This window comes from Shewanella gaetbuli (genome assembly GCF_023284065.1).
GTDB lineage: Bacteria > Pseudomonadota > Gammaproteobacteria > Enterobacterales > Shewanellaceae > Shewanella > Shewanella gaetbuli.
This window is the reverse complement of record NZ_JAKIKP010000003.1, coordinates 288,358-346,028: the sequence shown is the minus strand read 5'-3', so window position 1 is coordinate 346,028 and position 57,671 is coordinate 288,358. Positions and strand designations below refer to the sequence as shown.

Sequence of the window (57,671 nt, the reverse complement as noted above, 5' to 3'; positions counted from 1 at the left end):
AGAACATCAGTTTCTTTGTGGGTAAACAGGGTTTAAGTCTTACGCCATTTTACGATTTAGTAAATATTGAGGCCATCATTCGAGAGATCCAAGCAAAACAAGCTAATGAAAACTCAAATGCGCCAATGGCAAACCATTTCGCGATGTCGATAGGTGAATATGGTGCTGGCAGTGCTGGTAATTTTAATCACCCGTTTACTGCTTACATGTTGGCAGACTTCGCCCATGAATTTGGTATATCACTCCCTCGTCTGCAATTGTTGATGAAGCAAATGATCAAGCAAGTGCAAGCATCTGTTGATTTAGCCAAAGCTGATGCACTTAAACAGCAGTTAACTGATTCTGAAATACAGCATGTTGATACCTGTATTCAAATTATTGATGAATCAGTGGAAGAGCTAAGTGCAGAAGTGGATCAAATAACAGAAATGAGCGACTTAATTTAGTGAAGAAGAAAAGTCATTTATAAAATACCAGTTTGCAGACTTAATATCCAAATGGCATTTTCGGCTGCGAATGATAACAGAAGATGACTTTAAAAAAATACTGAAAAGCAATTAAAAGAAATGATATTTGTGGGAGGTTATTTCTCTCGAGATTGTAAAACGAGAATATCAATAAGCATAGATATTCAATGTGATATAAAAAGAGGAAGATTGAAATGAACTCAACTGCTGGTAGCAATCCTTTAACAGACCTTCAGCTGAGCTTGTAATAAAAGTGTTTTATGTCCCGAGTAAATTAAAACGCATAATTTACGAACAAACTATGTCCGTCATATGAAGGGTTAACGTAATAGCGTCCACCGTTAGAAATATGCAAATAGGCATAACCTAAATCCCAATTCTTAGCGATACTGTAACTTGCACCAGCTTTAGCAAAAAATTGCCATGGCCCACCATAATCTTTATAAGCCACACCTCTTACACCAAAGTCATGGTCTTCCAACCAATACACTCCTCCCTCAGCTAAAAGATTAACTTTAGGCAGTATTTCCCAGTCAGCTCCACCACCCAACCCTAGCATCAAGCTACTATCTTCTGGTGTTGCTAACATCCCCACATTCGTAATGGGATAAAATTTTACCGACTCAACTAAGTTTTGAAAGTTAAATGAGTAAAAATAACTACATTCATAAACCTTTACATCTACATTCAACTCTTCATTAGGTTCTGAACCTAAACACCGAATCCCTGAGCTAGCTTTTACATCATGGGTATAAAAAGCAAAAACTAAAATAAAACACGTTAAAGCGCTATATCTAGAATTCATAAATTCACTAATAGTCAGCATAACGCTGCTACTCCAATGTTATAATTATGTTTCTAAATATAGTATGTGATACAAAGAGTTACAAACTAATTCCCATTTATTTTCTTTAGCGAGCCCTGTATTAGTACTTGAGAATATTTATAGAAGTCGCCAGCCAGTTGAGTTTGAGTACATATAATGTTTTTAAAATTAGCGAATAAATTTTCATTAACTTGTTCATTATTATTCCAAAAGTTGGCTAAATTACCCTGATAGGTTAGTCCATCAATGTTATATAACGCTTTTCCTAGTACCTTAGTTGGCAAATGATGTAACAATGCAGAAATGCCTACCGTACTATTTACCGTTACTACACCCTTAGCGTGACGATAAGCGTCCGGTAAATTAAAGTCATGGCCATATAGCACTCTAGTTTCAATTCCCAACTCAACGGCACGCTTGTGAATAAACTTGCGGTAGTTTTTAAACCCTCTATTTTGAGGATGATGCTTGATTAATAACCCTTGTTCGACTGAAGAATGTGCAGCAAAAGAGCTCATTACCACATCTAACACCTGTTGCATTGATTTAAAGTTTGAGTGCTCTATTAATTGAAAATCAACTTCAACTTGAAGCGGTAATATAAAAATATTTTGCTCGAACTGTTTTACAAATGTTCGATACTTTGGTGGGTCAATGAATTTTGCCTGCCATTTCTCATAAAAACTTTTAAGCCAATAAACACCTTCTTGATAAAACGTCCAAGGCCTATGATGCTGGTAAAATGGAAATGCTGGCCGAAAAACGGCTCGAGCAAAGTAATAGCACATGGCATATTTGGCCCTTTTTGCAAAGGTGGGAGTAGGTTTATAAGAGCTTTCTACTTCGTCGACGTTTATTCCGTCAAGTTGCACGTTACCATATAAGTCTGAATTGGCATTAACGCCCGTTTGTTCTAAAGTCACAAACCCAGCTCTAATGTAACCTTCTTCAAATGCCCAAAATTTTATAGACATTTTTTTGGCTACTCTAGCAGCAACCTTGTGATAAAAACGGCAGTCACCATATACAATTACATCGTGAATATTATGCTGTTGTAGATATTGCGTTAAAAAACCAGCCCATTGTTTAGTGTCTCCCTTATAATCAACCACATGATCCGCCCCAGAATAAAAACGATCTCCACCGTTAAAATTGATTTTATGGGTCACATTTCCTTCAGATGAACAATATCTTGCAAGTTGTTTAAAAAATGGCCCTAACGGGCCTTGTAAAAATAAAATATTCTTCAATTAGGGCGCACTCAAACAGGATAAAAATAAAGGATTAATAAGGATTGATTAGCGATATGCGTCATAGAAATACTGACATTTTCGCATTGTTCTTGCTAACCAACTGCTTTTAAGCTGACGTCCGCATAAACCTTGAGAATCATAAGCATTTCTTTCATCGGTAAGTTGCTGCATAACTCGTTCAGGCGAAGTCAGGTAACCATTACTCCAGTTAACATACCGGGGGTAACTAACTAGTGTGGTATAAACTAAAGCGTGTAATGACAGCGACTTATTTCTATCTGGAAATTCAATATCATCTTGCGTTAATCCCCAACCAGCATAAAAAGGCGAGCCATAAGTAGACACCTTTTTACCTCTAATTAATGCTTCAAATCCGGTTAATGAAGTAATAGTACATACGCGATCACATAAAGGAATTAACCCAGCAATATCAACATCTGTTAAATATAAATCTGCATATTGTTGCGCTTGTTCTGCACCCAATGCGCCAGGGCGTACGCCAGAGTATAAATCTGGGTGCTCCTTGTAAATAATATAAGCATCAGGAAATTGTGACCTTACTGAAGTTAGAAGTTGTAAGTTACTTTTGACTCTGCCACGACTAGATTTAATTGACTGATCTTGCTCAAATTGACCAGGAACCAAAATGACCTGCTGTAAACCAGCTTCAGAAACTTGACGAATTTGGTTAAATATCGCCTGCTTACTCAGAGTTTGCCCTACATTATATTTACTCAGAGCATGATGCACTAATGTGTACATTAGGCGATCTGCTCGATGGTGTTGTTCAGCAGATAAATGCGCCTTATTTAATAACGTAACGATGTCTGATGGTGAATCTGGCGCATAATACATTCCTTGTTTATCAATCACTAAACAAGATGGCCTACGCAAGTCTGCCCCCAAACCCACTGAACGAATAAAACCATCTTCCATATGCCAAACGCTAAAGCGTTGTGACAGTTTATGATGCAAACTTGAATTCTTTTTCCCCCAAACTAATACCGCACAGTTTTGTGGTTTTACTTGAGTAAGTAATTTTTCAGGACGAGAAACAAATTTAACTTGTTTAGCCATACGGCCAATAAAAGGCTTAATAAATGCGCGTTTCCAAAGCGAAAACCCTAAAACATAACAAGTCTCAACCGTATTAAATTGATCTTGTAGTTGTAAGTTTAACCACTCAATTAATGTTTCTACTTCACACTTATCACCCGTTTCAGGGTTAATGTATTGAGGATATTTAATTAAGCTAGCCGCAATAAGTTGCGATAAAGAAAGGTTAGCCGTTCTGCGTTCACATTTTAACTTGTCACTAGTGAGCCCCCAACCCGCATAAAAAGGCATGCCATAACAGTGTACAGGTAAACCATATAACAATGCTTCAAAGCCCAACTGAGATGTCGCAGTAAAAACTCGTTCCACCTTTTGCATCAAACTCGGCAACGATACATCTTCAGCTAATAAATGCACATTATTATGCTGGCACAATTGCGCATTAATATACCCTTGCTTGACCCCTTTAATAACATCAGGATGTGTTTTTACAACAATAGTATGGTTAGGATAAGCAGCCAATGCATCTGCAATCATTTGGGAAAAACTATCTTGGCTTGCCAATCCTTTAATTACAGAAACATCACCAAAGGTTTGATCAACAATCAATATTACGCTGTGATCATCACAACAGGCTAACCAAGCCGGCAAAGCATCACGCACATGATTGTACTTTGAAATACCGTGAGTAATTATTTTTTGTTGTAGTTTGAATGCTCGGGTTTCCATTTCAGCATCAAACCATTGCTTATAGCTTTGGCATAATGCCTCTAAATCACTGCCTTTAGTTGCATCATAATAAACACCGGTCTTATCACATATTAATGAGTACCTCGCGCCCTTTTCCTGTGGGTGACTCAAATAACTAATAAAACCATCTTCTAAACGGTAATAAGGCAGGTGATGTTGGAAAGCAAATGCTTGCGCTTTTTGAGTGTTAGCTTTCTCCCCCCACCCCACAACAGCATCATCAGCATGCACCTTTGCATAACGAGATACTTTGTTAACCTTGGCAGAAAAAAACTTGCTGACATGTAGGTCTTTAACAATGCCATTAGAGCAGGCCCAGATGGTTTTTGCGGGAGTAAGCAACATGAAGTGTTTCTTTTAATTTCTTAATTATAAAAATCTAGCAAAGTTTATTTTGCAAACAGTTTTTTAAGCCCATCTACAAAAAACAATTTTGGATTGAGATACAACTTACGGGCTTTTTTCCACAAAGGGCGATGAACCTTTACACCTTTACGCCATTGAAATAACCCAGGATATTCCGCAACATCATATCCAAACTGTTGCTGCAAGCCTGCCATCCAAACCTTGTAATTATGTTCTGGCATCAAACATAAATCACTTGAAAGCCTACAGTGCTGCTGTAGTAAATTCTGATGAAATGAATTTACTACAGATAAGTTTGTTGATGATTGTTTGAGCTTTTTTGCAAGTAATTCATCATTGACTACACGAGCTTGATGATATTTATGACTGAGCGGTCTTGAATGCCAATAATGAACAAAAAAGCGACCTTCAAATAAATGAGCTAATGAGTAAAAACTAAAATACCGTCGACACCCAACATAATCACCTGGATGCTGAGCTTTTTGATTTAGATGATAATCTGCTGTCAAAGGCATAACTGGGTAATGCAAACAGAGTTGATGTATCAAACTTAAATCTTCACCACCGTGTCCACTGAATTCAACATCAAAGCCACCTAACTGCTTAAACCACTCTTTATTAACTAGTAAACAACTACTGGCAACCGCAATACCATCAGTAATTGTATTTTCACCCAGCAAGAAAGAATCCAATACTACATTAAACTGTTCATTAAATTGCTTTGTACCTGCGCGACTTAAATATATACACGGGAACATTTCGAAAGCCATTTTACCAATAGCTTTTAGACGTTTAGTATTTGATACAAGATAAGGTAGTAAAGAAGCTGGAAAGTTTAAATCTACATCAATAAAAAAAACATACTCTGCTGTTGCATGCTCAACGGCAACATTACGAACATAACCAGCAGAAAAAGGCTCATGTGCTTGTGGCTCATGAACCCATTTAATGAAATTATATGAAGATAAAGCATCATATGTTTTAGTCGATAAATTTCCGCTTGAATGTACAACTACCTCAGTCTCTTCAACTTCACTAAGTTGAAAAAGTAATCGATTCAAACGTTCATCATCAGGACAATATTCGCGTTCGCTAAAAGGCAAAATAAAACTGATTAAAGGTAAACTCACTAATTTTCACCTAATATTATTTTACTCACGAACACGGCAACGTAACGATAAATTAATTTAACGCAACTAACCCACCAAGCGAACTACATCAGCAATAAATTCAGCTTGCTGCTTAGTTTGCTCTAACCTTTTTGCTTCAACCATCACTCGAATTAACGGTTCAGTACCTGATTTACGTAATAAAACACGCCCATCATTGCCTAAATTTTCTTCGGCCATACGAACCGCTTGGATAACTGAAGGGTGCGACAAAACACTGTCTGCTGGAGATTTTTCTAAGCGCACGTTAATTAACACTTGAGGAAACTTTTGCATGCCTTGTTTTAAAGTTTCTAATGACAATTTATTCATCACCATAACCTTTAACACTTTTAACGAGGCTACAATTGCATCGCCTGTTGTAGCATGGTTCAGAGCCAAAATATGACCTGAGTTTTCACCACCAATTAACCAATTATTTTTAAGTAACTGCTCAACTACATATTTATCACCTACATTGGCACGTACAAAAGGAATATTTCTATTCGCTAATGACTGCTCAAGCCCTAAGTTAGACATTAGGGTTCCCACAACGCCACCTTTAAGCTTACCTGATTTAGATAATGCTTCAGCAAGAATAAATAGAATTTCGTCACCATCAACAACTTTACCTTGATGATCAACTAACATGACACGATCTGCATCACCATCAAGAGCAATACCTACATCAGCTTGATGCTCAATAACAGCTTGCTGCAAGCTAGTCATATGGGTAGCACCACACTCTGCATTAATATTAATACCATTAGGAGAAGAATTAATGGCAATAACCTTAGCGCCTAACTCACGGTAAACAGCAGGTGCAACTTGGTAAGCCGCACCATTCGCACAATCAACAACGATTTTTAAACCGACAAGTGACAACTCTTTAGGAAAAGTACCTTTACAAAACTCAACATATCGACCTTGGGCATCACCAATACGGCGCACTTTACCTAATTGGCCTGGATCAATACAAGGCATTGTATTTGAATCAATTAATTCTGCTAATAATGCTTCAATAGCCTCCTCATCCTTGGCAAATAATTTTGTCCCTGTATTCGAAAAAAACTTAATACCATTATCATAAAATGGATTATGAGAGGCACTGATCACTACACCTGCATCTGCACGGAAAGTAGATGTTAAATAAGCTACAGCTGGAGTAGGCAAAACACCAGCTAAAGCAACATTAACACCAGCGGCAGAAAGCCCAGCTTCAATAGCTGATTCCAACATATATCCACTACTTCTAGTGTCTTTACCTATTAGGACTTCTTTAGTACCTTTTGCAGCTAATATTTTACCGGCCGCATACCCTAATTTAAGCGCAAAATCAGCAGTCATAGGAAACTGCCCTACACGTCCACGGATACCATCCGTACCAAAAAACTTTTGTTTCATGAGTTAACCTGAGTACAAATATCTAGCCAGCTAATTGATTTAAAATAGGAACGTTATAAGTTAAACTTAGGAAGTACTTTCTTAAGTTTTTCTGACTCAATTAAACTTTCAAGATCATTTAACCATTCGAATTTTAGATTATCATTCTTTAATGCACTTTGTCTTTCCCAACGTTCAATATAAGACTCATCATCATAAGTTGTAGGACTAACTAAAGAATGAATCATTGAAACATGATGAAATTTATATTTATCTGGGACGAACTCAAGAGATGGTTTATACCACTTTTCCATCCAAGAAACATCTTCACTCTCATCTTTAATGTAAGAATTTAATCTCGATAAAACTGGAAGATCTATTTTATTTAATATATATCTATAGACATTTTCATGTCTTATATATTCTCCTGAAAGCGTCTTAATAACTTCCGCTGACTGTAAATTGGATTTAATCAAGCTATCATCAACTTTAACATTGTTCAACGCACTTGCCAGCAGTGATTTCCTTAAACATTTTATACACTTACCGCACTCAGTATATTCATCACCTCTCATGCAAGAACGTACTGTATGAGAATGAGAAAAGGTTTGTGCAATTTTTGATGTTCCAACTTCAGATAAACCTACTACAGGGAGGTACAATGGGCACCCTACTAATTTAAATAGTGTACCCCAACGCTTATAATGAGTTCGATGAAGGTAATTCTCATACTTATTATGTCCTACACGATAACCTGATTCCATTATCAAGCCAAATGCAATGGAATCTATACTATACTTATCAGCTAATAATAATGAGGGTACAGCAGAAGCCAAATCAGTAGGAAATCCTACACGACTTCTTATGTACTCAAAATCAGTTGGAACTGTGGTAATATCATAACCAGCTTCAAAAAGATCATTGACCGTATTCAAAGCAGCGTATTTATTATAGAGACTCTTGGTATTAGATGGAATCATTCGGTCACAAAAGAACATTTTAGTTTCTTTAGGCATCAACATCAAAGCTGCTGTGGAATCTATCCCTCCACTAAAACATAATGAAGGTACACTTTTTTCTGGAGATATTCTTGGCTTTAAAAAAGGATCCACAGGCGAAACTTTACGTTTTGTAACTGAGTAGAATGTATCAGAAAACTCTTTACTTACTGCAAATGGAACTTTTATCTCTTGAGTAAAAAAAGGATATGCTAAAAGAATAGAAGATAAAGCAATGAGGTCTGGGTGTGTTTCTTCGACATCAAATTCAACTTTAAAATTAGCGACATTTGTAGCCATATGAATGACATTATTATTTAACACTAAGTCATTATCTTCTTGAGTAAACTGAAGGCTTAAAAAACCATTCCAATCAAGTAATTTTACTATCATACTAACCTCTATAAATAAAAATTATTTTAACATTGGATTCGGACATGGAAAATTACGTTCTTGATGCCATTTTTCTATATATGGACTAAAACCAATTTTAATCTTGCTATGCCACTTTTTAAAATTAAATAAATATTCTTTCCTATATCCCACAACACCTAATATGGGATCTAAACTAAAAGGGCCATATGAGGTTAATGATCTATCGTGATAGCTCGCGATATAGAGCGGGCTATTAATAACGCCAATAGAGGTACCAGTATAAGCCTCAATTCTATGAATAAGTTCACTGTCAGCAGAAGTCCTTACAGAATCAAAGAAACCAAGTTGTTTAATAACACTTCGCTTAACCATTAAGGTAATAAACGCCTTTCTGAAAATTTGACTATTTTGAAAGTGAATTTCCCCCATCGGATTTACACGTAAGTATTGCGTTAACACTGCAGATTGTTTCTTATTCTTAATTAAAACTAGATATTGTTCCATCAACCGTTTAGGGTGAGACCAGTCATCTGAATCCTGAAAAGTTATAAAGTCACCTTTTACAATACTAAGCCCTTCATTTTTAGCTCTATATGTCCCAGAATTCTTTTTTAAACGAATTAAAGTAACCCTATTATCTTTTAGCTTTCGAATATATCTTGACAACTTTCTAAATGCCGTTTTATCACTTCTATCATCAACGATAACTAACTCTAAGTTATGATATGTTTGCTTTAGTATTGAATCTATAGCTATAGGCGTGTATTTACTCCATCCAAAATTAGTCATTATAACGGAAATTAAGGGTAAAGATTCATCCACATTAATCAAAGCAGATGAATTCAAAAACTCAACAGATGGAGAATACTCTTTATTATCATTAGTAGTAAAGCATCGAAAACTAGAATTAAAGATACTAGAAAATAACTCAAATGACTCTTCATAATCACCACACAACCTAGCAAGATTCGAAGAAAATAACTTCAATTCTAAACTACCATTAGGTGACTTAAAAAATATCTCTTCCTTTTCTTTAAGGTAGTTTTTCGCTTCAAAAGTTAAGCCAATGTTCAATAATGAGAAAACATAGTATTTAGCAAAAGTAACATCCTGATCTAATCGATATTGATCTATGAAATTTATACATGAAGCAAAATCCCTCTCTACATTAATCAAGATTAAGACATATAATAAACAATTACGTAAAGACTGATTACAATCAACAGATAGCCTACTATATTTCTTAGCCTTGGCATATTCTTTACGTTCGCAATATAAATATGCTAAGTAATAATAATTTGCTTCATTGCCTTTATCAACACTAACACTTTGGAGTAAATCAAACTCTATTTCGCTTAGAGTTCCTTTTTTAAAATGTACGAATGATAAAAGAGGAAAAGAGGAGTCACTAAACGTTGATACAAACTTAAAAGCCTCATCGAAATCACCTTCAGCACAATAAACTTCAACAATCTTAAAAGCCCATTTCAATTTACTTCTACAATCAACTAAATTAAAAACCTGCCTAGCAAAACTAAGTGCTTTAGTGTAATCTTTTTCATATTTTGCTAAGTAATATCTTTGACTTAACTTTATATAAACTGGAATTACTTCCGATGAGGAATTAAGCTCACTATAAGCAACATCTATTCTGTCTTCGTACCTTAGAGAACCAATGTAGTAATTAAAGATAGTTGGCGTCGATTTTAAATTATCAGGCAAGAATGAATTTAGCAAAATTAAATCACTGTATAACTTCAAGTGAAAAAACAATGAAAAAACCTTTGAAATAAATGCCGTACTTTTCCAGTGCTTAATATCATCAACAAAAAAATCAACAAATTCATGCCTGTCCTTAAAATTTACTTTCTCACTTAGGATTTTGATAAAAATATATCTAGAATATGCTAACCTAAGCTGCATATATGACATTTTCAAATGAGTAAAGTTGATAGAAAAATCCATTTTCTGTATGGAGACTAACAAGTTCCTCTGTTCTGAATCAGGCAATTGATCTTTGACATTATAAATACAATCAATACATAACCCAAATTTATTATACCTGAGGTCGGATGCAACAAATATATACAAATCAACAAGTCTAATATCAAATTTAACAGGAATATCCTTAACTTTGGTAAAATAGTTTCCGATAAACTCTGAAATCAAAGGGTCATTCATCCCTTTCTTTATGAAGGTATAAATACTTGTATGATATTCCTTATCGAGAAAAACTTTATTTTTAATATAGTACAAATAAAATGACTTTAACCTACCATTTTTTTTAAATACTTCAATACTTTCTCTTACACCGCTAGATTCACTTACCTTTTCACTAACTATATTAAGAGCTAACGACTTGAGTGCTAAATATCGTGTATGTTTATATGCATCATAAGCTATTGATGAAAAGTGTATTAGCATATCCAATCTCCACTTTTTAATGCAAGTTTCAATTGCGACATTTAAATTCTGTTTTTGCCTACTTCTTATCCTTAATGAAAATGTAAAACATAAGAAATATTTATCATACATCTCTTCTTGAAGGAAGAAAATTGAAGCATGATTAACAAACTTAATAAAATTATTATGAGATAAAAAAACTAAATACTTACTATCAGATAAAAAAACCTTTTCATCTATTTCTGAAAGAAGATTATAGATAGATTCATAATCTTTATTCTTACCACACAAAACAACAGATTTTTTTAATATTGATATCTTTCTTTTTATTATAGTTTCAGTAAATAGTTTTTTTATCATCATATAAACACTCTTACCAACAAAGGAAGATGGAACCAATTTTATTTACAGACGACCATCTATTTTATCGACAGGCAATACACCTTTAACATCGAAAATAACTCTTGCTGATTTAGCAAATAATTCTACTTTTTCGAATTTTTCGATAAACATATCATGCCCTACGGCAAAAATAACAGCATCATAAGCTTTCTTTTCTGGTTCAGTAATTAACTCTCTACCATACTCTTCTAAACATTCTTCATGGTTAGCCCATGGATCGAATACATCAACAGTCGCATTATGTTGCTCAAATTCTTTTACAAGCTTTTCTACTTGGGTATTTCGAACGTCGGGACAGTTTTCTTTAAAGGTATAGCCTAAAACAAGTATCCGTGAATCAACAACATGAATTCGTTTACTGTTCATTAAGCGAATAACTTTATTTGCAACATAAGCGGACATCCCCTCATTTATTCTACGTCCAGACAGAATAACTTGTGGGTAGTAGCCTTTTTGCTCAGCTTTATGTGCAAGGTAATAGGGATCGACTCCAATACAATGTCCCCCGACTAAACCTGGGAACATTTTAATAAAATTCCATTTAGTACCTGCTGCTTCGATAACATCTCTTGTATCTATATTTAAACGATCAAAAATTAACGCTAGTTCATTCACTAAAGCAATATTTACATCTCGTTGAGTATTTTCAATAACTTTTGCCGCTTCAGCAACTTTAATAGATGAAGCCTTGTGTGTTCCAGCAGTAATAATTAATTTGTATAATTCATCAACAAAGTTTGCAACTTTTTCTGTCGAACCGGCAGTTACTTTCATGATTTTAGTAACAGTATTAACTTTGTCACCTGGATTAATTCTTTCAGGGCTGTAACCCGCAAAAAAATCTTTATTGAACTCTAAACCAGAAACACTTTCAACCTCAGGAATAGCCTCCTCTTCAGTTGCTCCTGGGTATACGGTGCTTTCATAAATGATTACATCTCCCTTTTTAACTATCTGCCCAAGCATTCTACTTGCTGCTTTAACAGGGGTCATATCAGGAGTTTTATACTCGGTTACTGGAGTTGGAACTGTAACAATATATACATTACAGTCTTTAATATCTTCTACTTTATCGGTTACACTGAAATGTGTAGATGCACGCATTTCATCCTCTGTAACTTCTAATGTATGATCAATGAAATCTTTTAATTCATCAACACGAGTATTATTTATATCAAAACCTATAGTTTTAACATGCTTACCAAACTCAACAGCGAGTGGTAAACCAACATATCCAAGTCCAATTACAGCAATTTTTGCATTTTTTATATCTAACATAAGTCACTTCTTATCAACGTTTAAATTTTCTCGCTATACGAGAGTCATACACAAATTTTCTAGGTTCATTTATTAGTTTACGAATTTTTTTGTTCTTTTTTAAATATCTAACTATGTGCGCTATACCTGAGCCACCCCAAGGATTATTTTTAAACAACAAAGTGTCTACAGCTCTTTTTTTGTCTTTAAAGTTCTGTTTCTCTTCATTCAATCCATATAACATAAATTCAGAAGACTTGAGCCAACCACTATCATGAGGAATACACACCATGGGTATTTTATTTTTTTTACATACCACTGATAATGCTGGATCTACGGCAAATGGATAATCTTCTAATATTCTTATATCAATATTTTTTAATAAACTTGCATGAAAACCAGATACACCAGTTCCGAGTAAATGACACTGTTGAGCTGTAATTAGTTCATCAGTAAATTTATAGAATTTCTTTCTATCAGATTTAAAACTTGCAACTGAATCTTTAAATATTATCCCATGATACCCAACGATACATTTTCGACTATACTTTTCAATTTCAGCTATTGTTATTTCAATATAATTATCTGGATAAACAATATCATCATCACATGTTAAGTAATATCCAGTTACTTTTCTAACCCAATGAAATTTCCCTTCTGCTCTCCTAGAACCTTCTGGATCAACTATACAGATGATTTTTTTACTATCTTTATGGTTCTTTATCTCATATGGGATTTCCAAATACTCATTCAAATAGATAAATATATAGTCTACTTGCTCAATTAGTGAATTAACACTTTCTATCATTAACTTTTTTCTAGCAGGATATGTTGCTAATGCTGCAAAAATAGTTCTATCATTCTGAATGATTTCAATTTCTTTTTTTGTTGAGCCTACTTTAACTATTTCAATAGAATCTATATAGTTTTCTAACTCTTCTATTTTTCCATCAACTTTCAATACCGTTTTCATAGTTCCATTATAATTACTTGTAAAAAAAACAGTCGACAAAGGTCCTAAAGATGATAATTCCCTTGTAAATAAAACATTATCATATATATCTAATCCCCTTAGAATAACTCGCTCCCCTCCCTGAAAACCTTTATCAACAACGTTTACATTACATTGATATACACTCTCACTTTCAAGCGGATATTTAGATTCTTTATTTTTTTCAGAATCAATTTTTTTATAGTCAGAACCTAGTTCCAAAATAAATCCTTTAAGATTAATCTGAGTACTTTAAATTTTAAATAACTCAATGTTAAACATATAATATAATTTAAATTCAAACTATATACTCAATACCACAGCTGTAGACATGGCTAATTGATAAATTAACTGGGTAATATCTTTAACGACTTGGAAGCCTTTAAAGTCAGGCTTGGCGAGTACAAATATTTCATCGCCTGGCTCAATGATGGTTTTATCTTTCAACTCATCATTTACGTCAACAAAGCTGCCATTTGGCTTCATGATTAAAATATTCATATTGCTTAATTTACGCGTTGCACCGCCAGACTTATTAATAAAGTCTTTTACTGTCATATTATCTTGATAAGTAATCGCTGTCGGGAACATTACTTCGCCATGCACGATAACTAGATTACGCTTTGCAGGTACAACAACTTTATCGCCTTGTTGTAAAATGATTTTGCTTGCATCGTAGCCATCAGATAGTAAAACTTGGCCACGAGGCTTTTGTTTTCTCGCCTTTGCAACCCACTGCAAAATAACTTCTGCTTCGGCTTTGCGAAGTTGAGCTGATTCTGTGGTTTCTGAGCGGGCATTCAACACACTTTGTTCTAATGTGGTTAATGAAGCCTGCAGCATCTCAGCTTGACGTTTAGCAACCGAATCACGAAATAACTGAATTGCGTCTGTATTTGATAAGCGGCTAAACTCCATGTTTTCCAATAAATCAGCCATGCTTGAGCCCCAAGGAACCACAATCTCTTTTGCTGAGTTGTGCTCACCTAATACCTCAACACTTATGCTGGTTGCACGTAATTGTGAGGTCACTTTTACAATACTGCCGGCTGATAATGGTATGGTAGCCGCTTGACTAATGGGGTATTGAGTTGCAGCGACTTTTCTTACGCTTTTATGATCAGTGTCAGCCGTTAAATTTGGAGCGATAACGGTGATATGGGTTGCATCTTTGTCAGCAACAACGGCATTTAATACTGAATCTAAGCTTTCAAATTTACCAGATGAATTAGCTAACTTTGTCAGCTCATATTTACCCGAAAAGCCCAATTCGCCTTCTAATTTGACTTCTGCTTGTTTAGCACCAACAAAGATAACGTCGCCATCTTGTAGTTGAATAGCGGGCATATTGCCGCTTTGTAAGAACTGATATAAATCGAGCTGATATTTAAGTTCATTATCACGTTTGACTTGAATATTTCGATAACTACCTAAATCTTCACGTATGCCACCTGCTTGATCGATGAACCGTAAAACACTGTCAGCACTTTGTCCTTCGTACAACCCAGGTTTTACAACCATGCCAGACAAAAATATTTTTACTTTTTGGCTAGAAGCTAGTGAAACATATACTTCAACATTTGATTTATAGACACGTTTAATACTTTTTAAAATAACCTCATTTAAATCAGCATTTTTAACCCCTAATACCCTAACTGGGCCAACTTTGGGTAAAAAGATATTACCTTGTGCGTCAACAGGTACTTCCGCTTGGTAATCAATACCACCCCATAATTGCACTAATAAATTGTCACCCTGACTGATTCGATATTTTGGATTAATGGCTGAAAATGACTGTCCAGTAAAGCCTCCTTTGAACAACCAGTCACCGTATCTTTGACTTTGTGAGGTATCAATAATGGATTGTTGCTGTTGATCATCAACATCAGCTTGCATAGACATTGAAGCCTGAGCAAAATTCACATTCAGTACAGTTAACATAACTAGGCACGTGGCTTTTGAAAATAAGGCCATTAATGAGCGTGAAGCAATTTTTATATATTTTTTAGACATTTTTATTATTTGTATCATTCTTTGTGTTCCTTTATCACAGAAGCAATTAAGCGTCCTAAAAGGTAAATAAGTATTAGCGCAATAAACCAAGTGAAGATGTTATACAAACGTTTAGGATATTTTTCTTGCTCTGCTAATCGAGGATGCTCAACAACTAATAGATATTTTAATTTATTAAAAGCCTCTGCTCGTACACTCTCTAAACTGGCTAAGCTTGATTTATATAAGTCAGCCGCTAACAAAGTATTTAATTCTAAATCTTTATAATCAATATTAACTTTATTAAGTGCTTCTGAATCTTGGTTTGTAAGTTTTAGCTTTTCTTCCACCAATTGAGCTTCAAGGGCCTTGATTTCATATTCTTTACTACGGATTTCTGCAGCATCTTCACGCATATATGCATGTAAAGATTTAAGCTGAGTTTTATGATCAATAATTGCACTTTCTAATTGATTAACGGCTTCAACCAGCGCAGCGCTTTGCACCTCTGGATTATAGAGTGTGTTTTCATTTTGAAATTTCAACATGTTCACTTGCTGAGACTTTAACTTAGCGTAAGCTCGCTCAACTTCGCTTTGAGCATATTCCATTTGTTGATTAACCATATTTTTACTTAAGTGGTTAATAAACGTTTCGCTGATTGAAAAAACGGCTTCAGCCAATTTCAGTGAAAACTCAATCTCAAAACCTTGAACTTCAATATTTAATACTTCAGACATGTCGTCATACACAACACGAATATGGTCTTGGTAATATTCAATAAATTCTTCTTGTGTACTATCAGCTTTTAATCGGCTTATCCAATCCCATTGATTGCTTTGATAATGCTCTTTAAGCCCCAATTCTTTGTCGAGGGCTAGCGCCATTTCTGCAGAAGTAATAAATGTTTGTAGTATTAATGCGTCTCGAGTATTGGTTGACGTAGCACCAATAGCCCCTAGGCCCATAACTGGCAGTTCATTGTTGGTCACTTCTTTGACCACAAACTGCACTTGGCTAGTGTAACGAGGAGACGCGATAACCCCGTAATACACTATGACAAATAGTGAGGCTAAAATAACAAAAATAAATGAGCCTAATTTAGCACGCGTGAGATATAACGTTTTTTTCGCACCGACATACGCCTTGGAGTCCGCAATAAATAACTTTGGATCTCGTTTTAGCTTTCTAATCTTACGCTGCATAGGGGTAATGGCATCCGAAGATATTTTCGCCTTTACCGTTTCTTTTACATGAATATTCAACAACTTGTCCTTTTAATAAAGCGCTTACTTCATTATGTCATTCTTATATTAATCAATTACTTACTATATTCTTGTTGATATTGTGAAATTGCATCATCAATATCATCATAAAAAATAAGAGTTTTATCTTTTATCAATAAACCCGATTGGCAAAGTCGTTTAAGGGCTGATACAGAGTGATTTACCATCACCAACTTAGTTCGTTCAAATTTTGATTTCAGTAAAGCCTCACTTTTTTTACGAAAGTTGGCATCACCTACTGCCCCTATTTCATCAATCAATAGCACATCAAAATCAAAATCGAATGCCATGGTGAGTCCGAAAGTAATTCTTGAGCGCATTCCGCTTGAATAAGTTTTTACAGGCTCATCAAAAAAACGTCCAATTTCAGCAAACTCGGCAACTTTATTCTCAATAGGTTTGGTATTTTTATAGCCGTGAATTCTTGCCACGAAGCGAACATTTTCTCGGGCGGTCATAGACCCTTGTAACCCACCTTGTAATCCCAATGGCCATGAGATGTTTTTAGCAGAGGAGATCCGGCCTGCATTAGGCATATCTGCACCACCCATCATTCTAATTAATGTAGATTTACCGGCACCATTTGGGCCTAATACGGCAATGTTACGATCTGTTGGCAGGCTGATATTGATGTCTTTAAAAACGTAATACCGCCCTTGTTTGGTCGGATAATATTTACTTACAGCATTAAAATGAATCATGAACGAATAAACCTAAAGCGACATAAATAAAAGGTGCTCAGTCCAATACTAAAACTCACTAATGCACATGCAGATAAATAACCCCAACTCCCCACTGGAGTAACATAAACTTTAAAAAAGCTATCTCGACTTAATTCAGTAACATGAAAAACAGGATTCCAGTCGAAAAGGTACCAATATTGTGGCGGGATCATGGGGGCACAAAAGAAGATACCTGATATAAAAAACATCGGCCGATTTACAAAGCCTAAAAGTTTCTTTGTATCTTTCCAATATGTCATAGCACTACACAATATTAAGCCAATTCCTATTGTAAAAACAGTTAACAACAAACTTGCTGCCAGAAGCCCTAATGGATTAACGGGTAACGCATTAAACCCAAGCCAAGCCATGACACTAAATATAAGAATGTACACAACAAAATATGTTGCAACCTCAATAATTATACGAGTCATCACAGGATCAATCGCTGTCACCTGACGGTAACTCAATAAACCTTTATTCGAATCTATCGCTGCAGCTAGTTGATTGAATAAATTTTTATACAAAGTGAATGGTAATATTCCAGTAAATAAAAATAGTGTAATAGGAATATTATAAACCGCTGTTCGACCAATTAGGGTAAACATAATCCCCATAATGGCCACACCAATAGCAGGTTCAGCTACGGCCCAAAAGTATCCCAATCGGTTAGATCCAAACCGAGTTTTGATTTCACGCATCATTAGTGCATGAATGGTGTCACGCATAATTTGTAATGATGTTCTTTTATTTAGCAACTTGAGCTCTATGATAATGATGAGAAGAATATTAGGGTATATATTAACGATTAAAATTATCATTAATATCAAAGATAGTTTATCACTTTAAGGTGGGTTAAATGCCCACAACTAAACTACAACATCAACTAGCATGGAACCGAGCAAACATAGCAATAAACCACAAAACTATAACCTTATTAACCAAGATTATGTATTAGCTTATTTTAAATATAGCTACCGCACGACTTAAGGTATATTCCCTAGCCAAATTATAGAAAAAGCAAAGGCCCGCCTGAACAAGTTCAATGACAGTTCAAGTTAACATTACGCTTAAGATGATTTTAAGAAGTGATTTTTTTATTCGTAGGTATTTTATTTTAACTACAAAAAACATAGTAGGTTTATTCCGGTAAAAAATGTTAGAAAAAGGTAACAACCATTATTTACCGCTCATTAAAACTTAATAAATAATTTATAATTTTTAGGTGTTACCTAATACTGTCTAGCATTAGCAACGACCAATTAAATTAACATTTTCGCAACGCAATGCTACTGGAAAAAATTTAAATTTGTGAACAAGTACAAATAACAATCCATACAAAAAATTAAATTATTTGGTTTTAAAACTCTTTCTTACAAATTAAGCTCAATACGCTAACAATAACTACAAATGCAACACCTTCAAACTTAGTTCACGGAAAATCCAATATTGATACTTAGAACCACTTCCCCCTTTACAACTCTTCGATTAATATCCCATGACAGGATAATAAAACCGTCAGATACTCACACTAACTTCCTTAATAAGAAGAGTTATTTTTGAGTAAAAGGGCTAATCAATGGATAGACTCACTGCCGCTAAAGTTTTTATTTCTGTGGCCAAAACCGCCAGTTTTACGACATCGGCTAACCAATTAAATATTTCACGTAGCATGGTCACGCGCTATGTTGAAACTATCGAAAACTGGCTTAACGCACGGTTATTACACCGCACCACCCGCAGTGTGACGTTAACCACCCAGGGTGAACAATGTTTACCTTATATTGAAGAGTGGATTGAACAGGCTGAACGGTTTAGCGAATTAATAACCCCTCCTAATCAGCTAAAAGGGACGATTAGAGTTGCCTGTAGTGTCTCATTTGGGTTTTCTCAATTAGCGCCAGCAATAAACGCTTTTATAAACCAATACCCTTTGGTGAAGATTGATGTGGTACTGGCCGACTCTGCCGCAGCTTTAGCCGAGCAGCAAATTGATCTAGCAATCAGGATTACCTCCTCACCCGATGAATCTTTAATCGGTAAACCTATCGCTCAATGTGAATCAGTACTTGTTGCCTCACCTGATTATCTTGCCTTGAATAAACCAATTAATCACCCAAATGATCTCAGCCAACATCGAGTTATAAACTATAAGAACTTTGATCAAAACTGCTGGCAATTAACGCTTAAAAATGAACACGTTGAAGTGGATATTTCGTGTCAGTTAACCGCTAATGAGGCCACTTACTTACTGCATGCCTGCTTAGATAACGCGGGTATTGCTCAACTCCCCTGCTATCTTGCATACCACTATATTAGTCGTGGGCAGCTCATCCACGTTTTACCTGAATGGCGACTAAATAACATGCAAGTTTACGCATTTTATGCTTCAAGAAAGCACTTACCCAATATTACCCGAGCCTTGATCGATCATTTAGAGCGCTATTTTAAATCACAATAATTCCGCATCTGCTGAAAAAACAAGCTTCGCTTGAAACCTCAACTAACTTGCTCACTTTACGCAACAATCATGTGCAAACCGCTGTATTTATCCACGATATTGATTCTTGTAGTCTGAACGCCAACGCTCATTGATACGTTAGCATTATTAAGGATTTTACTATGAACAAACACACACTATTATCGGTAGTTACGATGGTTTTTTTATTAACTCTGACCCCATTAATTTCAAAGCAAGTATATGCCGCGGCGGCCACCAGCAATGAATATCAACAGGTGATTGCCACGATTTACGATTATTACAATGGGCTTTATAAAGCGGATCAACAGCAACTAGCCAAGGCATTTGATATGCAAACAGGTAATATGAAAACCATCAAAAAAAACAAGGTTGAATCCACTAAGCTGAGTACATTTGCAACCTACTTTACTAAGCCAAGTAATGAAAACTGGCTAGGTAATATTTTAATGGTCGATATTGTTGAAGATAGAATGGCTATGGTTAAATTCAACTTTGAAACCCCTGAAGTACACTATATTGATTATTTGATTTTGCTAAAAACCGATCAAGGGTGGAAAATTACCAGTAAAGCGTATGTGGCTAACCCTCCTATGTAGTCCCCCAATCAATGTTGCCATAACTCCTCCATCACAACATATTTAGAGTTTAAATGATGGCTGATCATAACAGCCATTATTTCATCTGCTTTTTTCACGGTTTCTCAACTAAACTTACAATAATGCTCAGTATCTAGATTGTCGTTGCTATCCAAATGAGCATGAATGTTCTACACTCAAAAGCGTTAACCTAATTATTACTACACTTTATTTTACCAATGTTTTCAGACATTAACTTACAAGGATGCTGCCTTTTATGAATGTTGAATTTATTAATCCATTTTTGATTTCTTTGATTAATGTGATTTCGACAATGGCATCGATGGAGTTGAAGCCTGGTAAACCACAACTAAAAAGTCATGAGATAGCCAAAGGTGATGTTTCTGGATTGATTGGTATGGTAGGTCCAAAAACGAAAGGCTCGTTATCCATTACCTTTGAGGAGCCATTAATTTTAGAAATAATGCACAAAATGCTGGGTGAGAAACCAAACTTTATCAATGAAGAAATCACAGATTTAGTGGGAGAAATCACTAACATGGTAACAGGGGGCGCTAAAAATTTATTAGGTGATAAAGGCTATGAATTTAATATGGCCACGCCTGTTGTGGTTACCGGAAAAAACCATACGATTTCACATAAAGCTGAAGGCAAAAAAATTATGATGCCCTTTAGCCATCAGTATGGCTCAGCTTATATTGAAATATGTTTTGAAGATTAATCACAGACAAAACACAACTGAAAGCCATTAAGGCGCTAATTTTTCACTAATGTTTTGAATAAAAAGCTCTATCACTAGAAAGGCTGGTTCACCATGACCCAAAATTGACTTTCTTCTGAGCCAACACCTAACTCTGCTCTTACCACAATATCTTCCACTTCTAGCCTAACACCGCCACCTGCGGTGAAGTTCATATCAGTATGAAGTGCTTGGGCACTAAACGTATCGCTGACTTTACCCGCCTCAATAAACACCACCCATTGCCACCATGGAATGTCGTATAAATTAAATACTGGCCAATGCTGTAAAGGCTGCCATTGGGGCTTAACGCGATACTCTAAGCTGTAATTCACTGCACTTCTGCCAGTAAATTGTTTTGAAGAATAGCCTCTAGAGCGTTCAAATCCCCCTAGGTACACACCCGCAAAAGAGGGCGGGCGGTGATATTGCTGAGTCGATGAGTCATAATCATTCCACGTAGGTGTGTCAGCTATAAATACATTTGCCGCAAGCACTTGCTCATTAAACCAATGGGTTTCGCCTAAATTAAAGAAAGCGCTTTGTTCAAATTCCCATAATGTCCAGTCTTTAAAATCATCAACGGCAAAGCCATGTTTAATTGTAAGGCTGGTTTTACCACCATCAGTCGGATCATACTGTGCATTGCGGTTATCCCATTCAAATTGAACTTCATATCCTCTTGCGGTTTCGGGTAAATCAGGGTTTATTGTCAATTCGCGATACTGGCTATAAGGGGTAAATTTAATGCTAGTCGTCCCTGATGTCAGTGGATTCCACTCGATGTTATTGCGTGGTTTGTACAGGCTTGCTGCTGCACCTTTAGCCCCATCTGCAATTGGTAACACGTATTTAATGTGTAAGCGTGTATACCCCTCATTTCCTTCAGATATCACTCTTGCGGGTTCTTCAATCGGGCTTTCATGATCATCTAAATAGTAAATACCTTCGGTATAGTACCCTTGGTAGGTCTCAGCTGAAAATAGCCACTGATCTAGTGTAGGTATTTGATAGTTATACAAACCTAAAAAGCCCACCCAACTTTCGTTACTGGTATATAGGCCGATACCCACGGCCGAAGCTTGCTCCTGCCCGGCATGTTTAAGTACACCTGCCGCGCCAAATGCGGTGCTTAAAGTCTCGGTAGAGAAAATAAATGGCACCGCTGCAAATTCAGCTTGTTTCGTGGTTTCTGCGTCGCTAGATGATGAAGATGAAGCCGTTGCACTGTCTTCCACTACGGGGGCTTTGGCAAAGTGAGATTCAACATGCGCAGGAATGTACTGATTGGCTTGAACAGCCACAATAAACGCTAAGTAGGTGACAATACCTAAAGACAATGCTTTCAAAATAGAGCTCACTTGTATGGCGGTAAGAATATAATCTTTATAAAACGAAAAGATTGGGCATTTATCAAACTGTTGAGGTTAATCTAACAATGCGACAGCCACTCTTGGGGTTAATTTGGTCACTAACTCATAAGCAATAGTGCCAATGTGTTCAGCAACTTCTTCAACGGCTAAAGACTTGCCCCATAACTGCACACTATCACCTACTTGATCAATAGCATCAGCACCTAAATCTACCGTTAACATGTCCATCGATACGCGCCCAACAATGGGAACTCTTCTACCATTGATTAATACTGGCGTGCCTTCTGGTGCATTTCTGGGGTAACCATCACCATAACCAATGGCCACAACACCCAGTATAGTGTCTTGTTTAGCGGTCCAATATGCGCCATAACCTACGCTATCACCGGCTTTATGTTTTCTTACGGCAATAAGATTAGAAACCAACTCCATTGCGGGAATAAGCTGATGATTAGTGCCTTTGTCGCCAACAACAGGCGATACGCCATATAAGGCAATACCAGGGCGCACCCAGTCAGCCTGGCTTTGAGGCCAAAATAACGTAGCGGCAGAGTTAGCCAAGGTTCGTTCCCCATCTAAGCCTTTGATCAATGACTCGAACTGATTAATTTGCTGCTGCGTTAATGGGTTCTGCGGTTCATCTGCACAAGCAAAATGGGTCATTAAATTAATCGGTTTCGCCACAGACGAGCAATCCATTAACTTTTGATAAGCTTGAACAAACTCTGCTATACCTATGCCTAACCGATGCATACCTGAATCGATTTTTAACCACACTTTTACAGGCTTAGCTAACTGGCTTGCTGCTAGCATCTCTAATTGAAATTCATGATGCACCACGGTTTCAATATCATGCTCAACTAATACCGGTAAATCAGATGCCCTAAAAAAGCCTTCTAATAGTAATAACCGCCCTTTTACCCCACCATCACGCAGTTCAAGTGCTTCTTCAAGTCTGGCTAGGCCAAATCCATCGGCACCATGAGTACAATTACCCACGCACTCTGCCACATTAAGTAATCCATGACCGTAACCGTTGGCTTTCACCACGGCCATAATTTGGCTGTTAGGCGCAATGTCACGCAACCTTGTCAGGTTGTGCTGTAATGCATGACGGCTGATTTCTGCACGCGGAAAAGGTTTCAAACAATACCCTTATAAAAACAAATGATGGCCGCAAAGCTAAGCCATCTTAATGAGAACCGAAAAAATAATTGGCAGATTATATTCAATTAATCTTCTTCAAATTGTGGCCCTGCATAGTTATCAAATCGAGAGAAGTGCCCTTGGAAAGCTAACCTAACTCGACCAATTGGGCCATTACGTTGCTTACCAATAATAATTTCTGCCGTTCCCTTATCTTCTGTGTCGTCATGATATACCTCATCACGATAAATAAACATGATGAGGTCGGCATCTTGCTCAATAGAACCTGATTCACGAAGGTCAGAGTTAACCGGACGTTTATCCGCTCGTTGCTCCAAAGAACGGTTAAGCTGTGATAGCGCAATAACCGGAATTTCCAGTTCTTTTGCTAATGCTTTTAACGAGCGAGAAATTTCAGCAATCTCAAGGGTACGGTTATCTTTTAAAGCGGGAACCTGCATTAATTGAAGGTAATCGATCATAATCATCGACAAACCGCCATATTCACGAGCAATACGCCGTGCTCTACTGCGCACTTCGGTCGGGGTTAACCCAGAGCTATCATCAATGTACATTTTACCTTGCTCAAGCATAATGCCCATGGTCGATGAAACTCTGGCCCAATCTTCATCATCTAACTGACCCGTACGAATTTTGGTTTGATCCACTCGGCCCAAAGAAGCCAACATACGCATCATAATTTGTTCTGAAGGCATCTCTAAACTGAAAATAAGCACTGGCTTTTCTTCGTTCATTGCGGCCTGTTCACACAAGTTCATCGCAAAAGTGGTTTTACCCATAGAAGGACGCGCTGCAACAATGATTAAGTCACCCGATTGGAAACCAGCGGTCATTCGGTCTAAGTCAGCAAAGCCGCTAGACACGCCAGTTACACCATTTTGTGGGTTATTGTATAGTTGCTCAATTTTGTCGACGGTTTTTTCAAGAATAGATTTAATGCCCTCAGGGCCTTCATTTGAATTGGCCCGAGACTCGGCAATTTTAAAAACTTTCGTTTCCGCTAAATCAAGTAATTCACTTGAATCACGTCCTTCAGGGTTATAACCCGCATCAGCAATCTCATGGGCGACGCCAATCATGTCACGCACCACTGCCCGCTCACGAACAATTTCAGCATAAGATAAAATGTTGCCAGCACTTGGGGTGTTTTTAGCAATTTCACCTAAATAAGCAAAGCCACCGGCATCATCTAGTTGATCTTCAATTTCCAACTGTTCAGATACAGTAATTAAATCAATTGGCTGCCCACGCTCCATTAAGCGTTGCATGGCAATAAAAATCATTCTATGTGAACGAGAATAAAAGTCTTCTGCCACCACAGCTTCAGACACCCTATCCCATGCTTCTGCATCAAGCATTAGGCCACCTAGAACAGATTGTTCAGCTTCAATAGAGTGCGGGGGTAGTTTTAATGCATTGACTTCAGCGTCTTGCTGCCTACGTCTTGCTTTAAATCCGGCTGATTGCTGCGACATTGAGTCTCCAAAATTCCAACGACTAAAAAAAATGTGTTATAACACCGTGGTCGATTAAGCTGAGTATATTACCTCAGTGACGATTCCAAAAATACGGAAAACTAAAATACATAAGGAAAAAATATGCGTATAACACTGATAGCAGCATTAATGCTGTCATCGGGTTTCGCCCATGCCGATGAAGGCCAATGGCAACCCTATCAAATGCCTTCAATAGCCGATAAACTCACCGAACGTGGCATTGATATTCCGGCAACACAATTGGCTAACTTAGGCCAATACCCTATGAATGCGGTAGTTAGCCTAGGATATTGTACCGCCAGTTTTGTTTCTCCCCAAGGTTTGGTTGTTACAAATCATCACTGTGCTTACCGCGGTATTCAATATAATAGCAAAAAAGAACATAACTATTTAGCCGACGGTTTTTTAGCTAAGTCAATGAGCGAAGAGCCTTCGGCGGGCCCAAGTGAGCGATTATATATCACCGAAAGCGTGACTGATGTGACGGCTAAAATCACCGCTAACCTGCCCGATGAACCCTTACAGCGTTATGAACAAATTCAAGCAAATAGCAAAGCGTTAATCAAGCAATGTGAAACCGACGACTATTACCGTTGCTCAGTTACCAGTTACCATCATGGCTTAGAATACTTTTTAATTAAGCAATTAATTATTCGTGATGTTCGCCTAGTATACGCGCCACCAGAAAGTGTCGGTGGTTACGGTGGCGATATTGATAACTATGAGTACCCTCGTCATTCTGGCGACTTCACTTTTTTACGTGCATATGTGGGCAAAGACGGTAAGCCTGCGGTGTACTCGCCAGATAACGTGCCATTTGAACCTAAAAGCTATTTAAAAATTAACGCCAACGGTGTTAAAGCGGGCGACGGGGTATTTGTGGCCGGTTACCCTGGAGCAACAAGCCGTTATAACTTAACTAGCGAGTTAAAATTTGCCAGTGATTGGCTATACCCTACTTATGCAAAACGTTATCAATTGCAAATAGACACCATTAATAAAATGGGCGAGTTCAATCACGATATAGCCATAAAGTATGCAGGCACATTAGCCTCAATGGCTAACCGCATGAAAAAACTTAACGGCTTATTAGATGGCTTTAAAGCCACCGATATTGTGGGTATAAAACAAAGTCGCGAGCAAAACTTTTTAACATGGTTAACACAACAAGAGCCTGCAAAGGCTAAAATTATCACTGAGCTTGAACGCTTGCTTGCCGAGCAACAAAAACAAACTCAAACTAATTATTACTTTGAAAACGCCCAATCTAGCACTTTGCTAGCCACTGCTAAAAAGTTGTATCGCCTTGCGCAAGAAAAGCAAAAGCCCGATGCTGAAAGAGAGTCTGGCTACCAACAACGTGATATGAAAATGTTTCGTGCTGGGTTAAAACGAATCGATTCAAGCTTTGATGTTGAAGTAGACAAAACCCTTTGGCTACAAGACTTAAACGCCTATATTGGTCAACCTTTAAAGGTAGAAGTGTTTGATAATGCCTTAAATAATGCCACTGATCATCAAGACTTTGTTGCCAAGGTTGATGGCATTTATGCCTTAACTGAATTAACCAACCCAGAAGTACGTTTAGCATGGATGGATAAAAGCGTTGCCGAGTTTGAAAGCAGCAGCGATCCGTTTATTCGTTTGGCGGTTGATGTTCACGACACCAACATGGCTTTAGAAAAAGCGGACAAAGAACTAGCGGGTAAGCTATCGAAAGTAAAACCGTTGTACATGGAAGCCATTATCGACTATTACAAAGCCAATAACTGGCCAGTGTATGCCGATGCAAACCGTACATTGCGTATTACCTACGGTATGGTTGATGGTTATCAGTCTAAAGATGCCCTGTATAAACAACCGTTTACTCGGTTAGAAGGCATAACAGCTAAACATACAGGTGAAGAGCCATTTAACGCACCCGAAAAACTGCTTAAAGCCATTAAGGCCAAAGACTATGGTAAGCATGAGATTAGCTCTGTATACAACGATCCACGTTCATGGTTTTGTAAACTAACCTCTTGTGTTGAGCCTAAAAATGACTTCAACTCAGTGCCAGTGAACTTCTTATCCAGTGTCGATACTACAGGCGGTAACTCAGGTTCACCGGTGTTTAATGGGCAAGGTGAATTGGTTGGGCTGAATTTTGACTCAACCTACGAAGCCATTACCAAAGACTGGTTCTTTAACCCAACCATCACCCGTGCTGTGCATGTGGATATTCGATATATCTTGTGGATGATGGATAAAGTTGACCACGCAGACAATTTAATTAAAGAGCTAGACTTAGTGACTAACGAAAGCCGTTAATTCAATTAATAGTTACAACAAAAATGGCGCTCAATGAGCGCCATTTTTAATGTCATGTAAAAGGTTAATTGTTAATTTAACTTAAACTGCGATGTGGCAGTTTTAAGCTGCATGGCAAAGTCATCTAACCCTTGAGAAATATCATGGACTTCGGCCAAAATACTCAAGCTGTGTTCAAACGACTCATTCATTTCAATCACATTACCACCCACTTGTTCAGCCACAACAGATTGCTGGTCGGTAGCCAAAGCAATATGAGTATTCATGCTATTAATGCTGACAATTTTTGCTTGAATCGACTGCAATACATCGCCGGTATCTTTGGCATAACGCTCATTATCAGAAGACTTAGTAATGGCCGCGTCCATTGTAGTAACCGATGATTCCGCCGCACCTTTAAGTCGGTCTAGTACCTCACGAATTTCTTTGGTTGCATCTGCGGTTTTTGATGCCAATGCTCTTACTTCATCAGCCACCACCGCAAAGCCTCGGCCTTGTTCACCCGCTCTAGCCGCTTCAATGGCAGCGTTTAACGCCAGTAAGTTGGTTTGCTCTGCGATAGAAGTAATCACATTTAAAATTGAGCCGACGCTTTCAGTGTCTTTTGCCAACTCATTAATCGACTTCGACGCTAACTCAATACCTTTATTTAAATCTTGTGAGATATTAATAGTGCGTTCAACAACCGCTAAACCTGATGTAGCTTCTTGTTCAGCTTCTTGCGCTGCAGCAGCAGCTTGCTGAGCACTTTGGGAGATATCATTCACCGAGTGACGCATTTCTTCCATTGAGATTTGCACTGTTTTAGCATCTTGGCTTTGTTGCTGTGTTGCGTTGGTTGCCATAGACATTCTGTCTTTTAATGACTTAGCGCTATCAAGCAATGGATTAGTTACACTCACTACTCCTTGAATGGAGTCTGCTAATAATCGTAAAAAACGGTTGAAATTACTGGAAACCTGACCCAGTTCATCGGTACCATTTACCGTTAACTGGTGGCGTAAATTACCTTTACCATCGGCTAGTTCACCTAATGAATTCGCCACATCGCCAGCCGAACCACTAATAGATCGCGCAATAGAAATAGTCGCAACAGCCATCACAACTAATAAGGCGATACCAATCCCTAAAGTGAGGTATAAACTTTGTTCAGAACGATTACTTGCCTCAGCTAGAGTTAATGAAAACTCATCAACCTTGTCATGTTTGTATTGATTAATACCTTTGGTCAAAGTATCAAATACTTGTGATTTACGCTGACTAATTTGACCTACCTGACTCATGTCTATCGAGCCATCTAACATGCCTTGTGCCAGCTCAGAAGTCATGCCGTTATACTCAACTAAACTGCGTGACAAAGACGACAATTCAGCCGACTTTTTATTATCGCTTAAGCGCAGTTTATTAAGATTACTGTCTAAAGACTGAAACACTTTAGCGGCATTGGCGAGTAAGTCTTCATCTGCAAACGATACCGCCTGAGTGTAAAGCTCGTCTAAGCGTTGGATAAAAATCACGTTTTGGTTAGCTAACTCAACACGCTCACTCACTTTAGTTTGCATAAAATCCATAGTGGTACGGTTTTTATTAATCGCCACAATGCTGATGGCTAAATTTACCGTAAAAATGACCACAGATAGGACGAAAATTAATCCGACTTTCTTAAATATGGACATATTGTTAAACCAATTCATACTTCGCCCCCAAGCGATACTTAACAAACGGCGGCATTGCTATTACCCAACCTAGTAAATATGCAACGACCTCTTCATTAACGAAAATTTCTGCGAATATTGGATCAAGTAAGATAAAAAAATAACTCTTTAATCATAGTCAACAGTTAGCGCTAATGATGCAAAAAATAACAAAAACAGCTTTATCCACTCCCTTGGGTGCTATATTTGAACTTATCGGCAAAAAGCCCAAAAACTAAATGAAATAATTGAAATAATTCCTTATATGCTTGGCATTGTATATAGATAGGCGATACCAAGACCTGTTAGCTTTCGTTGAAGGCAAAATGGTTTCGCGTGCTTTGCTTCACTTTATATAAGTTTTCGTCGGCAACGTGGCACAGTTCATCTTCAGTCATTCCTGACTTAAACTGTGCGATTCCTTGAGACACGGTGACAAACTGGCTCACATTGGAATCTGGATGAGGAATCGCCAGTTCTGATAATCGTTTTTTAATTTTTTCGGCTACAATAATTGCACCTGCCAAATCGGTTTCAGGCAATAAAAGAATAAACTCTTCACCGCCATACCTCGCGCATAAATCTCGAGGCCTATTAGCCACTCCAGCTAACATTTTTGCAATTTCTATCAAGCACTTATCGCCTTTTTGATGCCCTAAACTATCATTTAACTTTTTGAAAAAATCCACATCTAATAAGATGATGCAGAGTGGCTTTTGTGTGCGCTGACTATTGGCTATCTCGGTGGTGAGTGTATTATCAAAACAGCCTCTATTGGCTAACTCAGTTAACGCGTCAGTTTGGGCTTGATGTGCTAATTTTTGCAAAAGTCTTTTATTTTCTGCATCTTTTTTTACCGCACGAATAAACCAGCCATTCGCCACTATTTGACCTGTAACAATGACAATAAAAAAGCAGATTAATTTGGTGGTAGAAATCAGTGCGAAATCAGCCGGAAGTAAATATATACGCCAAAAAGAAATAAACACCACAAAGCCCAATACAACAATTAAGCACCAGCTACGTAGTGGGAACAATGCAATAACAAAAGCTAAGCCTAAAATATTCACCAATGATTCATATGAACTCAATAACTCTGGTGAATTAACAATCCCCAAGCTGACCCATCCAGACCAACAAATGGCTAAACAAACCATATAAGTAACAGTATAAAATCGACGCTTAAACTGCGGATAATTTAACGCTAAATAAGTACTAATGCCCATTAAAGCTAGCAATGGCGTTACCACCATAGTCACTTGAAGCACCGATAACCCCTGTTGATTTAACACTCTAAAAGCTAAAAAAACCACAATCAATAAACACGACAACATCGTCAGCCATCTACAGCTTTGCACTAAGTAACTATCCACTTCTATTCTCATTTGTTGAGAAAACGAAGGTAACGAATGAGTTTTAATGGATTTCAACTGAGTAAAAGCAGGTTCAGAAGACTCTGGCATAAGTGAGCATACTCTTTTTATTAATACTTAAATTAATAATAGCTCAACATTCTGATATGACTTGCAGGCTTAATTGTTAACGGTGGCTAAACCAGCTAAAAAACAAAAAAATAGCCAGCAAAGTGCTGACTATTTTTTAGCAATATAAGCAAAATATTAACTTAAGCGGCTTGCTCTTCTGCGGGCTCAGAATGTCTGATTAAATAGTCAAACGCCCCTAGTGAAGCGGTTGCGCCACTGCCCATGGCTATAATTATTTGCTTATAAGGTGTATGAGTGACATCACCTGCGGCAAATACGCCGGGAATAGAAGTTTGCCCACGCTCATCAACAATAATTTCGCCTCTTGGGGTTAAATCTACCACTCCTTTTAGCCATTCAGTATTAGGCACTAAACCAATTTGAACAAAAATACCTGCTAAGGTGACATCATGGCTTTCACCGGTCGCTCGGTCGGTGTAGGTTAGCCCGGTCACTCGGCTGCCATCACCATTGACCTGAGTCGTTTGAGCCTGAGTAATAATATCAATATTACCCATAGACTTAGCTTTACGCTGTAAAACCTCATCTGCACGCAATTTGCTATCAAACTCAAGTACGGTTACATGTTCAACAATATTGGCTAAATCGATAGCGGCTTCAATACCTGAATTACCACCGCCAATAACGGCAACACGTTTACCTTTAAATAACGGCCCATCACAATGTGGACAGTAAGCCACGCCTTTACCACGATATTCTTGCTCACCAGGAACATTCATTTCACGCCATCTAGCACCTGTAGCAAGTAGCACGGTTTTGCTTTGCAAGGTTGCGCCATTTTCTAACTCAACATCAAATAAACCATTTTGAGCCAACTTAATTGCTTTTTGGTTTTCCATGATGTCCACGTCGTAATCTTTAACGTGGTTTTCTAGGTTAGCAACCAGCTTTGGTCCTTCAGTTTTTGACACCGAGATAAAGTTTTCAATACCAACAGTTTCAGATACTTGACCGCCAAACTTCTGCGCCACAATACCCGTGTTCAACCCTTTACGTGCTGAATAAATAGCTGCCGATGCGCCTGCGGGGCCACCACCAACCACTAACACATCAAATGCCGATTTTTCATTTAACTGCTCGGCTTGGCGACCAGCGGCGCTGTCGTCAACTTTATTCAAAATTTCAGCAACGGTAATTGCACCCACTGAAAATGGCTCGCCGTTAAGATATACAGAAGGCACAGACATAATATTTCTGTCTTCGACTTCTTGTTGAAATAACGCGCCATCAATCATGACATTAGTAATATTAGGGTTGATCGCCGCCATCATATTCAATGCCTGAACCACTTCAGGACATGTTTGGCAGCTTAAAGAAACATAAGTTTCAAAGTAGTACTCACCCGATAAGTTTTTAATTTGCTCAATCACGTCAGCATCAAGCTTAATGGGGTGACCACCACTGTGTAATAAGGCTAAAACCAGCGAAGTAAACTCATGCCCCATAGGTAAACCAGCAAAACTAATATTGGTTCCTAATTGTGGGTTCATGATAGTCATGCTAGGTGCACGAGCACCTTTAGCGTCGATACTGCTCACCAATGGTGAACACTCAACAATGTCTTTCGCTAGACTGGTTAATTCTGCAGACTTTTTTGAGTCATCTGCAGATACCACAAGTTCAACTGGGTGTTTTAGATTCTGCAGATATGATTTCAGTTGATTTTTTACGTTGGCATCTAACACAACAACTCCTATAAATAATCAAAAATTATTTAGTATGAATTAAAAAGCGGGGGGATAGCCAGCTAATGCAGGGGGGATTAGCTGGCTAGGGTTACCTAATTAACGTGATGATAATTAATTAGATTTTACCTACAAGGTCAATTGATGGAGCTAAAGTTTCTTCACCTGGCTGCCATTTAGCTGGACATACTTCACCGTCGTGAGTAGCAACATATTGTGCAGCTTGAATTTTGCGAACAAGCTCTGATGCACTACGGCCAATACCTAGGTCATGAATTTCAGCCACTTTGATTTCACCTTCTGGGTTCATTACAAACGTACCACGAAGTGCTAAACCATCTTCTTCAATCATTACACCGAAGTTACGAGTAATGGTACCAGTTGGGTCGCCAATCATTGGGTAGTTGATTTTACCAATGGTGTCTGAGCTAGCGTGCCATGCTTTGTGAGTGAAATGAGTGTCAGTTGATACTGAGTAAACTTCAACGCCCATAGCTTGTAATTGCTCGTAGTGGTCAGCCATGTCGCCTAACTCAGTTGGGCAAACAAAGGTGAAGTCAGCTGGGTAGAAAAAGACTACTGACCATTTGCCTAATAAGTCTTGCTCAGTGACGTCAACAAAAGCACCGTTGTGGAATGCAGTTGCTTTGAATGGCTTGATAGTGCTGTTGATAATTGACTGTGTCATGATTAACTCCAATGTAATTAACTAATGATTAACTAAGTTGATTTTTCATCTAACGCAGAGTTAAATTTATTTTTTAACACTGCGTCGCTATTCGATGGAGTTAGAATACGTGGACTGGCTAATTATGTATAACGGATAAAAACTATTATCTTAATCGATTTTTCAGTTGAACCATTTTGTTAATCGGTTTTCCCATAACAGATCAAATTAATTGCCAAGGCTCAAATCGCGTTAATACTCGGGCCACGTTAACCTCTATAGCCTGAGATAACGCTTGTTGGTTGGCTTTATTGCTCATACCACTTAACCCTTGAGGCTGATTAGTGGCAAACACCACCCAGTTGCCACCGCCCGTTAAACAGGCGTAGATATGGCTAAAGCACTGTTGTAAATGTGCCAATAACTCTGGGTTATTCTTATGCTCTTTCCAGCAATTAAGCACTAATACACCATCGGATTTTAATCCTTTGAAGCAATTTTCAGTAAATTCAAGTGACAATAACTTGGGGTCAACACCTTTAGCACTATAGATGTCGACAAACATCACATCAGCCTTTTTAAACTCACCAGCAGTTAAAAAATGGCTGGCATCTTGGTGTATCAACGTCAGCTTTTTTCCAATAGGTAATTGAAAAAAGCGTTTAGCAATATGAATCACTTGTTCACGCAACTCTACCGCAGTAATTTTAATGGCCGCATCATAATGTCTTAACGCATGCACTAAGGCACCGCCACCGAGTCCCATAATAATGACACTTTTAGGCTGTTTAACCATCAACACGGTTAGCATGGCTTGCACATAAATATGTTGTGGAACAAAAGGTTGAGACTTATCCATTTTACTTTGTTCATCATTGTCACCAAATGATAAAACCCGAAAGTGGCCATCATCTAATACAAAAATATCACCAAACGTATCTGCACCGGTAAACAACACTTTATAATCAGACATGAAACCCCAAATGATTACGGCCTGTTAGAATTTACAAGCCAAATATAAATAAAAGTCATATTATACTGATAATCAATTGCCCACCTATGCTTATTGATCTCAACTCAGAAAAACAGATCAATAAATGGCATTGATACCGGCTAGATTGATCGCTTATAAGTAAGTGGGCGCTTTCAGCTGTCCACTAGGCGAATAGAGATTTATTACAATTAGGACGTTTTATGTTGAATCAAATTTTAATGGTGATGCTGTATTTGGGCATTTTTGTGTTTGCTCAGCGACAAGTGAAAAAGTGGATTAAAATTCAAGCCATTAAAAAGCAGGTTAATGAAGTACGAAGCCGTCTGATCACTCGGCTTATATCTTATTTAATGTTTTTTATTACCCTATCTATAATCGCCATTCACCTAGGGCTGGGTTACCAAGACGTGTCGCTGTTTGTGTCATCAGCCTTTGCGGTTTTAGGTGTGGCTTTATTCGCCCAATGGTCAATATTAAGTAACATTACCGCAGGAGTGTTGATCTTTTTCGTCTTCCCTTACCGCATTGGCGATCGAATTAAAATTGTCGATAAAGATGAAGATATGTCCGGCGTGATTGTTGAAATATCTCTGTTCCATATTCTGATAAAGCGCGACTCGGGTGATGTTATGACTTACCCCAACAGTTTGCTACTACAAAAAGGGGTGATTAAATTACCCAATAATCAACCTACAGAGAAAAAAGCCATTACCAAACGCGTTATTCCTAAACGCGGTTAAGTGGGTGTCATTAGCATAAAAAAGCACTAGGCATACACTTCATTACCTAGTGCTTTTATCATTCACCTGAACCCTTAAAATAATTCAAGCTCAGCTTTGTTTAGTTTAGTTTAGTGTGCGGTGAAAAAATGCCACTGCACTCTGATACATTTGTAGTGCAAGTGCAGGGTCATAACGGTCGCCCTCGTCCCGCATAAATGCATGCTGCGCGTTCACTTCTAACCATGAAAAATTCACTTCTTTAGCGGCTAACTGCTGATATATAGCGCTGCGGCCTTCGGCGGGTACATGAGGGTCTTGCTTGCCAAATACCATCACTAATTCACCTTGGATGTCACCTGCGCGGGTGAATGAGTCGTTACCTTGTTTACAGGGTAACGTATTTGAATGAATGTCGGTGGCATACAAGCAAAACGCCCCTTTAACATCAGGATTTAATGCGGCTCTAAACGTAAGGTGACCACCAATGCACACTCCCATTGCGCCCACTTTATCGTTGCAATAAGTTTGCGCTCTGGCAAAAGCAACCAGTGCTTCTGTATCGCTATCATGGTGTTCCAATGGCTTGGTAAACTTATCTGCATTGCCTTTATCTTTGCCTATATCATCATAAGCTAGCACAGTACCTATAGGGTTAAGCTCATGAAAGACCTCTGGCACTAAGACTACAAAACCATGGCCAGCCATTATGGCTGCTGCGCGGGTAATTGGGGCGGTTAATTGAAAGATTTCAGAATAGAAAATAATACTGGCAAATTGGCCTGAAGTTGCGGGACGAAAAACTTGGGTGCGCATCGTGCCTGTTGCCGTATTGATATCATGTACTTCGGTAAGAATATTCATTTTGTCCCTTAAATAAAAATGGAGCCAGAAGGCTCCAATTTATCAATTATTAAGGCAAGTTAACACAATTCATTACCGCTCTTTTCACCACTTAATATCGCTTTGACATTGGTTAAGGTGGTTGAAGCAATGGCCTGTAACGCTTCTTCAGTTAAGAACGCTTGGTGACCAGTAAAAATCACGTTATGACAAGCAGATAAACGGCGGAATACATCATCTTGAATGATTTCGCTCGACTTATCTTCAAAGAACAAGCCTTTTTCATTCTCGTATACGTCTAACCCTAGTGAGCCTAATTGACCTTCTTTTAACGCTTCCATTGCATCAATGGCGTTTAATAAGCCACCGCGACTAGTGTTAATCACCATCACACCGGGTTTCATTTTGTTGAAACTTTCTGTATTCAATAAATGATGGTTTTCAGGGGTTAACGGGCAATGTAAGCTAATAATGTCACACACTGGATACATGTCTTCTAGGCTAACGTATTCAACCCCTAAGTCGGTAACCGCTGGGTTTGGGTAAGGGTCATAAGCCAACACTTTACAACCAAAACCTTGTAATATTTTAATGGTCGCTAAACCAATTTTACCCGTACCGATAATGCCTACCGTTTTACCTATCATGTTAAAGCCGACCAATCCTGCCAATGCAAAATTGGCATCACGAGTACGTTGATACGCTTTATGAATTTTACGGTTCAAGGTTAGCATTAATGCAACGGTGTGCTCGGCCACAGATTCTGGCGAGTAAGCCGGTACGTTAACCACTTCCATACCCAGCCTTTTGGCTGCCACAAGGTCCACATTATTAAAGCCAGCACAACGCATAGCTATAATTTTTGTACCGCCTTTGGCTAATTCAACTAATACTTCTTCACATAAAGAATCATTAACAAACGCACACACCACTTCATAGCCTTCGGCCAGTTTGACGTTTTGCATGCATAAACGGTAATCGAAAAATTCAATCTCAGCATTAAAGTCTTTATTAGTGCGATTAAAATAACGAATATCGTATGGTTTAGCGCTAAAAAATCCAATTCTCATAGCCAGTTCACCTACTTGGGCCCAACAACTTTCATCAAGATTTAGCTTGCTAATTGCGGGCAAAATTAATTCTATACTCAGTGTATTTGAAAGCTAAATTTTTGTCTCCTTGAGTCGCTTCCAAGGCAACAGAAGTGTGATCAAGCTAGCTTTATCAAGGGGTGCAGACTATAGAGCATAGTCTATTTTGTAAAATGTGTGTCACATCAAACCTAGGCTGGCTTGCTATTGCACTCAAAAAACATGGGGCAAATGCCCCATGTTTTAGTAGGTTTTAAAATAATGGTTAATTAATACTCATTTTATTAGTGCTCTTTGGCATACTTAGCCGCTTGCTCACCTGCTATTCGACCAAAGGTGACAATATCTGAAATAGCATTGCCTCCTAGACGATTCGCCCCATGTACCCCGCCAGTAATTTCACCCGCAGCAAACATACCAGGAATGTTTTTACCACTTTTACCTTTAACCTCTGTTTTGGTATCAATGGCGACCCCACCCATGGTGTGATGCACAGCTGGTGCAACCTCAATAGCATAATAAGGAGCACTCACTAATTCACGCGGTAAATCAGGACGTTCAAACTGGGTATCTTTACCTGTGCTTACCATGCCATTGTAATCAGCTAATGTTTTGGTTAAAGCCGCTGCTGGCATATTCAGTTTAGTGGCTAATTCATCAAGGGTTTTACCCTCATTAACGATATGTAAGTGAATATAGCCTTCAATTTTACTCAAGCTTTTACGCACTGAGTCATCAAACACTAGGTAAGCACTTTCGCCTTTTTGCGCCAAAATTGCAGCAGAGGCTTTATCGCGAGTGGTAATTTCATTGACAAATCTTTTACCGTCTCGGTTCACTAAAATAGCACCATTCCCCCGAACAGCCTCCGTCACCATTACACCCCCTACTGGCGAGTAAGTTGGATGAGCTTGAACATATTGCAAGTCTTTAGTTGCCGCGCCTGCAAGCTCAGCAACATCAAGTCCATCACCTGTTGCCCCTGCATGGTTAGTGGCTTTAAAGCCTTTTAATTTAGGGTCATACTGGGCAACACGTTCATTATTTTTAGCAAAGCCACCTGTTGCAATCACCACTGCATCAGTATTTATCAGGTAATAACCTGTATATGCGCCTTTGACCAATACCCCTGTAACTTTACCTGTAGCATCTTCGACAATTCTTACCACTCGGCTATTTAAGCGAATATCAGCACCTTTATTAACTGCGGCATCCCACAAAACTTGTGCCACATGAGCACCAACACCAGCACCACCTGTTGGTCTATGGCTGCGGTTAACACTTGCGCCCCCCATACGGCCCACGTCAGTTAAGTCGGCACCTAAAGCAGTTAACCAATCAATTGAGTCTGATGAGTTATTGGCTAACACTTTAACTAATTCAGGATCATTTAAATCGCGGCCACCTTTCATGGTGTCGTCTATCATGATTTGTTTTTTATCTTCAATATTTAGCTTAGCCTGAGCTTTAGTTTCAGCGGCATTCATTCCGCCTGCGGCCAGTTTAGTATTACCACCCGCTACCGGTTCTTTTTCTAACAAAATAACCTTGGCACCATTATTACGAGCTGACACTGCCGCCGCTAAGCCTGCGCCACCAGAACCAATAATCACCACATCTGTGGTTTCTTTTGCGCCTTTTGCAATGGCTTTATCTTGCGCCGCTTTATCAGCATTGACAGGAACAAACTCACGCTGCCACTTTCCGGCAAATGGCATTTGATACTCAAAGCTATGGCAAGAGTCACAGTAGGTGACTGATTTTTCATGGCCAGCATGGCAGCTAGTACAGCTGATATCGCCAATTAAATGTGATTGGTGTGGAGACACAATACCTTCCCGCTCACCTTCAGCGACTTCTTCTAACGAACCATGGCAGCTAGTACATTGAGCATTTTCATAGCTAAGATTGTCATCTGTCGGGCCTTTTTTAGTGGCATGGCAGGTGTCACAACTGCCCATTTCTCCATGAAAATCGGCTAAATTTTCGGGTGCTGCATATACTGATGTGCTTAATGCGCCGGTAATGAGTAACGCTAATATTGATTTACTTGAACGAGTTAACATGTTTATTTCTCCTCACGCAGAATGCTATTGCTCTATAAAACATAACACCCCCTAAAGAGGTAGATTGATACCATTATCACACTTCACCAACCATGCTTAAAATAAGCTTAAATTTGCGGGTTTAAACACATATTTATGATTTTGAATAAAGACAGACATCAAAAAGTGATAGTACAAGCTGTCTATTTTGATGAGTATTGCTAACATACATTCACTCTCATCATAAAACGACAAGATAGGTTGTATGGGTAAAGGTAAGCATCAACAAGAACCACTGTCAGATATCCGCTTCTGGTTTGAAAGACTCACAAAAACAGCATTAAGAGCCATTCATATTATTGGCGTGGTTGGCGCTGGCGGAGGCATTTTATTACATGTCGATAAAGCACTATGGTTACCTTATTGGATCATCACAATGAGCACGGGGTTATTGCTTATGGCATGGGAAATATTCCGAGATTGGCGTTGGATTATTCAATTAAAAGGCGTGCTTACCGTCGCTAAAGTCGGGCTATTGTTTTTACTTGTTCCATTTGCCCATTGGCAAGTTGAAATAATTACTGTGCTTGTGTTGCTCTCAGTTGTCGTGTCCCATGGCCCCGCAGGGTTAAGACACTATTCAATCGTGCATCGCAGGGTAATACATGGTAAAAAGGAGATTAAAGGTTAGCGTTAAAACTAAGGACACAGGATGTTCCCTTACCCTGAACAGTACAAAACTGCGACCCCACCCATCACTACCGCAGTGATGGTTTTTTGGGCGTTTTTAAGTCACGCTATTTTTGCAGCGCAAAGTCAATTTGCGTTATACCCCCTCATGCTATTATTCCCCATGGTAGTTGCTGTTCATGGTTATTTAATATGGACAGCCCAAGGTATGGGGCGATTAGACCAATGTTTTTATGCTTTAGTCCACGTGCCATTGGCGTTTGTGGTGTGGACGTTCACGATAATGTATGTCAACGGTAATGCTTTCGCTTAATCATGCTTGATTCTGTGCCATTGAATCAGTATCTTTGCCATCCGCTTTAAAAAGAGAGTAAACATGGCAGACTTCATCTACCAACCCGCTACAGAACCTTGGTTAGATATTATCCACCAAGATAAAGACATAATTGTCATCGATAAGCCATCGGGCTTATTGTCTGTTCCCGGTCGTGAAGTGCAGTACCATGACAGCGTATATAACCGTGTTTTACGAGATCACCCTAATGCCCAAATTGTGCATCGGCTTGATATGGCTACTTCGGGCATTATTGTTGTTGCATTAAGAAAAAATGCCGAAAGAGAATTAAAGCGCCAATTTCGCGATCGTGAGACCCATAAAGTCTATACTGCGCGAGTGGCAGGCCATGTTAATCCCACTACTGTTGAAGTTGATTTACCGCTTATTTGCGACTGGCCTAATCGCCCGAAACAGAAAGTGTGTCATCAACAAGGTAAAGCATCGCAAACCCAGATCAAAGTGTTGAGCTATGGAAAACGGTCTACTTTAGTTCAGCTAACCCCAATAACAGGTAGATCCCATCAACTTAGAGTCCATATGATGGCTTTAGGTCACCCAATATTAGGCGATGGGTTTTATGCAGATCCATTAGCAAAGCGCCTTGCGCCAAGGCTTTTACTACATGCAACCGAGTTATCCATTAAGCATCCTTATTCATTAAAGCCAATGAATTTTGTGTCTACGCCTTCATTTATTGACCCCACTACCGAACAATAATCACGTAACCCTATAAAAGATAACCAATACAAAGTGGCATTTTTTGTAGTAATTGTTCATTAAAAGCCGTAAATTAATATCTATTCAAATATTTTATAGGTAATTTACTGTGGATAATTCATTTCAACGTGATCAACTCGATAACCAAATTTTGTCTGCATTAATGGAAGATGCTCGGACCCCTTTTGCTGAACTCGCCAAACGATTTTCTGTCAGCGCCGGAACAATTCACGTTCGAGTAGAAAAAATGAAGCAGGCAGGCATTATTACCGGTGCACAAATTACCGTTAATCCTAAAGCATTAGGTTATGACGTTTGTTGCTTTATTGGCATTAACTTAAAAAGCGCCGGTGACTACCCATCTGCCATTGCCAAACTGAACGCACTAGATGAAGTAGTTGAAGCATATTACACCACCGGAAATTACTCTGTTTTTGTAAAGGTAATGTGCCAATCCATTGACGGATTACAACATGTGCTGATTAATCGAATACAATCCATTGATGAAATCCAATCAACAGAAACGTTAATTAGCTTACAAAACCCCATTGTTCGGGCGGTTAAACCTTAGATAAATAGGTTATAACATAGTCTAAACAGCATAATATCCTGTAAAAAGCCAACAAACAGTTTTTATGATTGGCTACTTACTTTGTTATAAAGTTGTGATAAAAGTACCTTTGATGCATCAACAGATGCAACAAATGCATCACATATTATTATAAATATACCAGCAATTAATTGATGATTTGCCCTGCGCAAATTCAACAAACGATATGCAAGGTAACTTTTTAAACAAGGAATTAAGTTGTGAAGACCAAACTATCATTGGCGATAACTGCCGCACTACTTTCAAGTGCAACATATGCAAACACCCAATACACTGGGTTAAAATATTCTCCTGAATTACTTGCAACAGATAACTACAAAAAATCCACCGTGCGCTCAAGTAGTGTCACAGCGCCTCAACGCTTTATTGTGGAGCTATCTTCTCCTGCAGTTGCACTTTACCAAGGTGGGATTAATAACTTATCGGCTACTGCATTAACCTCAAAAGACGGTAAAATTGATGTCCAATCTTCGCCGGTAAAAAATTACGCGTCATATTTGGCAACCGAGCAAAGCCAATTTGCTAACGCATTAAGCCAAAAAGTCGCTAATGCCAAGGTAGAGCGCAAATTTAAAACCCTATTTAACGGTGTCACTGTTGTTGGCCAAGGGCTAAGTATTGAAACACTAATGGCTTTACCTGGCGTAAAAGCCGTTTACCCAGAAACCCTATACCACATCCAAATGGATGCATCACTTGATGTTATTAATACCCAAGCTATGTGGACTGCCGTTAGCGGTATGGAAAATGCGGGTAAAGGCATTAAAGTGGCGGTTATTGATGGCGGTATTCGTCCAGAAAACCCGATGTTTTCAGATGAAGGCTTTGAAGCGCCTACAGGCACTTTACCTAACGATGATTACTGCTCAACCACTGACAGTGATTTCTGTAATAACAAGTTAATTGTGGCTCGTTGGTCTGCGCCTACATTCCCTGTGTGTGCTGATGAACACATGAACCCAACGGATTACGGCGGACACGGAACTCACGTAGCAGGTACCGCAGTAGGTAACCAAGTTGACATTACCTATGAAGGTGTTGATGTTACCGTTTCTGGTGTGGCACCTGCAGCTTATTTAATGGCATACAAAGCTTTATATACTGGTGAAGACTGTTCAGGTGGCAGTGGTTCAAATGTCATGTTAATGGAAGCATTAGAGCATGCGGTTAATGATGGTGCTGATGTTATTAACAACTCTTGGGGGGGCGGAGCGGGTGCTGATCCTGCAAGTAGCCCATACAAGACTATGTTTGAAGCTGCTGAAGCGGCTGGCATTGTGGTGGTGAGTGCCGCGGGTAATGATGGTAATGGCGCAAAAACCATTGGCTGCCCAGCTTGTATTGAGTCAGGAATTTCGGTTGCCAATAGCACAACAGGACGCTTCTTTGCTAACTCTTTCAATGCCGGTGGTGAAGACTTATTAGCCATCCCTGGTTCTGATACTGAAATTGAAATGGACATTGCTGCACCTATTGTGGCGGCAATGAATGTGGATGAAGCCAACTTTGAAGGCTGTCAGCCATTTGCAGCTGACACCTTTAAAGACAGCATCGCGCTTATTTCTCGTGGTAGCTGTAACTTCAGCTTAAAAGCTGAAAATGCAATGGATGCAGGCGCTAAAGCGTTAGTGGTTTACAACAGCAGTGCTGGTGCGCCAATCACTATGTCTATGCCCGGCGTGACATTCCCATCAGTCATGGTTTCAAAAGCCGATGGCGAAGCGGTTATTGATTCATTAGGTGAAGATGCAACACAAGGCACTGTTTCTTCTGACATTAAGCGCATTGTTTCTACCGATTTAGCTGACATGATTAACCAATCAAGCTCTCGTGGACCGAACGGTAATGAAAACATCTTAAAACCAGATTTAGCTGCCCCTGGAACCAACATTTTATCAGCATATTCGCCGGATGCGGGCGGAGCAGACTTTAATGCAATTTCAGGCACAAGTATGGCCAGTCCACATGTGGCAGGTGCTGCGGCATTAATGACTCAATTACACCCTGATTGGTCAGCAAACGATATTAAAACGGCGTTAACCTCTACGGCTAAAATGGCAGACATTTTAGACTATGACGGTGAAACTCCTGCTTCACCTTTTGCAATGGGTGCTGGAAGAATGGATTTAGATGCTGCAGCTAAAGCGGTATTAACATTCGACAAGCCTTCTATTGCGGCTGATTCTTGTGTGGGCATGTGTACTTTCACTCGCACGGTTTATAACAAGAGCGATGAAACAACATCATGGTCATTAGCGGCAAAAGCTGATTCTGCAGGCATCATGATTTCACCTTCAACATTAGATATAGAAGCTGGTGGTTCTGCAACCTTCACCGTAACCGTAGATTCAACTTTCAGCACTTACGGTGATTGGATTTTTGGAAACGTAATGTTGACCAGCAATGATGGCCTTCAAAATGCTCAGCTTCCTTTAGCGGTATTAGCCAAAGAATCGAGTGATTCTTCATTGATCAACACCTTTACTACTGACACAGATATCACCACGGCAGATGAGTTTGAAGTAAAAGCTGTGATTAATAACACCATGTTCGAAAATACTGTGACAGTTATTGCCAAAGCGCCTGAAGGCACTATGCTAACGGGCGAAGATGATGTCTCTGTTATGGTGAATAACGCGACTCAAAATGGTATGTCAGTCAATGCTGATAAAGGGGTTATTACTTGGGTTGGCTCAATGGAGTTGCCTGAAATGGTATCTACCCATGGCACAGGTTCTTACCCTAACATTGTTGGTCTAGGGTATGGTTACACTCCGCCTTGTGCAGATGGTTGTGACGAGACCCAGTTTGTCTTCAACGTTCCCGCCTTTAAGTATAATGGTCAAAGCTATAGCCAAATCACTATTTCTGATAATGGTTTAGTCATTCCAGGTAGCAGCACAACTTCTGGTACCTACGCTAATAAAGAATTACCCGATTCTAGCAACCCAAATAATATTGTTGCGCCATTCTGGTCTGACTTTGATTTATCAGACGGTACTGACGGTGATACCGGTGGTGGTACGGTGTCGATTGATGTTCTTGGTGGTGACAGCGGTCAGTGGGTCATTGTTGAATGGAATGACGCTCAGCTATGGAATGACCCATCTGGAGACCAATACAGCTTCAGCGTATGGTTTAAAACCGGTGACACTGAAGAGGTGACATTCAACTACTTCAAAGTGCCAACCATTCCAGCTGCATTAACTATTGGTGCAGAAAACATCGGTGGCACAATTGGTACAACTTATCACTTCAATGGTACAGGTGGTTCAGTCGCGCCAGGTGACTTTGTTGAGATCTCTTCTGCCGCGGCCGGTAGCGTTGAGTTAACGTATAACGTGAAAACGACTGACTTTAATCTGGGTCAAGCTGACATGCTTGAAGTAGAAGAAGATAGCGCGGCCTCAATTGATGTTTTAGTTAATGATGTTAAAGCAGATCAAAAAGTGGCTCGAGTACAAATTGCAGGTGACGGCATGACAGCAAAAGCGCAAAGCTTAATTGATGTTCTACCCGCCGGAGAGTTAACTAACTTAACGTTAGCCTCAGAAGCCAGTAATGGTACAGCAATGATTGCTGAAACAGGTGGTGTAACTTACACCCCGAACGCTGACTTCTTTGGAAGTGACTCATTTACTTATACCATGGAAGATGCTGAAGGGAATGTCAGCAACCCTGTGACCGTAAATGTAACAGTAACCAATGTTAACGATGCTCCAACCGTTGCTCCGTCTGGGTCTAATGGTATTGAAGAACAAACCCTAACGGTTAACTCAAATGCTGCCGATATCGATAGTGAGGAGTTAACCTATACGTGGACACAAACATCAGGCCCATCTGTCAGCTTTGATGCTTCAGCAAAAGACATTAGTTTTGTGGCACCATCTGTTGGCACCTATTCATTTACTGTGATGGCAAATGATGGTGAGTTTGACAGTAACTTAGGTGCGGTATCGGTTGAAGCTACAGCAAAACCTGACACCTCAAGTGGTGGTGCATTAGCTTGGCTAACAATGCTATTACTCCCATTTGCAGGTTTACGTCGTCGTAAAGCGGCATAATGTTAAACTAAACCTAGGTTTTTGATAGTAAAACACGAAAAAGGACTCTCATGAGTCCTTTTTTATATTCACAATGTTATTTAAATTGACTTAACTTCTTAAGCCAATACCTCTTGAAATAAGATAGTAAGCTACAAACCATAATACGGCACAAAAGCTCACCATAATCCCAATAGATAACGGTACGCTCATATCTGCAAAACCTAAAAAGCCGTAACGGAACACGTTAATTACGTAGACTACAGGGTTCAACGCTGACACCCCTTGCCAAAAATCAGGTAACAATGACAACGAATAAAATACGCCGCCTAAATAGGTTAGCGGGGTTAATACAAAGGTTGGAATAATACTAATATCGTCATAGCTTTTAGCAAATACCGCGTTAATTAATCCGCCCAAAGCAAACATCACTGAGGTTAAAAAGGCGGTTAATAATACTAACCCTGCATGGTGCAAGCTAATATCCACAAAAAACATGGCCACTAAAGTCACTATGCAGCCAACGATTAAGCCACGGGCAACACCGCCACCTACATACCCAGCAATCATCACATAATGCGGCACTGGGGCGACCATAATCTCTTCCAGATTTCGCTGAAATTTAGCACTATAGAATGACGATGCCACGTTCGAAAATGAGTTAGTAATCACTGACATCATAATTAAACCGGGAGCAATAAACTCCATGTAGCTAACGCCCCCCATTTGACCAATTCGACCACCAACCAAATTACCAAAAATAAGAAAATACAGCGTCATGGTAATCGCTGGGGGGACTAAAGTTTGTACCCAAATTCGGCTAAAACGATTTATTTCTTTGGTTAAAATACTTTTGAAGGCAATTAAGTATATTGATTTCATTATTTTGCCTCCTTAGCTTTTTCAACTAACTCGACAAATAATTCTTCTAATCTATTGGCTTTATTACGCATCGACATCACTTCAATATTCGCTTGAGACAGTAAGGTAAAGACATCATTAATATTGTTATCTTTAACCACATCAATTTCTAAAGTATGTGCATCAACTAACCGACATTGGATATTGCCTAAATCAGGAGCCTGCTGAATATCTTTGCGTAAATCTAAAATAAAGGTTTCCATGTTTAGCTTACCGAGTAAGGCTTTCATTGTGGTGCATTCCACCAGCATACCTTGGTCGATAATGCCAATATTGCGGCATAACATTTCAGCTTCTTCTAAGTAGTGAGTGGTTAAAATAATGGTTACCCCTTCACTATTAATTTGTTTTAGAAAATCCCACATTGACCGGCGTAATTCAATGTCTACCCCCGCGGTAGGCTCATCTAATATCAGCAGTTTTGGCTCATGCATCAGGGCACGGGCAATCATCAATCGGCGTTTCATACCACCTGATAACTGCCTTGCTTGTGAATTGCGTTTTCCCCATAAATCTAATTGAGTCAGGTACTTTTGCGCTCGTTGCAATGCCACATCACGTTTAACTCCGTAATACCCTGCTTGGTTAACAACAATTTGCTGCACCGTTTCAAACTGATTAAAGTTAAACTCTTGCGGAACCAAACCAATACATAGCTTTGCTTGTTCTAACTGCTTATCAATATCAAAGCCAAAAACGCTCACTTCACCTTGCGTTTTTTGTACTAGCGAGCTGATCACACCAATGGTGGTAGATTTACCTGCGCCGTTAGGGCCAAGTAAGGCAAAAAAGTCGCCCTTTTTCACGGTTAAGTTAAGACTTTTAATTGCCTCAACACCACCACGGTAAGTTTTTTTCAAGTTATTGATAACTAATGCATTGGCGTGTTCGCCCATGGTATTTCCTCTACTGAAAAAACAAAAACTCCCGCATTAGCGGGAGCTTTATTAATACATTAAAATTAATCTAACGGAATGACTTTAGCGATATAAGGTAAATTACGATATTGTTCTGCGTAATCAATACCATATCCAACAATAAACTCATCCGGAATGGTCATGCCAATAAAGTCTACTGGCACATCTACTTCACGACGTTCAGGCTTATCTAACAAAGTACATAACGTCAGGCTTTTAGGATTACGTAAAAGCAATATTTCACGTACCTTGTTTAAGGTATTACCTGAATCAATTAAATCCTCGACGATCAGCACATCTCTGTCAGCAATATCTGATTGCACATCTTTTAAAATTTTCACATCACGCGAACTGGTCATTGCGTTGCCGTAACTAGAAACTGACATAAAATCAATTTCAACATGGCCTTTAATACGGCGACATAAGTCAGCCATAAAAACCACTGAGCCTTTCAATAACCCGACCATTAGTAAACGTTCGCTATTAGCATAATGCGCATTAATACGCTCAGCTAGTTGGTCTAGAGTGTCGTTGATTTCATCTGTTGAAATCATCTGTTCAATTGTGTGTTTCATACAATTCTCAATTGTCGATATCGTGGGAGGCTTCATTGCCATAACCCCAGCGATTTGTCAGTGCGTGTGCAATACCCAAATGATCCAGAATTCGGGAAACCATGAAGTGTACCAGATCTTCTATCGATTTGGGATTATGATAAAAGCCTGGCGCAGCCGGCATAATTGTCGCGCCGTTGCGAGTCAGGCTTAGCATGTGTTCTAAGTGTATGGCACTAAAGGGAGTTTCTCGCGGAACAAGTATTAATTGTCCTCGCTCTTTTAATACAACATCTGCGGCTCTTTCGAGTAAATTATTACTCATACCAGTAGCGATGGCCGCTAATGAACCTGTAGAGCAGGGGCAGATCACCATTTGCTTAGGTGCTGCGCTGCCTGAAGCTGGCGGTGAAAACCATTCATCTTTACCCAGTACAATGAGTTCGCCTTGAATGTCACTCTTTTGCTTGGCAAAGTATTCCAGTAATTGTTGTTTGGCTTTTTCAGGGTTGGCGCTTAATTGCAGCTCATGTTCTGTCGCCAGTACCACTCTTGCGGCACTGGAGACCATTAAAAACACTTGATAGTCAGCAAGCAGCAAGCACTCTAATAACTTGATGCCATAGGGTGCGCCAGAAGCGCCGGTCCAAGCTAAACTAATTGCTTTTTCTCTTTTAAGATAAGCCATGATATTCCTTATTGCTTGGGGAGCAGCGCATCAATTAATAATGGATGAATGCCATTAAACCCGCCATTACTCATCACCACTATGGTGTCACCCGCTTTAGCCGTTTGGCTCACTTGGCTAACAATATGGTTAATGTCATCTGACACGGTAACGGGAATGGTCGCTGAGCGCATATTTTCGGCTATATCCCAACCCACATTGCTGGCTTGATATAGCCATGCTTCGTCGGCCAATGCCATTGACTGCGCTAAGGTATCTTTATGCACACCACTTTTCATGGTGTTTGAACGTGGCTCAAGCACCACTATCACTTTGCCCTCACCCACTTTAGCCCTTAGGCCTTTTAGGGTGGTTTCTATTGCGGTTGGGTGATGAGCAAAATCATCATAAACATCAATATTATTAGGCGAGGCCAGTAATTCTAATCTGCGCTTAGGAGGGCTAAATTGCGTTAGCGCTTCAATGGCATGTTGTGGGCTCACCCCAACATGTCGTGCAGCTGCAATCGCCATGGTGGCATTTTCAATATTGTGTTGACCAATAAGCTGCCACGTTAATATCCCTTGAGATTCCCCTTCAAAGAACACTTCAAATACATGGCCGTCGGCTTCAATACATGTCCCTTGCCAACCGCTATTATTGGTTTGACTCAAGGTTTCTTGCTCACTCCAACAGCCCATATCAATCACTTGCTGCACTGCTGGGTTATCTTGCGGCCAAATGACTTTACCTTCACTGGGTACGGTGCGAATAACATGGTGGAATTGACGTTGAATCGCGGCTAAATCGGCAAAAATATCCGCATGATCAAATTCAAGATTGTTAATCACTAGTGTGCGAGGCTGGTAATGAATAAACTTAGAACGTTTATCGAAAAATGCGCTGTCATATTCATCGGCTTCAACCACAAAGAAAGGTGAGTTACCCAAACGTGCTGACACGCCAAAATTTTGCGGCACACCACCAATTAAAAAGCCCGGTTCATAGCCGCAATATTCGAGTATCCACGCCAACATGCTTGCCGTAGATGTTTTACCATGAGTACCTGAAACAGCTAACACCCAACGTTGTGGCAAAATGTGTTCAGATAAAAATTGCGGTCCTGAAGTATATTTAAGGCCTTTATTTAATACCGCTTCAACACACGGGTTGCCTCGGCTCATGGCATTACCAATAACAACAATATCAGGTTGATTAACCCCCTCTTCACCCAATTGGCTTGGGTCAAAGCCTTTAATTAACTCAATACCCTGTTGTTCTAATTGGGTGCTCATTGGCGGGTAAACGTTGGCATCACTACCAGTAACTTTAAAACCTTGGGCGCGGGCTAATAAAGCTAGTCCACCCATGAAGGTGCCACAAATGCCGAGTATATGTACGTGCATGAAAAAACTCTAATCTACCATCAGTGGCGCTTATTCTACCGAGTCACTGTGCTATTGTCAGTTAACTATGGTTTATATTTTAACTTAACCGCCAATTCAAATTGACACCTAAGCGGCACTCAGAAATTCAGCTCTGGTTGCTGCATTGGCTTTAAAGTTTCCGCCCAATGCCGTTGTTTGCGTATTGGAAGTGGTATCCATAATTCCACGAGATTTGACACAATAATGAGTGGCCTTTATGGACACGGCGACATCTTGGGTTTCCAGTAATGTTTGCAATGCCACCAGCACCTGTTGAGTTAACCTTTCTTGCACTTGAGGACGCTGAGCAAAAAAGCGCACAATGCGGTTAATTTTAGATAATCCAATGATTTTACTTTTGGGAATATAGGCGACCTTCGCGACTCCATCAATCGTAATAAAGTGATGCTCACAGGTACTAACCACACTGATATCACTCACTTTAACCATTTCTTCAACGCCCATCTTATTATCTATCTGGCTGATTTTCGGAAAGTTCGCATAATCAAGCCCAGAAAAGATTTCATTAACGTACATTTTGGCTATGCGATGTGGGGTTTCAGCTAGGCTATCGTCGGTTAAGTCTAGCCCTAAAGTAGATACCACTTCGGTCATTAACCCTTTAATACGCTGATATTTCTGTTCACTGGTCATATCGCTGGGTATTAGTGGGGTTTCTAAACCATGTTCAATTAATGCATGTTGTACTTTTTTGGCTGAGTCTGAAATATAAGCGGCTGTTGATGACATAATTTCGCCCTCTAAAATTATCTGGATTTACGCTTAAGCTTATAAAGCTTTAAATGAATGAATTAACGACGATGCTCTAATGACAATGACACTGAATCAGCAAACCTAAGCGCATGGGGTTTATCAATAGTGACCTTAGCTAAAGTGACTGATGGATGTTCACTGCAAATATCCACTACATCAGCAACCAACTTTTCAAGTAACAAAAATCGCCCTTCTTCTACATGTTGAATGACTTTTTTGGTGATAATTTTGTAATTTAGCGCATCTGCAACATTGTCAGACTGAAATGACTTATCCGCGGGATAGTGAATCTCAATATTAATCACTACATCTTGCTGCTTTTCACGCTCTTCAGGGTTAAACCCAATATAGGTTCGTAATCTCAAGTTAGTAATATTAATTACCGCCTGGCTGTATGACCCTTGGCTATGGTTGGCATATTGATTCGACACAGTAAAATCCCAATAAAAAAAGTAATCTTGCCGGTAAATACGTCGACTCAGTAATAAAGGTTCATTGAAATAATGCAAAAAACAGCCACAATAAAACACTATATTGAAATAAGGACCCATTAAATAAGTGTTGGCCAATATAAGATCTAATATTCATTAACGCTCGTATACACCAATAACCACTGAGAGCTAACAGCCTAGGAGTCAATATGGGGTCTACACCAGAGTTAACCATTTTTTACGACAGTGCTTGCCCATTATGTTCAAGGGAAATGGCGCAGCTGACTGAGCACGACCGCTTACACAAGATTCAATTAGAAGACCTAAACGCCCCAGACTTAAGTGAACGTTTTCCACACCTCAATTTAGAGGCTGCCAATACCATATTACATGGACTAACCGCCGATGGCAGATGGGTGTATGGTCTTGATGTAACCGCAATGGCTTGGGGGTTAACCGGTAAACATTGTTGGGTAAAACTACTGCGTTTACCTTTAATTAAACCCGTGGCAGACAAAGCTTATTTAGCCTTTGCTCGCAACCGCTACAAGCTTTCTTATTTGCTGACAGGTGAACAACGTTGTGAAACCGGCTCATGCCAAATTAATAAGTCATAATAATGACCGAGCTAAGGCAAGCACCACATCAGGGAACTCAATGCGTGATAATTATTGGCGCATCTTCAGCTATCGCTCGGGCAATGATGTTTGAGCTGATTCAACAAGCCTATGATGACTTAAGCTCAATGCAGTTAATTACCGTCAGTCAACAAGCTGAAATTGATGCAGAGATAACTCAAGTTATGGCGCAAACTAGCTTGATTTCACATCACCATTTTCAGTGCGACTACCAACAACACAGTATTAAAACAGTTGTAGGCAGTATTAACGCTTTAATGACGGCTAGCATAGATAATGCGCCACTATTGATATCAAAAATACTCATTTGCAATGGCGTACTACACACAAGTGAACTGATACCTGAAAAGAAACTTGAAGATTGCTCCGCTGAAAACCTACTCACCATTTTGCAATCTAATACCATTACCCCTATGTTGTGGCTCAGTGAGTTAGTTGTGCTGGTGAGTAAACAAAAATCCCCCTGTTACCTAGTGATTTTTAGTGCCAGAGTGGGCAGCATTAGTGACAATTATTTGGGCGGTTGGTACAGCTATCGAGCATCAAAGGCCGCATTAAATATGCTAGTAAAAACAGCCGCTATTGAATATGCGCGCAGAGCCAAATCGGTAAAATTATTGGCGTTCCACCCCGGTACAACTGACACGCCATTATCAAAACCATTTCAAGCAAAAGTCAGTCCGGACAAATTATTTACCCCCGAGTTTGTTGCTCAACAACTGATTAAAATTCTTACCACTTTAGACATTGACGGCCAAGCCAGCTTTATAGATTGGCAAGGTAAAAACATCAACTGGTAATCACCCCGTTGTCCGTTAATTTCCCTCTAATAACCGCAAAGCTGACAACAAAATCAACGCACTAACCAAGTGCAATGCTGCACCATTACATTGCAATACCTTTGCTGCATTATGAGGCATACAATCATAAAGCATTGATAGTTATAGACTAATAAAAATGGCATAACATTCGCTTAACATTATTCAGATAATCAATCATTTAATACCTTGTCCCGATTTAAGGATTAAATGAACAATAAACTTTGAGGGAAGAAGATGAAAAAATCATTACTACAAGCCGTTGCGTTATCAAGCACATTATTATTAAGTGGTTCAGCATTAGCTGAAGTCTCTGCCAATATTGGCGCGACCTCTAATTACTTATGGCGTGGTCAAACGCAAACAGATGACTCTGTAGCAGTTCAAGGTGGTATCGATTACGGTCATGAGTCAGGCTTTTATGTTGGTGGTTGGGCTTCAAATGTCGACTTTGGTGACGGCACCACTTACGAAGCAGATGTTTATCTTGGCTTCGGACAAGAACTTGATAGCGGTTTTATTTATGATATTAGCTACCTTTACTATGCCTACCCTGACTCTGATGATAGCTATGACTTCGGTGAAGTAAGCTTAACATTAGGGTATAAGTGGTTTGACGTGGGTTACTCTACCGTGGTTAATGCAGACTCTGATGTGTCTGGTGCTGAAGACGAAACTGATTGGAACTACTTACAAGCTAACTTAACCATTCCGGTATCTGATACTTTAAGTGTTGGTTTACATTATGGTTATTCAAGCGGTGACGTTGTAGAAGATTTAAATGGTGACACTTATTCTGACTACAATGTGTCATTAAGTGCTGATACTGATATTGGTACAGTATCATTTATGGTTTCAAGCACAGATTTAGATGAAGACGATGCTAAAGTTGTGCTAGGATATTCATATGGATTTGATTTATAAATCTTTTTGAATAAATCAATTTATAGAGTAAACCTACTATTTAAAAAGTAATTTTACATTGGCATGTTAAGTTACTTTACGCCACCCCTCGGGGTGGCGATTTTATTTCTAGCCCCTAAACCACCTACTTCAGTAGGTGGTTATCATCAATAAGGCTTTGCCTGAATATCCACTCATGTTATTTGAACTCTGACTTTCCAAACTCCGTTTGGATTAACATCTCAGGATTCCATCCTGAACCGGCCAAAAGGGTATCAACAGCAATCCCCTCTATACTCTTTATTAAAGAAATTAGCCCTGCCGCCCCAGGCGAAAAATGCTGAAAAGCGCATAATTTTCGATGGGGATTGATCCAGCTTTTAACTTCGTTGGTATCTGCCTTCGGTCATTGTCGGCAAATACAAAATCTCTCTAACGCTTCCGATAGGTATCTGAAGTAAATGGATTTACAAATGTCACGGTGGCAGGGATGCCAAGGAGTGACCGAGGCCTAACGTAAGCTAACTTGGCGTCCATGCCAAGCTCACGAACTTTTCTCGATGCCCTCAATTCACTTTGAATTTGAAAGTTTTTACGTCTAATTAGATGCAAACAAGGTCAAATCGAAGAGTCGAAAATTTCAGATGTAAGCGCGACGGTGACTACTGACCGCCATGGATGGTGGGAATGTCAAAATTTGTCTGGAACAAATTTGACCATGACATGGCGAAGTTTCACGGTGTGAAACGCTTTGAGCGAGAGGCATGGATGCCGAACTGGCTGTTTAACATGGATGTTATTCGTCATGGCCGAGCTTTCAGGGACCTTTTGATTTATATAAAGAGTGCAGCGTGTCACGGTCGTGCTTGCACGATAGGTCGCTCTTTCACATCTGACCCATAGGGATATGGGAAATGTCAGTGTGATGTATGGAACATCACTGACCATGTGATCGCGACATTCCGTTCATCCTGAACATCCCTGCGGCAGGCAATTGATTAGATTGAAGCTATGAACTTTTAGTCAAACTTAACGGTTCAAGCTAAGACTTATTCACGTTACAGTAGACAACGCCCCCTTTTAGGAGGCTAAATTAAAACCACCTTCTTCAGAAGGTGGATTCTTTACTTCCCCCCTCAAAAATATCATTAATACATGCTCTTTAGTCATAGCCATTAATAAAATCTTTCTTGGACGTAGCGAACTAAAAAATAACTGCTAGGCTAATTTATGAGAAGGTAAAAAATATTGCTTAACTTGGGCAAAATATTTTGCTTTTCTCTTCAGTCAAACTTAGTTAGAAAGAGCTCATTGGTTTAGGGACATTCTCAACCAAAAGTAATGAGGGTTTTAATATGGCTAATATTAATGAAAGAGTTCCAGATGATACTGAAATTGATGCGATGACGTCACCTCGAAACGCCAAAAGCGCTGAAAATCTGCGTCATAAACGTCAAGTTAAACGCCGTCTAGATGATTACCTAGAGCAAGCACAATTACGTAAAGCGATTGGAGATGATGACTTTTTTTAAAAGTCCTGATTAATACCAATCTTGATTGGTATAAAACCATCGTATATTGCGATGGTTTATTGCTATTTGTGGCTCCCTACAAATAACCCGCTTTCTTATACACCCTTCAGCTAAACACTGTGGTTATTGAAGGTTATTAGGTCAAAACATGCCAAATGCTCTAACGCGTTACCAGCAAGATATACGCTATTTTTCTGATGAATTAATTCGCATTCAAACCCCAATAAAAATTTTAGACTCCATCAAGTGGCCGCGAGAAATCGAAGATACATTTTTATCAAAGCAACAAAAACAACTCCCAGAAATAAGCCCTGACTTTTATCAAAATATTCCTGTGTCATTTAATCGCGAGAGCATTCAGCAATCTCTTAAAGATTTACGCCTAGCCATTCAAAAACGCCTAGGTAAAAAAGATCCCTTAGGCAATATTTTGATTGCCAATGTTGAACAATACCTGATTGTTGTCGATATGCTGAACAACCGTGGCACCCCCACTTTTGGTAAATTGAGCCAAGAACTTTACGGTAGTGCAAGCCACAAACTGCATAACGATCGCCATACACTCAAACAATTGGGCGACAGATTAAGCCACATATTCTCATTGCCAGCAGCACGGCACATGAATAAACAGCATCCCAAAGTTATTACCGCTCAACAGGCTGTTGATCACCTCAGTAACCGTTTAGTTAACTATTTTCATGATGATGAAATTCACGTAACGCTCAGTGATGGTATTGTGTCCGATGCGGCGGTAGGCGGCGATACCGTAAAAATTAATACTCGCGCCATGTTCAGCGAGTCTGATTTAAACGTCTACGAGGTTCATGAAGGATGGGTACACGTGGGCACGACTTTAAATGGCAGAGCCCAGCCTCACGCAACATGGTTAAGTGTCGGCTCGCCTCGTGTTACCGCTTCACAAGAAGGGTTGGCGGTACTAATGGAAATGCTAACCCTCAGCTCTAACCCTGGGCGAGCAAGGCGCATCAGCGACCGCGTTTCAGCAGTACATATGGCAGAACAAGGGGCAGATTTTATTGAGGTTTATCGATACTTTAGAAACCTGCATTTAAGCTCAAAAGACAGTTACCGTGTTACTCAACGGGTTTTTCGCGGCGGTATGGTTCAGGGGGGCAGTTTTTTCACTAAAGATATTTCATATGTACGAGGTTATGTTGAAAATATCAACTTTATCCGTAGCGCCATTACTACTGGCTTACCCGAATTAATTCCGATGTTATTTTTAGGCAAGCTAGCCATCGAAGATATACCTGTGTTATTTCAAGCCTATCAGCAAGGTATTATTGCAGGGCCTAAGTACTTGCCACCTATGTTTGCCGATATTAGTGGTTTGTATGCTTGGTTTGGCTTTGCATCAGGCATTGGCAACATTGATTTAAAAGGCGTGCAGCGTCATTTTGCGAGATCATTCAGTAAAGTCTCAGTTAACACTCCAGAAGCTGAGCTATTTGAAGACGCAGAGTTTGATAATAATTCAGATTAATCCCCCATAAAAATACCAAAAAATAAAGGTATAAATGTTGCCATTTATACCTTTATTTTTAGCGAATAAACTAGGGTTAACTATTAGCTTGTTTTAACGCCTTTTGCTTAGCAAAATACTCTCTGGTTAATCCAAATACCACAGGGCTTAACAAGCATAGCGCAACTAAGTTAGGTAATGCCATCATGGCATTTAAGGTATCGGCTAATAACCAAATGAACTCAAGTGAGCTAATCGCACCAATCGGGACCACTAAAGTGAATATCACTCTAAAGGGCTTAACCGCTTTTTCACCAAATAAATACTGGACACACTTTTCACTGTAAAAGCTCCAGCCTAAAATGGTGGTAAACGCAAATATTGCTAAGGCGATAGCCACAATATAATTACCCATTGGCAATGCATGTGAAAAGGCAAACGAGGTTAATGCAGCGCCGTTTTCTCCCGATGTCCAAGCACCAGATACAATAATCGCTAAACCGGTAATAGAGCACACAATAATGGTGTCAATAAATGTACCCAGCATTGCCACTAAGCCTTGCTTAACAGGGTTGTTGGTTTTAGCTGCCGCGTGAGCAATAGGTGCACTACCTAAACCCGCTTCATTAGAAAACACACCACGAGCAACACCAAATCGAATTGCAGCCCAAACAGCGGCACCAGCAAAGCCACCTTGCGCGGCAACAGGATTAAATGCGCTGTGAATAATCAATTCAAATGCGGCAGGTATTTGGTCAATATAAACCACCAATACCGCTAAACCTGCGGTGATATAAAACACGGTCATTAATGGCACCAGTTTACCTGCCACTTCAGCAATACGCTTAATTCCGCCCATTAGTACCGCACCAACCAGCACCATTAATACCACACCGGTAATCCAACTCGGTACGCCAAAGTTGCTGGTTAACGCATCTGCTACCGAATTTGATTGCACCGTATTACCAATACCAAAACCGGCAAACATCCCAAAGAAAGCAAACGCGGTTCCTAACCAAGCCCATTTTTTACCAAGGCCATTTTTGATGTAATACATAGGGCCACCAACATGGTTGCCATTGCTGTCGGTTTCACGAAATTTAACCGCTAATACGGCCTCTGAAAACT

Annotated in this window: 48 protein-coding genes (2 of these 48 only partly in view); 16 read left to right on the top strand and 32 right to left on the bottom strand. The window is 39.2% G+C overall.

The window, feature by feature from the left end; genetic code table 11:
- Positions 1-446: the 3' portion of a HipA domain-containing protein gene (locus L2672_RS06455; RefSeq protein WP_420833133.1), read on the top strand. 943 nt of this gene lie to the left of the window's left edge; 446 of the gene's 1,389 nt are visible here — the last part of the coding sequence; its start codon lies off the left edge, out of view; it ends in the stop codon at positions 444-446.
- 295 nt (positions 447-741) lie between these two features.
- On the opposite strand, the gene L2672_RS06450 is transcribed toward L2672_RS06455, so the two are convergent.
- The 13 genes from L2672_RS06450 to L2672_RS06390 all read right to left on the bottom strand — a co-directional run bounded on the left by L2672_RS06450 (position 742) and on the right by L2672_RS06390 (position 18,433).
- Positions 742-1,293 carry an acyloxyacyl hydrolase gene (locus L2672_RS06450; RefSeq protein ID WP_248995010.1) on the bottom strand — a complete coding sequence of 184 codons (552 nt, stop codon included), beginning with the start codon at positions 1,291-1,293 and terminating at the stop codon, positions 742-744.
- Positions 1,294-1,358: 65 nt separating this feature from the next.
- Positions 1,359-2,543, bottom strand: a complete 1,185-nt coding sequence (locus tag L2672_RS06445; protein ID WP_248995009.1) for a capsule biosynthesis protein — start codon at positions 2,541-2,543, stop codon at positions 1,359-1,361.
- 48 nt (positions 2,544-2,591) lie between these two features.
- Complete coding sequence (locus tag L2672_RS06440; protein ID WP_248995008.1) at positions 2,592-4,697, bottom strand: capsular polysaccharide biosynthesis protein; 2,106 nt, start codon at positions 4,695-4,697, stop codon at positions 2,592-2,594.
- 44 nt (positions 4,698-4,741) lie between these two features.
- Positions 4,742-5,848, bottom strand: coding sequence for a hypothetical protein (locus L2672_RS06435; RefSeq protein ID WP_248995007.1), 1,107 nt, complete (start codon positions 5,846-5,848; stop codon positions 4,742-4,744).
- A gap of 66 nt (positions 5,849-5,914) precedes the next feature.
- A complete protein-coding gene (glmM, locus tag L2672_RS06430) occupies positions 5,915-7,270 on the bottom strand; it encodes a phosphoglucosamine mutase (RefSeq protein ID WP_248995006.1) in 1,356 nt (451 codons plus the stop codon).
- Between the two features lie 53 nt (positions 7,271-7,323).
- Positions 7,324-8,640 carry a DUF6395 domain-containing protein gene (locus L2672_RS06425; RefSeq protein ID WP_248995005.1) on the bottom strand — a complete coding sequence of 439 codons (1,317 nt, stop codon included), beginning with the start codon at positions 8,638-8,640 and terminating at the stop codon, positions 7,324-7,326.
- A 21-nt stretch (positions 8,641-8,661) separates the two neighbouring features.
- Positions 8,662-11,388 (bottom strand): glycosyltransferase family A protein, encoded by a 2,727-nt coding sequence (locus tag L2672_RS06420; RefSeq protein WP_248995004.1) that lies wholly within the window; start codon positions 11,386-11,388, stop codon positions 8,662-8,664.
- 42 nt (positions 11,389-11,430) lie between these two features.
- Positions 11,431-12,705, bottom strand: coding sequence for a nucleotide sugar dehydrogenase (locus L2672_RS06415; protein WP_248995003.1), 1,275 nt, complete (start codon positions 12,703-12,705; stop codon positions 11,431-11,433).
- Between the two features lie 13 nt (positions 12,706-12,718).
- The gene (locus L2672_RS06410; RefSeq protein WP_248995002.1) at positions 12,719-13,897 is read right to left on the bottom strand and encodes a glycosyltransferase; all 1,179 of its coding nucleotides are present in this window, start codon (positions 13,895-13,897) and stop codon (positions 12,719-12,721) included.
- Between the two features lie 81 nt (positions 13,898-13,978).
- Positions 13,979-15,706, bottom strand: a complete 1,728-nt coding sequence (locus tag L2672_RS06405) for a polysaccharide biosynthesis/export family protein (RefSeq protein ID WP_248995001.1) — start codon at positions 15,704-15,706, stop codon at positions 13,979-13,981.
- The gene (locus L2672_RS06400; RefSeq protein ID WP_248995000.1) at positions 15,703-16,932 is read right to left on the bottom strand and encodes a KpsE/RkpR family capsule polysaccharide export protein; all 1,230 of its coding nucleotides are present in this window, start codon (positions 16,930-16,932) and stop codon (positions 15,703-15,705) included. The genes L2672_RS06405 and L2672_RS06400 overlap by 4 nt, the downstream gene beginning before the upstream one ends.
- 56 nt (positions 16,933-16,988) lie before the next feature.
- Complete coding sequence (locus L2672_RS06395) at positions 16,989-17,654, bottom strand: ABC transporter ATP-binding protein (RefSeq protein WP_248994999.1); 666 nt, start codon at positions 17,652-17,654, stop codon at positions 16,989-16,991.
- Positions 17,651-18,433 carry an ABC transporter permease gene (locus L2672_RS06390; protein WP_248994998.1) on the bottom strand — a complete coding sequence of 261 codons (783 nt, stop codon included), beginning with the start codon at positions 18,431-18,433 and terminating at the stop codon, positions 17,651-17,653. The genes L2672_RS06395 and L2672_RS06390 overlap by 4 nt, the downstream gene beginning before the upstream one ends.
- A gap of 821 nt (positions 18,434-19,254) precedes the next feature.
- Here L2672_RS06390 and L2672_RS06385 point away from each other — a divergent pair.
- The 3 genes from L2672_RS06385 (at position 19,255) to L2672_RS06375 (ending at position 21,474) form a co-directional block, all read left to right on the top strand.
- Entirely contained in the window at positions 19,255-20,136 is an 882-nt protein-coding gene (locus L2672_RS06385) for a LysR family transcriptional regulator (RefSeq protein ID WP_248994997.1), read from the top strand.
- Between the two features lie 161 nt (positions 20,137-20,297).
- Complete coding sequence (locus tag L2672_RS06380; RefSeq protein ID WP_248994996.1) at positions 20,298-20,753, top strand: nuclear transport factor 2 family protein; 456 nt, start codon at positions 20,298-20,300, stop codon at positions 20,751-20,753.
- Between the two features lie 256 nt (positions 20,754-21,009).
- On the top strand, positions 21,010-21,474 hold the full coding sequence (locus L2672_RS06375) for a chemotaxis protein CheX (RefSeq protein ID WP_248994995.1): 465 nt from the start codon (positions 21,010-21,012) through the stop codon (positions 21,472-21,474).
- A 74-nt stretch (positions 21,475-21,548) separates the two neighbouring features.
- Here the strand turns inward: L2672_RS06375 and L2672_RS06370 are convergent, their stop codons facing one another.
- From L2672_RS06370 to dnaB, 3 genes are all read right to left on the bottom strand, one after another.
- Complete coding sequence (locus L2672_RS06370; protein WP_248994994.1) at positions 21,549-22,841, bottom strand: BamA/TamA family outer membrane protein; 1,293 nt, start codon at positions 22,839-22,841, stop codon at positions 21,549-21,551.
- A 78-nt stretch (positions 22,842-22,919) separates the two neighbouring features.
- Entirely contained in the window at positions 22,920-24,011 is a 1,092-nt protein-coding gene (alr, locus tag L2672_RS06365; protein WP_248994993.1) for an alanine racemase, read from the bottom strand.
- A gap of 86 nt (positions 24,012-24,097) precedes the next feature.
- Positions 24,098-25,507 carry a replicative DNA helicase gene (gene dnaB, locus L2672_RS06360; protein ID WP_248994992.1) on the bottom strand — a complete coding sequence of 470 codons (1,410 nt, stop codon included), beginning with the start codon at positions 25,505-25,507 and terminating at the stop codon, positions 24,098-24,100.
- Between the two features lie 123 nt (positions 25,508-25,630).
- Between dnaB and L2672_RS06355 the strand changes: the two genes are divergently transcribed.
- Positions 25,631-27,838, top strand: a complete 2,208-nt coding sequence (locus tag L2672_RS06355; RefSeq protein ID WP_248994991.1) for a S46 family peptidase — start codon at positions 25,631-25,633, stop codon at positions 27,836-27,838.
- A 71-nt stretch (positions 27,839-27,909) separates the two neighbouring features.
- Here the strand turns inward: L2672_RS06355 and L2672_RS06350 are convergent, their stop codons facing one another.
- From L2672_RS06350 to L2672_RS06330, 5 genes are all read right to left on the bottom strand, one after another.
- Positions 27,910-29,532, bottom strand: coding sequence for a methyl-accepting chemotaxis protein (locus L2672_RS06350; protein ID WP_248994990.1), 1,623 nt, complete (start codon positions 29,530-29,532; stop codon positions 27,910-27,912).
- A 305-nt stretch (positions 29,533-29,837) separates the two neighbouring features.
- Positions 29,838-30,995, bottom strand: coding sequence for a GGDEF domain-containing protein (locus tag L2672_RS06345; RefSeq protein WP_248994989.1), 1,158 nt, complete (start codon positions 30,993-30,995; stop codon positions 29,838-29,840).
- 161 nt (positions 30,996-31,156) lie between these two features.
- Complete coding sequence (gene ahpF, locus L2672_RS06340; protein ID WP_248994988.1) at positions 31,157-32,722, bottom strand: alkyl hydroperoxide reductase subunit F; 1,566 nt, start codon at positions 32,720-32,722, stop codon at positions 31,157-31,159.
- 118 nt (positions 32,723-32,840) lie between these two features.
- Positions 32,841-33,410, bottom strand: coding sequence for an alkyl hydroperoxide reductase subunit C (gene ahpC / locus L2672_RS06335; RefSeq protein WP_248994987.1), 570 nt, complete (start codon positions 33,408-33,410; stop codon positions 32,841-32,843).
- Positions 33,411-33,612: 202 nt separating this feature from the next.
- Positions 33,613-34,362: a spermidine synthase gene (locus L2672_RS06330; RefSeq protein ID WP_248994986.1), complete on the bottom strand. Its 750-nt coding sequence runs from the start codon at positions 34,360-34,362 to the stop codon at positions 33,613-33,615.
- Between the two features lie 221 nt (positions 34,363-34,583).
- Here L2672_RS06330 and L2672_RS06325 point away from each other — a divergent pair, with 221 nt between their 5' ends.
- Complete coding sequence (locus L2672_RS06325) at positions 34,584-35,123, top strand: mechanosensitive ion channel domain-containing protein (RefSeq protein WP_248994985.1); 540 nt, start codon at positions 34,584-34,586, stop codon at positions 35,121-35,123.
- A 105-nt stretch (positions 35,124-35,228) separates the two neighbouring features.
- Here L2672_RS06325 and L2672_RS06320 read toward each other — a convergent pair whose 3' ends face one another.
- The 3 genes from L2672_RS06320 to L2672_RS06310 all read right to left on the bottom strand — a co-directional run bounded on the left by L2672_RS06320 (position 35,229) and on the right by L2672_RS06310 (position 39,102).
- Entirely contained in the window at positions 35,229-35,966 is a 738-nt protein-coding gene (locus L2672_RS06320) for a dienelactone hydrolase family protein (protein ID WP_248994984.1), read from the bottom strand.
- Between the two features lie 59 nt (positions 35,967-36,025).
- Positions 36,026-37,015, bottom strand: coding sequence for a 2-hydroxyacid dehydrogenase (locus L2672_RS06315; protein WP_248994983.1), 990 nt, complete (start codon positions 37,013-37,015; stop codon positions 36,026-36,028).
- Positions 37,016-37,320: 305 nt separating this feature from the next.
- Positions 37,321-39,102 carry a flavocytochrome c gene (locus tag L2672_RS06310; RefSeq protein WP_248994982.1) on the bottom strand — a complete coding sequence of 594 codons (1,782 nt, stop codon included), beginning with the start codon at positions 39,100-39,102 and terminating at the stop codon, positions 37,321-37,323.
- A gap of 244 nt (positions 39,103-39,346) precedes the next feature.
- Between L2672_RS06310 and L2672_RS06305 the strand changes: the two genes are divergently transcribed.
- From L2672_RS06305 to L2672_RS06285, 5 genes are all read left to right on the top strand, one after another.
- Positions 39,347-39,772 (top strand): hypothetical protein, encoded by a 426-nt coding sequence (locus tag L2672_RS06305; RefSeq protein ID WP_248994981.1) that lies wholly within the window; start codon positions 39,347-39,349, stop codon positions 39,770-39,772.
- Between the two features lie 21 nt (positions 39,773-39,793).
- Positions 39,794-40,084, top strand: coding sequence for a hypothetical protein (locus tag L2672_RS06300; RefSeq protein ID WP_248994980.1), 291 nt, complete (start codon positions 39,794-39,796; stop codon positions 40,082-40,084).
- Between the two features lie 63 nt (positions 40,085-40,147).
- Entirely contained in the window at positions 40,148-40,825 is a 678-nt protein-coding gene (gene rluA, locus L2672_RS06295; protein WP_248994979.1) for a bifunctional tRNA pseudouridine(32) synthase/23S rRNA pseudouridine(746) synthase RluA, read from the top strand.
- Positions 40,826-40,934: 109 nt separating this feature from the next.
- On the top strand, positions 40,935-41,396 hold the full coding sequence (gene asnC / locus L2672_RS06290) for a transcriptional regulator AsnC (RefSeq protein WP_248994978.1): 462 nt from the start codon (positions 40,935-40,937) through the stop codon (positions 41,394-41,396).
- Between the two features lie 239 nt (positions 41,397-41,635).
- Positions 41,636-45,499 carry a S8 family serine peptidase gene (locus tag L2672_RS06285; protein ID WP_248994977.1) on the top strand — a complete coding sequence of 1,288 codons (3,864 nt, stop codon included), beginning with the start codon at positions 41,636-41,638 and terminating at the stop codon, positions 45,497-45,499.
- Between the two features lie 90 nt (positions 45,500-45,589).
- Here the strand turns inward: L2672_RS06285 and L2672_RS06280 are convergent, their stop codons facing one another.
- From L2672_RS06280 to folX, 7 genes are all read right to left on the bottom strand, one after another.
- Complete coding sequence (locus L2672_RS06280) at positions 45,590-46,360, bottom strand: ABC transporter permease (protein WP_248994976.1); 771 nt, start codon at positions 46,358-46,360, stop codon at positions 45,590-45,592.
- Positions 46,360-47,295: an ABC transporter ATP-binding protein gene (locus tag L2672_RS06275; protein ID WP_248994975.1), complete on the bottom strand. Its 936-nt coding sequence runs from the start codon at positions 47,293-47,295 to the stop codon at positions 46,360-46,362. The genes L2672_RS06280 and L2672_RS06275 overlap by 1 nt, the downstream gene beginning before the upstream one ends.
- A 65-nt stretch (positions 47,296-47,360) precedes the next feature.
- Positions 47,361-47,891: a hypoxanthine phosphoribosyltransferase gene (gene hpt, locus L2672_RS06270; protein ID WP_248994974.1), complete on the bottom strand. Its 531-nt coding sequence runs from the start codon at positions 47,889-47,891 to the stop codon at positions 47,361-47,363.
- Positions 47,892-47,898: 7 nt separating this feature from the next.
- Complete coding sequence (locus L2672_RS06265) at positions 47,899-48,558, bottom strand: flavin prenyltransferase UbiX (RefSeq protein ID WP_248994973.1); 660 nt, start codon at positions 48,556-48,558, stop codon at positions 47,899-47,901.
- Between the two features lie 8 nt (positions 48,559-48,566).
- Positions 48,567-49,943, bottom strand: coding sequence for a UDP-N-acetylmuramate:L-alanyl-gamma-D-glutamyl-meso-diaminopimelate ligase (mpl, locus tag L2672_RS06260; protein ID WP_248994972.1), 1,377 nt, complete (start codon positions 49,941-49,943; stop codon positions 48,567-48,569).
- Between the two features lie 108 nt (positions 49,944-50,051).
- The gene (folE, locus tag L2672_RS06255; protein WP_248994971.1) at positions 50,052-50,714 is read right to left on the bottom strand and encodes a GTP cyclohydrolase I FolE; all 663 of its coding nucleotides are present in this window, start codon (positions 50,712-50,714) and stop codon (positions 50,052-50,054) included.
- Between the two features lie 62 nt (positions 50,715-50,776).
- Positions 50,777-51,169, bottom strand: coding sequence for a dihydroneopterin triphosphate 2'-epimerase (gene folX, locus L2672_RS06250; protein ID WP_248994970.1), 393 nt, complete (start codon positions 51,167-51,169; stop codon positions 50,777-50,779).
- A gap of 209 nt (positions 51,170-51,378) precedes the next feature.
- Between folX and L2672_RS06245 the strand changes: the two genes are divergently transcribed.
- From L2672_RS06245 to L2672_RS06225, 5 genes are all read left to right on the top strand, one after another.
- Complete coding sequence (locus L2672_RS06245; RefSeq protein WP_248994969.1) at positions 51,379-51,786, top strand: thiol-disulfide oxidoreductase DCC family protein; 408 nt, start codon at positions 51,379-51,381, stop codon at positions 51,784-51,786.
- 44 nt (positions 51,787-51,830) lie between these two features.
- Positions 51,831-52,607, top strand: coding sequence for an SDR family NAD(P)-dependent oxidoreductase (locus L2672_RS06240; RefSeq protein ID WP_338055587.1), 777 nt, complete (start codon positions 51,831-51,833; stop codon positions 52,605-52,607).
- Positions 52,608-52,862: 255 nt separating this feature from the next.
- A complete protein-coding gene (locus tag L2672_RS06235; protein WP_248994967.1) occupies positions 52,863-53,549 on the top strand; it encodes a TorF family putative porin in 687 nt (228 codons plus the stop codon).
- A gap of 1,334 nt (positions 53,550-54,883) precedes the next feature.
- Complete coding sequence (locus L2672_RS06230; RefSeq protein WP_248994966.1) at positions 54,884-55,060, top strand: PA3496 family putative envelope integrity protein; 177 nt, start codon at positions 54,884-54,886, stop codon at positions 55,058-55,060.
- Positions 55,061-55,208: 148 nt separating this feature from the next.
- Positions 55,209-56,564, top strand: a complete 1,356-nt coding sequence (locus tag L2672_RS06225; RefSeq protein WP_248994965.1) for a flavohemoglobin expression-modulating QEGLA motif protein — start codon at positions 55,209-55,211, stop codon at positions 56,562-56,564.
- Positions 56,565-56,640: 76 nt separating this feature from the next.
- On the opposite strand, the gene L2672_RS06220 is transcribed toward L2672_RS06225, so the two are convergent.
- A protein-coding gene (locus L2672_RS06220) for an alanine/glycine:cation symporter family protein (RefSeq protein ID WP_248994964.1) crosses the window boundary here: on the bottom strand, positions 56,641-57,671 show its 3' portion. The gene runs 334 nt beyond the window's last position; the window shows 1,031 of its 1,365 coding nt (coding positions 335-1,365); its start codon lies off the right edge, out of view; the stop codon is at positions 56,641-56,643.

Excerpts from the sequence above, each read along its gene's own strand:
- rluA (WP_248994979.1), top strand. The coding sequence starts at position 40,148 with ATGGCAGACTTCATCTACCAACCCGCTACAGAACCTTGGTTAGATATT.
- L2672_RS06345 (WP_248994989.1), bottom strand. The coding sequence starts at position 30,995 with ATGCCAGAGTCTTCTGAACCTGCTTTTACTCAGTTGAAATCCATTAAA.
- L2672_RS06355 (WP_248994991.1), top strand. The coding sequence starts at position 25,631 with ATGCGTATAACACTGATAGCAGCATTAATGCTGTCATCGGGTTTCGCC.
- L2672_RS06395 (WP_248994999.1), bottom strand. The coding sequence starts at position 17,654 with ATGATTCATTTTAATGCTGTAAGTAAATATTATCCGACCAAACAAGGG.
- L2672_RS06300 (WP_248994980.1), top strand. The coding sequence starts at position 39,794 with ATGTTCCCTTACCCTGAACAGTACAAAACTGCGACCCCACCCATCACT.
- L2672_RS06450 (WP_248995010.1), bottom strand. The coding sequence starts at position 1,293 with ATGCTGACTATTAGTGAATTTATGAATTCTAGATATAGCGCTTTAACG.
- mpl (WP_248994972.1), bottom strand. The coding sequence starts at position 49,943 with ATGCACGTACATATACTCGGCATTTGTGGCACCTTCATGGGTGGACTA.
- L2672_RS06225 (WP_248994965.1), top strand. The coding sequence starts at position 55,209 with ATGCCAAATGCTCTAACGCGTTACCAGCAAGATATACGCTATTTTTCT.
- L2672_RS06265 (WP_248994973.1), bottom strand. The coding sequence starts at position 48,558 with ATGGCTTATCTTAAAAGAGAAAAAGCAATTAGTTTAGCTTGGACCGGC.
- L2672_RS06325 (WP_248994985.1), top strand. The coding sequence starts at position 34,584 with ATGTTGAATCAAATTTTAATGGTGATGCTGTATTTGGGCATTTTTGTG.
- hpt (WP_248994974.1), bottom strand. The coding sequence starts at position 47,891 with ATGAAACACACAATTGAACAGATGATTTCAACAGATGAAATCAACGAC.
- L2672_RS06235 (WP_248994967.1), top strand. The coding sequence starts at position 52,863 with ATGAAAAAATCATTACTACAAGCCGTTGCGTTATCAAGCACATTATTA.
- L2672_RS06385 (WP_248994997.1), top strand. The coding sequence starts at position 19,255 with ATGGATAGACTCACTGCCGCTAAAGTTTTTATTTCTGTGGCCAAAACC.
- L2672_RS06275 (WP_248994975.1), bottom strand. The coding sequence starts at position 47,295 with ATGGGCGAACACGCCAATGCATTAGTTATCAATAACTTGAAAAAAACT.
- L2672_RS06310 (WP_248994982.1), bottom strand. The coding sequence starts at position 39,102 with ATGTTAACTCGTTCAAGTAAATCAATATTAGCGTTACTCATTACCGGC.
- L2672_RS06425 (WP_248995005.1), bottom strand. The coding sequence starts at position 8,640 with ATGATAGTAAAATTACTTGATTGGAATGGTTTTTTAAGCCTTCAGTTT.
- L2672_RS06415 (WP_248995003.1), bottom strand. The coding sequence starts at position 12,705 with ATGTTAGATATAAAAAATGCAAAAATTGCTGTAATTGGACTTGGATAT.
- L2672_RS06440 (WP_248995008.1), bottom strand. The coding sequence starts at position 4,697 with ATGTTGCTTACTCCCGCAAAAACCATCTGGGCCTGCTCTAATGGCATT.
- glmM (WP_248995006.1), bottom strand. The coding sequence starts at position 7,270 with ATGAAACAAAAGTTTTTTGGTACGGATGGTATCCGTGGACGTGTAGGG.
- L2672_RS06375 (WP_248994995.1), top strand. The coding sequence starts at position 21,010 with ATGAATGTTGAATTTATTAATCCATTTTTGATTTCTTTGATTAATGTG.
- L2672_RS06420 (WP_248995004.1), bottom strand. The coding sequence starts at position 11,388 with ATGATGATAAAAAAACTATTTACTGAAACTATAATAAAAAGAAAGATA.
- folE (WP_248994971.1), bottom strand. The coding sequence starts at position 50,714 with ATGTCATCAACAGCCGCTTATATTTCAGACTCAGCCAAAAAAGTACAA.
- L2672_RS06230 (WP_248994966.1), top strand. The coding sequence starts at position 54,884 with ATGGCTAATATTAATGAAAGAGTTCCAGATGATACTGAAATTGATGCG.
- L2672_RS06315 (WP_248994983.1), bottom strand. The coding sequence starts at position 37,015 with ATGAGAATTGGATTTTTTAGCGCTAAACCATACGATATTCGTTATTTT.
- L2672_RS06305 (WP_248994981.1), top strand. The coding sequence starts at position 39,347 with ATGGGTAAAGGTAAGCATCAACAAGAACCACTGTCAGATATCCGCTTC.
- L2672_RS06320 (WP_248994984.1), bottom strand. The coding sequence starts at position 35,966 with ATGAATATTCTTACCGAAGTACATGATATCAATACGGCAACAGGCACG.
- L2672_RS06380 (WP_248994996.1), top strand. The coding sequence starts at position 20,298 with ATGAACAAACACACACTATTATCGGTAGTTACGATGGTTTTTTTATTA.
- L2672_RS06350 (WP_248994990.1), bottom strand. The coding sequence starts at position 29,532 with ATGAATTGGTTTAACAATATGTCCATATTTAAGAAAGTCGGATTAATT.
- L2672_RS06330 (WP_248994986.1), bottom strand. The coding sequence starts at position 34,362 with ATGTCTGATTATAAAGTGTTGTTTACCGGTGCAGATACGTTTGGTGAT.
- ahpC (WP_248994987.1), bottom strand. The coding sequence starts at position 33,410 with ATGACACAGTCAATTATCAACAGCACTATCAAGCCATTCAAAGCAACT.
- L2672_RS06245 (WP_248994969.1), top strand. The coding sequence starts at position 51,379 with ATGGGGTCTACACCAGAGTTAACCATTTTTTACGACAGTGCTTGCCCA.
- L2672_RS06280 (WP_248994976.1), bottom strand. The coding sequence starts at position 46,360 with ATGAAATCAATATACTTAATTGCCTTCAAAAGTATTTTAACCAAAGAA.
- dnaB (WP_248994992.1), bottom strand. The coding sequence starts at position 25,507 with ATGTCGCAGCAATCAGCCGGATTTAAAGCAAGACGTAGGCAGCAAGAC.
- L2672_RS06405 (WP_248995001.1), bottom strand. The coding sequence starts at position 15,706 with ATGATACAAATAATAAAAATGTCTAAAAAATATATAAAAATTGCTTCA.